Source organism: Actinoplanes sp. NPDC024001, from assembly GCF_040638955.1.
GTDB lineage: Bacteria > Actinomycetota > Actinomycetes > Mycobacteriales > Micromonosporaceae > Actinoplanes.
In genome coordinates, this window is record NZ_JBEZZB010000072.1 from 1 (window position 1) to 49,611 (window position 49,611).

A 49,611-nucleotide genomic window follows, 5' to 3' on the forward strand; every position below is an offset into this window, starting at 1 on the left:
CGGGGCCCCCGGGGGGGTGTTGGCGGGTGCCTGGCGCGGGCGGGGGGGGGTGGCCCGGGCGGGCGTTGGGGCCCCCCCCCCCCGCCCGGACGGCGGCGGCCGCGTGCGCGCCGTCCGGCCATTCCCGCCCGACACACTGCGACCGGCCGCCGCGCAGCCGCCGACGGCCGGGCGGCGGGCGGCGGGACTCCGGAGCCGCGTGGCGCTCGACGCCTGCCTGCTGCTTCTCGTCCTGGCGCTGCCGCTGTCCCTGATCGTCCACGGCGTGGCGACGGGCCTGCTCACCGGAGCCACCACGGTGCCGCTCACGCTGGTGGCACTCGCGCACGCGGCGCCGTTGCTGTGGCGCCGGCGCCATCCCTGGCCGGCATTCGCGGCGGTAACGCTGACCCTCGCGCTCGGTCCCCTGCTCGTGACGTCCGGTCTGGTCGCGCCCGAGCATTACGCGATCCTCATGTCCCTGGCCGTGGTGGAACTATTCGCGGTCTACTCGCTGGCCGCGTGGGGCAAACGGCCCGCCCTGACATGGCTCGCCGTGCCAGTGACCGCCGTATCGACATCCCTAATGCTCGCCGTGCTGCAGGACAGCGACGCCGCGTCCGCCGAGGATCGGCTGCCGCCCACATTCCTGGCAGCCCCGCTGATGGCGGTGCACCTTCTCCTCACGCTCACACCGTTCAGCCTGCTGCTGATCTGGCTGGCCGGCTACCTGGCCTGGCGTCAGCGCGACCGCCGGCGCGCGAGCGAAAAAAGGGTCGAGGCGGCGCTGGCCCGAGCCGCCGAGCTCACCCGAGACGAACGCGACCGCTTCGCGGCCGGCCTGCGCGGCGCAGTCCTGCAACATGTCGCCGAGGTACGGTCGGCGGCCGTACGAGAGGACCTCCCGGCCGTGGTGTCCTCGGCCCGCAGCGCGCTCGCCGCCATGCGAGTGCTGCTCGCGGGAGCCGCCCGCGCCGGCGTACCGACGTCAGCCACCCTAACGCCGGCTGCGGCACCACCGCCGCAGCCTCCGGCGACCGCGGGATCGACAACGGCGCGAACTGACCGAAATTTCTGATCACCGACCGGATAGCGCGTTTGACGAGCTCAAAAGTGCTTTGCCATCCGGCTGGCGGCCCCCAACGGCTGACCACCACCACCCGCATCACCGCGCCACCACCGCCCGGCGACAACGCACCCAGCAGGGCCATCCACCCGCGCGGCCACCTCAACCTGCCGGCAACCGCCCGCCATCGAGCAGCCACCGGCGACAGGCTACCGCTCGCCGCCAGCAACACCGGCACTCTGCGCATCTTCTCGCCCGCCTGATCTCCTGACTCCTGCGACCCCACCGGGTCCTTCACGACGCCGAGCCACTGGGCTCCGCTGGCGACTGGCCTCCGCACCCGTCGCCCACCAGGGAATTCATGAATTTCACAAGGTCCGGTACGACTCTCTCATGATGCGCACAAGGATCGGCGGCAATCATTGGAGTAGTTCCGCATGGGAACAGCTTCCCTCGCATGGCTCGCGCGCCATACGAGGGAATCGATTGACAACGACTCGATTTGACCCCAGCTCATTGGCCACGACTGCCGCCTCATTGCGCATTTGATTTTGAGGGCTGACGGCAGGTTAGGTATCCGTTGTTTTCGATGGCGATCCAGCCGCATCGGCTGGATCGCGTTCTCGGGGGAGAGATAGTGAAGATGCGTTCGATTGGTGCCTCTGCGGTTGTGACTATGGGGCTGCTCGCCATGAGCGCCCTGCCGGCGCAGGCGGCGTACCCCGTCTCGGGCTTTCCCGCCCTCAAGACCACCTGGGATGGTGCCGCCTTCGGCGCCAACCTGTCAGTGACGTGGTACGGCCGTAACGTCGGCGTCACCGGCACGGTCGCGAACTCAGTCGCCGACGATGGGCTCATGGCTACGCTGTGCGTGACCGCCAGCGGAGGAGCCGACACCCAAACGGAATGCCGCAGCGCTGACAACCGGTCGCGGGGATTCAACTTCGTGATCGATGCGCCGGGAACTCGAGGGTCGTACATGACGGTCGAGGCCCGCCTTTGGGTGGAGACTACCGCCGGCAGCATGGTGGCTGAGGGACCTTCAGCGGTGCGGTACCGGCCGGCCTGACCCAACGGTAGGGATTGGCCCTTGACTGGTGATCTTGCGAAGGCGCGAGTTCTGACGAAAGGCACGGGACACCTTCGCCCTGGAGAAGCGGCCGGCCGCAACCACACCGAACTGACCGGACCTGCGGTGCGCCGGTCCGGCCGCTGCCCAGCACCTCGCGGTACGCGGCGTCCATCATCGGCCATCAGTGCGGTCACCGACGAGGCATGGTGTTGGTGACCGCAAGGCCGGCCGGCTCACCGTGGCGGAGCCGGCCGGAAGAAGCGCTAGACGTACGGGCTCTGGGTCAGCAGGTGGGCTTTGAAGCCCTCGCCGACGCCGGGTTCCGGTGTGCCGGACCAGTCCTTGATGAGTACGGCGCCGCTGGTGCATCCCCACGGGTTCCAGGTCCAGGCCAGGTACCCCATGTCGTGAGCGTCGGCCCAGGTGACCAGGCGCTGCATGTAGTCGAAGGCGCAGTTGTCCTGGCCGAACTCGCCCAGGACCACGGGGACCTGCTGTGCGAGCGGTGCGATCTGGCTGTCCCAGCACGTCTCGTTCGCGCAGGCATTGAAGCTGTACGCGTGCCAGGACGCGGCGATGTTGTTCAGCGGATCGACCGGCTTGTACGCCAGCCACTCCCGCATGTCGTTGGTCCATTCGAGCCCGCCGATCATCAGCATGTTCGTGGCGCCGGTGGCGCGGACCGCGTCGACCAGGTCCTGCATGCCGGCCACCTCATAGGCGATGCCGGTACAGGTGCCGCCGTCGCGCAGGCATTGCCAGCCCGCGGTCTTGTTCCAGTCGCTGGCGATCTCCGGGTACGGCTCGTTGAACAGGTCGAAGACGACGGCGTCGTTGCCCTTGAACGCGTTTGCCACGCCGGTCCAGAACTGCGGGGCATATCGTGCGTCGGGCGCCGGCTTCTGGCAGGTCGCGTGTTCGTCCGTGCAGTGCCAGTCCGGCCCGGTGGTGTAGGCGCCCCACGTCCAGTGCAGATCCAGGATCACGTTGAGGCCGTTGGCGACCAGCAGGTCCACGTACTCCTTGACGCCTTGCTGGTAGGCGGCGCCGCTGGGCGAGCCGTTCACGCCGAGCCAGCATTCCTCATTCAGCGGGATTCGTACGGCGCGGATGTTCCAGGTCTTCATCGCGTCGACGGACGCCTGGTCGACCGGGCCGGAGTCCCACAGCCCTTTGCCCTGCACACAGGCGAACTCACCACTGGAGCGGCTCACGCCGAGCAGCCGGTACGCCCGGCCGTCCGCGGTGACGATCTTTTTACCCGAGACTTTGAGCTCCGGGGCGGGTCCGCTGTCCGGCGGCGGGGTGCTCGGCGGAGCGGAGGTAGGACTCGACGTCGGCGGGGTGACGGAGCCCGTGCACACGGTGCCGTTGAGTGAGAAGGCAGTCGGCACCGGATTCGTGCCGCTCGACACGCCGGTGAAGCCGATTGACGTGGACGCCCCCGTCCCGAGTGACCCGTTCCAGCTCATGCTGGTCGCGGTGACGCGTGCGCCGGATTGCGCCCAGGTGGCGCTCCAGCCCTGGTTGACCTTCTGACTGGTGCTCGGGAAGTCGAACGTCAGCGTCCAGCTCGTGACGGCCGACCCGAGGTTGGTGATGCCGACGTTTGCGGTGAACCCGCCGGGCCACTGGCTCTGCACCGTGTAGGTGACCGAGCATCCGGTGGTCGCCGCGGCGGCCGGCAGTGTGACCGCGGCCAGGACGCCGGCCACCAGTGCCGTCGCGGCGCCGGCCGCCGGCAGAATACGACGAAGTCTCATCCTTTGATCTCCTTGGGTTCGGAGGTGTTCGTCGTGGGAGCGCTCCCAGAAGCTTATTTAGGCTATTTACTAAAGTCAATGTCCGGGGTGGTCGGCCTGCCGGTGTGGGACGTCAACGCATGCCGGCCGACGAAGTTAGGCTGCCTTGCGAAACTGATGCAGCGCTGCCGAGGAGACCCGCATGCCGACCAGTCCCGTCTGGGGCAGCAGGCTGAAAACGCGCGGGCTGGTGCTCGACCTGATCAGGGCCGCCCGCACGATCAGCCGGATCGAACTCGCTGCCTCCTCCGGCCTGACACCGCCGACGATCTCGGAGGTCGTCCGGGATCTCATGGCCGACGGACTGATCGTCGAGGCCGGACGCGGTGTGTCGACCGGTGGCAAGCCACGCAGGCTGCTGCAGCTCAACCCGACCGCCCGCTACAGCGTCGGTGTACAGCTCGAACGCAATGCCTGCGTCATCGTGGTCGTCGACCTGGCCGGGCGGCAGGTGGCCAGGACCTCGTTTCGCGGCACGGCCCAGATGCCGCCGCAGCAGGCGCTTCCGTTCCTGGCTACTCAGGTGAAGGCGCTCCTGGACGAGGCGGCCGTCGATCACGAACGGGTGCTCGGGGTCGGCCTGGTGAGCCACGGCCCTCAGGACCGGCCCGCCGGTGTGCTATTGACCCCGCAACCGACCGACGAGTGGCGCGACTACCCAGTCGCACCGCGACTTGCCGAGATCCTCGCCCTGCCCGTCCTGCTCGACAACGACGCCGCCGCTGCCGCGATCGGCGAGTACTGGTTGGGCACGGTCGATCCGCGTAGCACGTACGGCTGCATCTACATGGCCACCGGGATCGGCGGCGGAGTCGTCGTGGCCGGCGAGATGTATCGCGGCAGTTCCTCGAACAGCGTGGAGATCGGTCACATCTCCATCGATGTCCACGGCGACGAGTGCCCGTGCGGCAACCGCGGTTGCCTGGAGAACTATGCCGGTCCGGCAGCCGTCGTCCGGCAGGCGCTGGCCACATCCGGGCTCGCCGAGCAGCTGATGCTCGACCCCGCAGACACGGACTTCCTCACCGGGTTCGCACGCATCGCCGCCGCCGCGAACACCGGCAATACGCAGGCGCGACACCTCATCGAACAGTCCGCGCGTTATCTGGGCTGCGCGGCAGTCACGATCACCAGCCTGTTCGACCTCGACGCGATCGTGCTCGCAGGTCCCAGCTTCGCCGTGGCGGGCTCGATCTACCAGACGTTGATCCAACAGGAGGTCACCCGGCGTACGTTCGCCCGCCGGGCGCACCCGGTACGTGTCGTGCCGTCAGCCAGCGGATCGGACGCCGCGGCGATCGGTGGAGCCGTGCTCGTGTTGCACAGCGAACTGACCGTCGGCCGTGCCCCCACGGAGGCGGCGCACGCGCTCTGACTTACCGCGCTCACGGTCAACCGGCTGACCGCCGCACAGACGGCCGCGCAGACTGGCCCTCGGGCGGCGTGTGTCCCACCATTGACCGTCCACCGCGTTCACCCGGACTGGCGATGATCATGACGCGGGTGATTCCTGCGTGCCATAACGTCAGCAGAAATCGCGGTCAATTGCGGCACACTTCGAATCGGCGAACGGGCGCGGGCCCGGGTAGGGTCGAGGTGAGCAAGCCGCCAGGCGGGAAACCGGTCACGACATGCCGCTCCCAGGAGAGGCTCGGTGGCGGACCGGCGGTTTCGCACTTGCCCTGAGGCGTACGACTCGGCGACGCGCGACCCCGGTGACTTGGCGGCTCAGCGCTTCTTACCGCGAGGACGGCGCGGTCGAGGAGGACGACTTCGTGTTTCATATCAGTGAGCCTTTTCATCCTGCGTAGCGGTCGGCTTCGACGTGGTGCAGCACAAGGATGGCCTGCACGATCACGGTCGCGCGGCACGGGCAGCAGCGCAGTTTGGTCAGTACCTTCCAGGTCTTGAGGGTGGCGTTGCCTCGTTCGCGGCGGGCTCGGATCCGGGCGAGCTGCTGGTTGCAGCGCTTCTTCCAGCGCTGGCGATCAGGGTTCCGTCCAGGATGGCGAAAAGCCAGCCGGCGAATGCGGCTCACCGCGGTGGCCAGGTCGTCTCCGGCGGCAGAGAGCAGGTCGATAGCCTCACGGACGCAGCGCCAGGCGGTGGCCACGTCGATACCGGACCCGGCTGCGAGACGGGTGTACGTGTCGCCGTTTCGCAGGTGAGCCAGGGCGAGTAATGCCTGCTCACCTGCGCTGATCCGACGCCAGCGAGGAAACACCGAGCGGTCGCGCCACAGCCCCGCAGCGCACGACCGTTGCAGAGACCGTCACCGACACGTACCGATCAAGGAGCATCAGCGGAGAACCCAGCCGGCGGCGTTTCCGAGAACGCGGCGAGCTCCTGGTGGAGTCCTTGAATCGTGGCGGCGGCGCGGTCGACGGTGGATGCGGCGACGAGGTAACGCTCCGCATCGCCTCCAGTGCCGGCTTCGCGGCGAGCTGCCGATAAACCCCGGCCTGATCACGCACTGTTGAGGCAACAGTCAGCAGGCCGGCCTCGGCGTTCTGCGCCTGGGCGGCCAGCATGTCACCAGCCGTGAAACTGTGCCCGACATGGCAGCGATAACGAGGGACCCCGGCGGTGTCGACGCGGCGCAGGCCGCCACCACAGTCCGGGCAGCCCACCGCAACAGGCTGACCGACCTCGTCGCCGCCACTGTGGGAGGCATTGTCGCGGAGGAGCATGTCGGTCTCCGTGATCAACACGGGATCAGGCTCGGCCGGCGCGGCCGCCGCCGTGTTCAGCAGTCCCGGCAAAGCCGCGGCCAGGGCAGCAGCCGTACCCACCTGGTGCGGGCGCATCCGCATCGCTGTGCCGGGCAGGTCAGGTCAGGGTAGGCGGCCTCCTCCGGATCCTGCACGGCGATCAGCCCACCCTGCATACCGAGCGCCGCCAGACCGGCGATGCCGTCGTCGAAAACACCCGACATCGGTACGCCGACCGTCCGCGGACCTGCCCAGCGGGCGGCGCTGAGCAGGAGCGGGTCGATCGCTGGGCGAAGCCGGTTGTAGTGCGCAGCAGCGCTGAGCCGTACACGGTTGTCCGGGCCGACGAGCAGGTGCCGATCCGGCCCGGCGACGTACACCCGCCCCGGCCGCAGCAGATCACCCTCGACCGCGGGCACAGCCGGCAACGGCCCGGCACGGTCGAATATCTCGAAGTCACGCGCCCGCGCCGGGGTGACGACGATCAGCAGCGCGGCGGGCAGGTCCGCGGACAATCCGGCGAGCAGATTGGTAACAGCCTCCAACGCACCGAGCGAGCCACCTATCACCACCAAATCTCGATCCGGCATGAAAGCACTCGCCCCTTCGTCGCTCCGGCCGCGGCCGGCACCGGGCGAGCGTGTCCCCTAACGGCGCACGAGTACACCTACCAGCGGAAACTCGCCCGAAGGCCCGTCAACCTCGACACGCCGCTGCTGGCCCCGACAACCTCATCCACTGCGACACGGACCGGCTGCAACCGACACTCCGCAGGCGCCCGAGCGTGCCCCCTGCAACCCGACTGCACCACCGTTGCCGGCGGCAAAGTCTTTGCAGACGAAAAGCCGGACCGATCTACGGTATGTGCGTCCCTTCGACAGCCTGCGACGAGATCCCGTCCTGCTGAGCCTGCTCGGGATAACCCTGCTCGGGTCGCTGCTATTCGTCGTCTTCACCGGCAACCCCGACGCGCAGACCCGGATCTACTGGGGCGTGCAGGTGCCGCTCGACGCCGCTCTCGCGCTCGGCGGGTGGCGTCTGCGCAGCCTCGCGCACGCCCGCTACCGCCGCTTCTGGTCGATGATCGCTTTTGCGGGCGCGTCCTTCACGGTGGGCGACACGTACCAGTTCCTGCACACGCTCTTCGCGCCCGGCGCGCCGTCGATGACCGGCGGCATGGTGCAGACCGTGTTCTTCGCGGTCGGCATGAGCAGCAACGTCATCGCCTGCCTGATCTTCCCGCAGGGTCTGCGCTCCCACCGGGAGCGCTTCGTCTTCTGGCTCGACGCCACCACCGTGCTCGTCGGCGGCGGCGTCGTGGCCTGGTGCTTCGCGTTCAACCCGATCTCCAGCGTGCACGTCGACCGGGTCAACGCCAGCGTCACCGCCGCGCTCGTGCTCGTCGCCACGTTCTCCGCCACCAAGGTCGCGCTGATCAAGTCGCCCCCGATGGCCCGCATCGCCGCCTGGCCGATGGTCAGTGCCGCGATGGTCCAGGGCGTCAGCACGTTCCTGCCCGGTGATTTTCAGAGCACGGAGCATTCGTACGTCTTCGTCATCAGGCTTCTGCCGTCCGTCCTGATCGCGATCGGGCCGTGGATCCAGGTGGTGCTGATCCGTATCGGGGCCGTCCAGGACCGCAAGAAGCGCCGGCCGTACAGCCTGCTCCCGTACGGCATGATCGCCGTGACGTTCCTGGTGTTCTTCCTGATGCTGCCGGACAGCGCCACCTCCCAGCTGGTCGGCGCGACCGTCGGCGTCGTCGTGATCACCTTCCTGGTCGCGGGCCGGCAGCTCGTCGCGTTCCACGACAACATGCAGCTGATCGGCCGCCTCGACGAGGCGAACGCGACCGACGCGCTCACCCAGCTCGCGAACCGCACCCACTTCTCCGAGGAGATCCCCCGGCTGCTGATCCGCAGGTCGTCGATGCTGCACATCGACCTCGACGACTTCAAGGAGATCAACGACACGATGGGGCACGCGGCCGGAGACGAACTGCTGGTCGCGGTCGCCGATCGGCTGCGCGCCGCGGTCCGCCCCGGCGACCTGGTGTCGCGGCAGGGCGGCGACGAGTTCGCCATCCTGCTGCCCGGCGCCGGACCGGACGACGCCGCCCTGATCGCCGAGGAGATCCAGCGCCGGCTCGCCGTGCCGCTGGAGATCCAGCAGCACACCGTGGTGACCCGGGCCAGCATCGGCATCGCGCCGGCCCAGCCCGGCGACGAGCCGTCCGCGCTGCTCAGCACCGCCGACATCGCGATGTACGAGGCGAAGCGCCGCGGCAAGAACATGTGGGTGCACTACACCGACGAGATGGGCGCCCGGATCAACGCCGAGGCGGTCCTGATCCGGGAGATGGCCCAGGCGATCGAGAACGAGGAGTTCCTGCTCGTCTACCAGCCGATCGTGCGCCTCGCCGACGGACGGATCACCGGCGTGGAGTCGCTGATCCGCTGGCACCATCCGACCCGTGGCATGGTGCCGCCGGTCGAGTTCATCCCGCTCGCCGAGCGGACCGGGCAGATCGTCCCGATCGGCCTGTGGGCGCTGCGCACCGCCTGCCGTCAGGGCGCGGAGTGGCGCCGCACGCGGCCGGAGGCGCTGTCCATGTCGGTGGGCGTCAACGTCGCCGGCCGCCAGCTGCGCACCCCCGGGTTCGTGGCCGACGTCGCCGCGGTGCTCGCTGAGACCGGCCTGCCGGCCGGCAACCTCACCATCGAGGTGACCGAGACCGCCGTCCTCGACGACGAGGAGTCGAATCAGGCCCTCATCGGGCTGCGGGCGCTCGGCGTCAAGCTGGCCCTCGACGACTTCGGCACCGCCGCGTCGTCGCTTGGCCTGCTGCTCACCACCCCTGTCACCTCGCTGAAGCTGGATCGGTCCTTCGTCGAGTCGATCACCACGGTCGGCCGGCAGTCGGCGGTCGCGACGGCGGTGAGCCAGATGGCGCGGGCTCTGGAGTTCTCCTCGGTGGCCGAGGGCATCGAGACCGAGGAACAGCAGGATCTGATCAAGAAGCTCGGCTATCAGTACGGCCAGGGCTACCTCTACTCCCGGCCGGTGCCCGCGGACAAGATCGTCGAGCTGTGGGCGGCGGCACGAGTGCCGAACTGAACAGCGGGTCTGGTGCTTGCCCGCGATCAGGTCGAGCTATGGGCGGATTGGTTCGTCCGGGGCTGGGTGCCGATCTGCCTGCGGCTTGCTCTGCCTCGGCCGTCGCTGCCTGATCCATTCTTCGACGTCATCCTCCAGCCAGACCTTGCCGGCGGCGAGATCGGCGATGGGTGCCGGGAAGTGTTCCTTGCCGGTGATCTGGTACACGCGTTGCCGGCTGAGCACCCCGAGGCGAAGGCGGATCTCGTGGGCGCCCATGAGACGCAGCGGCTTCCTAGTCATAGGACCAGTATAGGCGCGCGTCAACTCTGTCTGGCAAGACGATCCACCGTTAGAACGCGCCGCCGCTGGCGGGCACCTCTTACCGCGAGTCGCGCGCCGGCGGGGAGCTGGCTCTGCCGGAAGGGTTGAGTGGGATCCCGGCGGTCTGGAGGAACGCTTGCAGCGTCGCCGTCAGTGCCTCGATCTTGTCGTCTTCGACGAAGGCGTAGCCGCGTTGGGAGAGGCTGTCGGCGACCTGCTCGGCCACCTCGTGGAGGAGGTCGTCGGAGGCGGTGCCCATCAACGGCTTCCCCTTTACCGAGGCGTCCGGTGCTGCGTCGGACATATCGACCGTTCCCTTCGTCTGTGTCGTCCGCTTGCGGAGTCGGGCCGAACGCGGTATCAAACGGGGGACCCAGCGGCAGCTCCATCAGCCATCCCGGTCACCCCGGGTCAGGCAGGAGCCAGTAACCGCAGGCCTGCCACCCGCACGAAGATCCGCCGCCGCTCCATCGCCCGCCCTGCCGGATCCAGCACGTACCCCTCCAGCCAGATCCACCCGTCGTAGGCCACGCCCGCGTTGAACCGGATCACACAGAACCGAAGCGCCCGGGCGCCCACGAGCAACACAACCCCAGGCGACAGCATCGGCGTACACCGCTACCTCGTTGCCCGCAGGCCCGGCACGCTCAGACGCACCGCGCCCACCAACTCCGGCCGGGTCGCCCCGGGCTGACGCGTCGGCAGCCGCAACGTCCGGGAGAACACCCGTGTCGCGCTCTCCCGCCGCCAGCACGGCCCGAGCGAATCACAGGCCAGACAACGGCCGGTGCTGCTGGACGTCACGTGCTCGTCGAGGACCGCTTGCGCCTCGCTCAGCGCTTGATCAGCCGACACCGCGTAGTACGTGTTCGCTGCCGCCACTATTCGCCTCCGTCCACCATGTGTTTCGGCTATCAGCGTCGCGGTTCGGTGAGGCGGAAATGAAGGCGACAGCCGTCAGCCGCTGTCAGCCGACGCTGCTGGCGTCGGAGTACAACCCGAATGGCGTGCGGCTACTGTGCGCTCATGAGCGTCCAGCCGAAGCGAGCCAGTCAATGGACCATCCACGGGGAACGCGTCATCGACGACACCCGCCGGGCGGTGCTGAGCATTGCGGACGTGGAGCTACCCGATGGGGTCCGATTCGAGCAGTACGTTCTTCGCGTTCCGGCCGCCGCGATGGTCATCGTGCTCGACGACGACGAGCGTGTGCTCATGATGTGGCGGCACCGCTTCATCGTTGACCGCTGGGTCTGGGAGCTGCCCGGCGGATATCTCGACCCAGCCGAGGACGCCATGACCTGCGCTGCCCGGGAAGTCGAAGAAGAGACCGGCTGGCGGCCGCGCGGTATGGAGAAGCTGATCAGCTTCCAGCCGATGGTGGGAACGATTGACCAGGAGAACATCGTCTACCTAGCCCGTGGCGCCGACTTCACCGGTGCGGCACCGGACATCAACGAGGCCGAGAGCATCGGCTGGATCCCGCTCGACGAGGTCCAGCAATACATCGACAACGGCGCCATCGTCGGGGCCGGCTCCGTGTCCGGGCTGCTCGCTCTGCTGCTGTGGAAGGCGACCGGAAAACTCTAGACGTTCTCCAAGATCGGCCTGGCCCGCTCGGCGAAGTCGCGTACGGTGGGCAGTCCGACATGCTTGGAGAGGCGATCGGCAAGATCCGTCAGGTAGTCGCGAGCACGTATTGAATACAGCCCTTCGCAAGCTTCAACCGCGTCGATACCGACGCGGGCCGCCTCTTCCAGCTCACCGCTTTGCGCATGAGCCACGGCGAGCAGGACGAGATTGAACTGCCGTCCTCGTGCGTACTGCCGGCCGTCCATGTCGAGAGACCTGGCGGCGAACCGTTGAGCGATGTCCCCTCGGCCCAGAGCGGTGAAGCAGTGGCCGAACTTGGCCGCCAGATACGACTCATCGAAGTAGCCGATCCATTGCGGCTCGCTTGTCCGATCTGCTTTGTCGAATATCGCTTCTGCCCTGGTCAGCGCCGAAGCGCATGCTTTCTCATCACCGCCGACAGCATGACCCTGGGCTTCGAGGACCGCCGGCTCCGCCTCGATCGCGGCGATGCCGGCTTCCGCGGCAGCCCGGCTGGCTGCGCGGGCCAGATCCACCGCTTCGCTGGAGGCGCGCAAGAATGCGGCTTGGTGGCTCATGGCCGCCAGGATCTCCGCTCCGAGCGCGCGGTCACCGGCACTTGCCGCGAGGCGCAGGGCCTGGATCAGATATCGCTGGGCCAACCCGTGCATGCCTGCGTCGTACGACGCCCAGCCGGCCAGTTGGGTCGTCTCCGCGACCGCGGATAGCAGTTGGCGGCCGGTCGCCATGCTATAGCGGCCGTTGATCAATTCAGTTACATCAGTGTTGAGAAAGCGCACCAGGCTGTCGCGGATATGGCCACCACCGAACTGATTGTCCAGCGTTCGATACGTCGAGGTCATCCGGCGTACGGTCTCGACGTCGGCCGCACCGATCAGCCGCGTGCCGTCGCCGGCCGGACGCTCGTCAAGCGACGACATGAGCCGTCGCATCGCTGCCGGGAGGAATGCCGTCGCGCTGAAGCTGACCTGCCTAAGAATGGTCCGTCGATGCATATCGCCTCGCCAAAGATCAACAGCAACATCTATGCCGTGCCGCCAGTCCGGCGCGAACTCTAACCCGGGCGGCGCGGAACGAACCGCTTGTTCGCTGACGACGAGCCGGGTGCCGGTGTCGGCTGACACCTCGTGCACCATGGCGGACAACCGCCCGCCCGCATCGAGGGCCTGATCCAGTAGCAGTGCAACCGACACACTCGGCCGTTTGGTGCCCGATTCAAGATCCCAAAGGTGGCCGTGCGAGCAGTGGATCAATCCGCCGAGGCGCCGCAGGGATAAGCCATGCTGTTCACGCAGCTCCTTGAGCGTGCGACCGAAATCAGGATCGGCGACAACAGTTCGTCGTGGCATCAGGCACCCCACCATTGGCAAATGCAGGTTCGGTTTCCGAGAGACCGGGCATCACAGAACACGATAGCCGTGAGGCGGGTACTTTCTACGTCCACGGAAGTGAATGGATCGAGCTTGAGGCGTACAGCTGAACTTCCAACGATATCCAGCGTCGCATGTGTTCGAACCCGCGATAGAGCATGGTTTTCGTACGTATCGGTGCGCCTGCAACATGGCTGTTTCGTCGAGCATGCTGGGGTGGTCGGCGCGATCAGTGTCGGCGCCTTGGCATCGCTGATGATCAATGAGGTGTGTGGGTAATGGTCCGCGTTGATGGCGCCAGACGCCTCATGCAAGCCCGGGCCCTCCAGCAGTGAGCCCACGTTCAACCTGCGTAGTGGTTGGCTTCTATGGACTGCAGGACGAGGGTGGGCCGGCACGATCGGCGCGGGCCAGGCTCCCGGTCGGGCATCAGATCTTGGTCGACTGCTGTCGTACCTGGAGCCTGTTCTCATCGATGTGCACGCTTGCCGTACCGGTCCTGACCCGCAAGGTCAGCTGGAAAGGCTCAATGCGTGATGCGAGCCGACTGTCAAGGCTAGTGTCCGGCAGCCGCCACAAGCGCTCGGCTTATCGATCGCCTGGTTACCGTTGTCCGTCCCCGTCAACGGAGAGCCTGTGAAGCCATCCGACGTCGCCGCGCGGCTCTTGCACGACTCCCAAGTGGAGATCACGGGCGAAGCGCTGACCGGGAGTGGATTCTTCGCCGCACCGGGCCTGGTCGTGACGTGTGCGCACGTGGTGGGCGGCCGCCAGACTGTGCTCGTGCGCCACGACGGGTCTGAATGGGAGGGCGAGGTCCTCTACTCCTCGGCTCCGGCTCGGGATGGTGAGCTCTGGCCGTACCCTGATCTGGCGGTTGTGGAAGTTAGTGCCGCGACCGATGTCCGGACCTGTGCCTATCTGGATCAGCGGACGCCGTCGCTGCGATCCTCGCTGCACATCGCCGGTCTCTCCAGCGTCTACCAGCCAGGCCTGGACCACACCTCGGCGACGCTGACGTTCGACGGGTTCCATGGTCGCGGTGTCCGCCAGATGCTAATTCTGGGTGGCCGGGAGATTCCCCCCGGCATGTCGGGCGGCCCGGTGCTGAACCTCAAGACGGGCGGGGTGTGCGGTTTCGCCAAGGCCAACCGGCGGCGCGGGGCCGACATGGGCGGACTCGGTGTGCCGATCTGGGCCCTGCGGGAGGCCGACCCCGCGATCTACCGGCGGCTGATCCGGGCACACGACGTCTTCCACGCCGCCGAGCAGGAGTGGTCCGCCGCCTGCGACGCGCTCGACCACGCCAAGCCCAACCGCCTGTTCCTGGAGGAGGAGCGGCAACTTCGCGGGATCCTGGCGCGCGTGACAATGCCGGAGGACCACCAGGACCGGTTCCTGCGCGCGGTCGGCCGGGAGAGCCCGGCCCCCGCTCGGCCGCTGGTCGACAGCGCGGACGTGGTCACCGAGCTGTCGGCCCTGATGCCACCTCTTGCGGGAGAGCTGCCGTACGTGCTGCGCTACGCCGCCGACCTGGTTCGCGACCTGACCGGCAAGGACGCCCAGCTGGTCCGCGACTGGGCTCTCGTCACGGCCGGGCGGCTGCGGCTCGGGAAGGAGACGACGGCACGCCTGGACGCCGGTGCCGAGTCCGGCGGGCAGTCGTCGCTGATGGTCCGGCTGCGCCCGGCCGGGTTCGACCACACCAGGCTGGAGGTGAGCATCTGGCACTACTTCGACGCGGCGACGGTGATTCCGGTGCCCCTGGAGACCCGGCCGCTGAGCCTGGGGGAGGCCCTGAATCTGCTACGCGCCGAGCTGCCTCGCCAGCTCACGTCTCTGGCGGCCGACGGTGGCGATGTCACCGTCGAGGTCTTCCTCCCGCCACCGCTGCTGGAGGTGGACTTCGAGTCCTGGCAGATTTGGCCGGAGCAGCCCTGGTCGGCGCTGGGACGCAAACACGCCGTGCTGGTGCGCGACCAGTCGCGCCTGGACAACGACCGGCTCGTCCCGGAGTGGCAGAAGCGCTGGATCACGGGTGCCGGCCGCGCCCTCGGCACCGAGGACGACCGGGTGTCCTGCACGGACCGGCGCACCCACGAGGCGGCGGAGGGCTGGCTCTCCCAGGACCACCGCCGCTGCGTCCTGATGTTCGCCGCGTCACCGCTGCGGTCCGGGAACCAGCCCGTCGTGGAGGTCGGACTGTCCTGCGGGATCCCGGTGATGTTGTGGCGCCGCGGCGACTGCGAGGGCTGCCGCGGTGAAAGCTGCGCCGGCGACGCGTTCCTGCGGCAGCTCGGCGAGGCACTGGCCGGAGTGCGCCTACCCGAGCTTCCCGAACGCGTTCGCCGGCTGCGCGCCCAAGCTGCCGGCACCGGATCGGCCACCCATTGCGGTGCGGATCTGGTGCTTCTTTTCGACGACCCATTACGCCGGCCGCCTCGCGACCGGCTGGTCCGCCCCGAGGAGTGGCATTCATGAACGACGACTGGCGGATATTCACTGGCACCGGCACCGTCCATGACGGGATCAAGCGACTGCCGGAGCCACCACCGTGGCGCCGTTTCAACGGGGAGCCGGTGGCGAAGTTCGACCGAACCCCGTCGACGCCGCACGGCCATCGGCGAACCGCCCTGGCCACCACCTATCAGGCCGATCCCGACACGATCGACCTGGTCAACACCGCGCTGTACCTGCGGCGCCCCCTGCTCGTCACGGGCGAACCGGGCGTCGGGAAGTCCACCCTCGCCTACGCCGTCGCGCACGAGCTCCGGCTCGGTGCGGTGCTGCGCTGGCCGATCACGAGCAGGTCGGCCTTGCGCGACGGTCTCTATCGGTACGATGCGATCGGCCGGGTCGAGGATGCCAGCACCGGTGACGCTGCCGACAGTCATCTGGGGCGTTACCTGCGGTTGGGTCCGCTCGGCACTGCGCTTGTCCCGTACGCAATCCCCCGGGTCCTTCTTGTCGATGAGATCGACAAGAGCGACTTCGACTTTCCCAATGATCTCCTCAACATCTTCGAGGAGGGTGAGTACGAAATCCCGGAGCTGGCCCGGATCGCCGACACGACCCCAGAGGTCTGGCTGCAGCCGGCCGATCACGGCCCGAAGGTACGGGTGAACCACGGTCAGGTTGCCTGCCGGGAGTTCCCGCTGATCATCATGACGAGCAACCAGGAAAGGGAGTTCCCGTCCGCCTTCCTGCGGCGGTGCGTGCGACTGGACCTGCCGTCGCCGGACCGTGCGCGTCTCAGTGAGATCGTCGCGGCGCACCTGGGTGTTGACCGGGCCGAGACGAACGAGGACCTCATCACCTCGTTCCTGGCCCGCCGCGAGACAGGGGAGATGGCCACCGACCAGCTTCTCAACGCCGTGTACCTCCTCGACAAGGCCTCCGCCGACGGCGACCGCGGTGCCCGGGAGCACCTGGCCGGCCTCATCCTGCGCCAGCTGAACTCGCCGGCCTAAGCATGTCGATCGACCAGCTGCAGCAGGTACTCACCGCCGCCGGCGTCACGCTGGACGCCCGGGAGCTCAGCGAAGCGCTCTGGCTCGCCGCCCACCTGCCCGCCAAGGAAGCGGCTACCGCTTCACCGTCGCCTCCTCCAGTGGCTCAGGTCCCTGAGACGGACGGCTCCTTGCGGCCACCGGTAGCGGCGAAACCCCAACCGACTTCGGAGGAAGCCCGGGAATCGGCGGCGCTGCACGCCCTCGAGCCGCAGCAGACCCGTAGTCTCGACGCCGAGGTGGCGCCGTCTTCCGAGCACCCGGAGGTCGCCCCGGCACATCCCGTACGGGTGACGCCCGACGATAGGGCGACCCTGTCCACACTAGAGCTCTTGCGAGCGCTGCGGCCGCTGAAGCGGACGGTAGCCTCCCGCGACTGCGCAGAATTGGACGAGGACGCCACCGCCCAGTGGTACGCCGAGCACCGCCGCTGGCGGCCGATCACGCGACCCACGGGCGACCGGGCGCTGAACCTCGCGGTGGTGGTGGAACACGATCCGGCCGGGTTGTGGGCCACGATGAGCACCGAGATCGTCGCGTTGTTCCGGCGGCTCGGCGCATTCCGTGCGGTGACCGTCCACCGGCTGGTCGTGGAGCCCGCCGGACAGCTTTCTCTCCTGTCCGCCGACGGCGCCCGCCGGCCGCACCAGCTGCTCGACCCCACGCGGCGCACCCTCGTCCTGGTCGTCAGCGACTGCGTCGGTGCGGGTTGGCAGCAACCTGAGATCCGCCGCGCCCTACGGCACTGGGCGCGGCACGGGCCGGTGGCGATCCTGCAACCCCTGCCCGAACGATTGTGGTCACGCACGTGCCTGCCGCCCGTTCCGGCCCACCTCGCCGCGACCGGTTTCGCCCGGCCCAACGGCGAACTCACGGTGCAGCGCCGGGACTATCCGTGGCGACGGCCACGCCGGGAGCGTTACGCCGTACCGGTGCTCGAAGTCAACCCCGGCTGGCTGAACCCCTGGGCGAAGCTGGTCGCAGGTGCTGCCGAGGGCGGTGTCGACGGTGCGGTGGCGATCGTCAGGACGGCGGGCGGCAGCCTGACGACGACACCCGTACCGCGTCCGCGGACACCGGCCCTGCACCGGGTGATGCGTTTCCGTGCAGAGGCGTCGCCGGAGGCGTACCGGCTCGCCGGTTACCTCGCCGCCGCCCCTCTGCACCCGAAGGTCATGAAACTCGTGCAGAGCATCATGCTTTCCTCGTCCAACGCGTCCCATCTTGCGGAGATCATCTACGGCGGCCTGGTCACACCGGTGTCCTTCCCGGGCCCTGAGCCGATGTACGACTTCTTGCCCGGGATACGCGACGTCCTGCTCGGGACCATGCGGACCGACGATGTGACACAGGTTCTCGACAACGTGTCGTCCTACATCGACGACTCGACGACGATCGCGCCGACGATCGCGACACCCGGTCCCGACGGTGAGCTGCGTATCTCCGCGCTGAGCCGGCCCTTCGCCAGGGTCCGGGCGCAGGTCCTGCAGCGGCTCGACGGTGGACCGTCCTCGCCGGCCGGCGAGGACATGCCGTCGTCGCCGCCGCGTCTGCACGGTCCGCCGCTCATCCGCATGCAGGATCCCGATTCCCGGGTTCTGCTCATCAGCGACGCGACGGCGTCCGAGCGACTGCATCCTGAGACGCTGATCGAGCACGCGGGGGTGTCACCGGAGGCCATCACCGAGCTGACGAATCCCACGACTCGGCAACTCGTCGAGCACCTGCGCGATGCGGCCGCCGCTACCTCGGGCATGCTGTTCGTGCACCTGGCTTCGGCAATCGACCGACGCGACGACCATCCGCTGATCGTGACCAGCGATGGCTCCCTCGCCTGGAGCGCGATCATCGACGCGCTGAAACAAAGCGACGCCCGGGCTGTCGTCGTCGTGCACACCGGTGAGGGCCTAGAGCTACCCGTCAGCAATGCGGTTGGTAAAAAGATCTACCAACTGTCGTTGCGGCCACATCACATCGCTGACCTCGACCGGATCCTGATCCGCGGTCATGAGGGCGCCCCTGAACAGCTGTCGGCCGAGGACATCTACGGCGTACTGGCCTGCAACGTCGGCAACCGCACGCCGCCGACGCGGCAAGGGCTCGGCAGCCGCTTCATCATCGTTCCCAACCGGGCGAAGCCGCCGCCGCCCTCACCGACAGACGGCTCGCCGCGGGTCACAAGCTGCAAGATTGCCATCCTGGGCGGGTTCGGCGCGGGTAAGACCACCGTGATCGGCAGTCTCTCGGAGATCACGCCGCTGACCAGCGAGGCCGTCATGACCAGCGCCGGGGTGGGCGTCGACGACAACCGCCAGGTGCCCGGAAAGATGACCACGACGGTCGCGATGGATTTCGGCCGGGTGTCCATCGACCGGGATCTTGTGGTGTATCTGTTCGGCCCGGGCGGTTCGACCCGGTTCTGGTACATGTGGGACGAGATCGTCCGGGGTTGTGTGGGCGCTGTCGTTCTTGTCGACACCCGAAGGTTGGCAGACTGCTTCGCTGCGATCGACTACATGGAATACCGGAGACTGCCCTACATCGTGGCCATCAACTGCTTCGATGGAATGCAGTATCACCATGCGAATGACGTTCGAGACGCTCTGGCCGTCACGTCGGACGTGCCCGTCGTCGCGATGGACGCACGCAACCGCCAATCAACGACGAACATGATGATCACGCTGCTCGAATATGTCCTCACGATTCGCCGGGCCTATGTTCATGGATCAGGGGGTCCAGGAGTCGTCCCGGAGGGACTCGACGCCGACCGCTGATACTTCTCGAAGCTTCGCGATGGGTCGTGAAGCGAGGTAGCACCAGACGGTTGCTCAGTTTGAGCACCACGATCACAGCCGAACCATGATCAATGACCACTCCTTCGTTGTCAGGATCCGTTGGGTGGACGGCTGTCCGTCCTCGGGTCAATCCTTGCTGGCGGGCTGGTCGGCTGCGGCGGTGCGGGTGCGGGCGACGCGGTAGGAGTAGTGCCGGTCTCGTTGATGTTGCCGCCTAGAACGCGCCGCCGCTGGCGGGCACCTCTTGTGGGCGAGTCGCGCGCTTGGCTTACCGGCAGGTAGCGAAGGATTCTCCACTGCGCGCGGCCAAGTCGCTGGTTCATTTCAGAGGTCAGCGCCGTCGGTCGGTGGGGAGCTGGCTCTGCCGGAAGGATTGACCGGGATCCCGGCGGCCTGGAGGAACGCTTGCAGCGTCGCCGTGAGTGCCTCGATCTTGTCGTCTTCGACGAAGGCGTAGCCGCGTTGGGAGAGGCCGTCGGCGACCTGCTCGGCCACCTCGCGGAGGAGGTCGTCGGAGGCGGTGCCCATCAACGGTTTCCCCTTCACCGAGGCGTCCGGTGCTACGTCAGGCATGTCGACCGTTCCCTTCGTCTGTGTCGCCCGCATGCGGCGTCGGGCCGAACCCGGTATCAAACGGTGGGACCCAGCTCAGATACCGCGAGCACAGGTCGCCGGCCAACCCGACCGGGTTGCACTCCAGCGCCTCGCACAGCTGCAGAGACAGATAGATCAGCAACTGAGACCGCGCCCCTCGGTACTCCTTCAGCAGCGCCGTCCGCTCTGCAACGCACGGCCATGGGTCACCGCAGACCCGGCATACGCCACCAGGGCGTTCCGCCAGGTGCAGCGGCGCGTAGCGCTCTGCGGCAGCTCCATCAGCCATCCCGGTCACCGCGGGTCAAGCAGGAGCCAGCAACCGCAGACCCGCCACCTGTACGAAGATCCGGCGCCGCTCCATCGCCCGCCCCGCCGGATCCAGCACGGACCCCTCCAGCCAAATCCACCCGTCGTCGGCCACGGCCGGATCGATTCGAATCACACAGAACCGAAGGGCCCGGTTTGCGGCGAACTGCACGCTCGCCGCTGCTGCGCCCACAAGCAGCACGTCCCCTGGCGGCAGCATCGGCGTACACCGCTACCTCGTTGCCCGCAGGCCCGGCACGCTCAGACGCACCGCGCCGACCAACTCCGGCCGGGTCGCCCCGGGCTGACGCGTCGGCAGCCGCAACGTCCGGGAGAACACCCGTGTCGCGCTCTCCCGCCGCCAGCACGGCCCGAGCGAATCACAGGCCAGGCACCGGCCGGTGCTGCTGGACGTCACGTGCTCGTCGAGGACCGCTTGCGCCTCGCTCAGCGCTTGATCAGCCGACACCGCGTAGTACGTGTTCGCTGCTGCCACCGTGCGCCTCCCGTCCGCCGCTGAAGTGTCTTGCGGCCAGGCTGGTCAGTACTGGAAATGATCTTCGGTCGCTTGGCTTCTGCTACGAGAATGGCAACAACAATGGCCGCTAAGTAAGTCGTGAAAACGATCGCCTACGCTAATCAGGCGGGCGCCTAGTGCGGCTAGGCAGAAACGCTAAGCAGCCGTATGTGAATCAGTGCCGCGGGCGTTATCCTGAGCAACTCATTCAACCCCTCCGGAGTTCGTCGTGAATCTTGAGCGGTCCGACGGCGACAGGCCGCCGCCAGTGACCTGGGAGCACCCAGAGGTACGTGCTGCGCTGCGTGTACGTGATCTTGCGACGGTCTACAAGGCTCTAGGAAAGCGTGGATTCTCCCAACGGCGGATCGCCGCGATGACTGGGCAATCGCCCTCCGAGGTATACGAGATCGTCAGAGGGCGACAGGTGATGGCGTACGACCTACTCGTGCGCATTGCCGACGGACTCGGCGTTCCTCGCGGATACATGGGCTTGGCATATGACACGGATGAGTCCCCGGCCTGGCAGACCACGATCGCCGCGAATGCCGTACCCGTTGACGAGCTCACCGAAGTGCGGCAGCTGCTGTCGCATTCCGCCACGATCACCATGGGAGTCTCGTCGCGGGAGGCGTCCCGCTGGTGGCAGCCGAGCAGCCGGATTCCTACTCCCGTGCCGACTCACGTCGGATTCAGCGACGTGACGCAGCACGAACACATCATCGGTGTGCTGCGAGCACTGGACTATCAGTACGGCGGGGGAGCCTGCCGCGATGCCGTACTGGCCCAGACCGCTTACGTCCGGGCCATCCTGACGAGTGCCACCATCGTCGGCGAGGCAAAGCTAAGGCTGCGTCTGGCACTCGCCGATCTCCAGAACCTGGCTGGCTGGACGTCCTTCGACGTCGGCCTCTTCTCTGCGGGCCGCCGGCTTTTTGCGCGGGCGCTGGAGGAAGCGCGAGAGTGTGAAGATCTGTCCCTGGCGGCCAATGTGCTCTACCGGCTCGGCCGGCTTCACCTCCACCGGGCCTACATCGCCGAAGCCCTGAAGTTCTTTCAACTTGGTCAACTCGTGGCACAGGACGCGGACGACCCGCTCACCATCGCGATGCTCTGCGCCAACGAAGCCTGGGCCTACGCGCTGATGGGCGACCGAAACAAAGCGCTCAGCTCGCTCGGGCGAGCCCAGGACGAGTTCACGAGGCCCCGGACCGATCATGTACCCGGCTGGGTCAGCTTCTTCGGTACCGCGGATTTGCACGCGCTCATGGGCATGGTCTACGGCCTTCTCGCCCCGACTGGGCAGACGGATGATCCGGCCCGGGCGGCCATCACTCACCTGGCTGGCAGCCTCAATCTGCGCGCGGACGGGATGACGCGCAGCCGGACGTTCGAACTCACCGCGCTCGCCAGTGTCTACCTCGATAACGATGAGATTGACCTCGGCGCACAGGCCGGCAACGAGGCGGTTGACCTTGCTGAGCGCATGCGTTCAGTGAGAACCATCGACAGGCTGACGCCACTGCTCGCCGCCGCTGAGCGCCATCCTCGGGATGAACGGGCGGTGGCGCTGGCCCAGCGCGTTGCTACTCTGCAGGCAGGATGGGAGCGCGACGGCACGACGGCGAGCGGCAAAAGGGTCGGATGACCCGAGACAGACTGCACGCGGTTCTGCAGGCACTGCGTGGGATAGCCGGGCTCGACGTCTCCAACGCTGAACTGATCAAGTTCACCAACAATGCCGTTTTCCGGCTTCCTGACGCCGGGGTCGTCGTTCGCATCGCTGGCTCCGAGACCATGGCCACGAGGGTCGACAAGGTCATCGAGGTCGCGCGATGGCTGGCGGTAAACGACGTGCCCGCCGTTCGGCTCGTACCCGAACTGGAACAGCCGATTACGATCGACGGGCTCAGGCTGACTCTCTGGCGAGAGGTAGCCCCAGTGGGACCTGCCCCAACGGGTGCCGATCTGGCGAACATCCTGGCGGCGTTTCATGCCCTGCCGCCTCCGGTTGGAGGGCTGCCCGAGTGGTCACCGATGGAGGAGATCCGGCAGCGGCTGGAGGAGCCTGACGGCGTGGCCGCCGAGGTCGTCGGCTACCTCAAGGACCAATGTGATCAGGTGGAAGCCGAACTCGCCGGCCTGACGTTCGAGCTACCCCGGGGACCTATTCACGGTGACGCCTTCATGGGCAACCTCATCCCCGGCCCGGACGGCCCGGTGATCTGCGACTTCGACTCCACCTGCGTCGGCCCTCGCGAGTGGGACTTCACGCCGCTGGCGGTCGGCAAGCTGCGTTTCGACTACGCCGGCGATGCGTACGGCGACCTCGCTGATCGATACGGGTTCGACATCTTGAGCTGGCCGGGATTCAACGTCCTGCGCCGAGTCCGCGAACTAAAACTCGTGACGAGCATTGTGCCCGTACTGGGCAGCAGTCCTGCCCTTCGCCCGCAGTGGGAGCACCGCCTGCGCACCTACCGGTCCGGCGACCGAACGACAAGATGGAGCACCTACAGCTCAGCGACCTGACGAGCGATACCTCATCGTGATCTCTGGCGTTGTCCTCGTCTTCCGCGTGAGGCCGCCGCCGATCCGAGACGCCACGTGGGCGGGGCCGTCGCGATGATCGTCGCGCGGCCGGGATGATCAAATCAGTGATTTTGAGAGCCACTCACGTGCTGGGGCATTGGCAGTGGGCGTCTAGGCACCGGGGAATGCCATCATCGTCCGATACGGGTGATCGGTGCCGGGTGGGGCCGGACGGGGACCACGTCGTTGGCGAAGGCGTTGGATCGGCTGGGTGCGGGTCCGTGGCTCTCCGTGGCTCACTGATCGGGACGCCGCCGTGCCGTGCCGCGGCGACACGACAGAGACGCGCGGCTATGGAAGGAGGCGGTCATGGCAACTCTTGTCGCCATCGGCTACCCCGATGAGACCACAGCGACAGCGGCGTCGCTCGAAGCCGGCCGGCTGGCGAAGGATCTCATCGCTTCCGGATTGAGTTTCATCCACTACGGACGATATGTATCGACGGGTTCCTCGGGACCGTCAGGACATGGCAGCTACCAACCGCCGGACCGGAGCGGTCCCTCTGCTCGGACTATTGGTGATCATCGCGGGCTCGGTTCTCCTAGTCGCCGGCGTGTTCACGTACAGCGTGGTCAGCTCCACCTTGGCCGCGCAGAAGATCACAGTCTCGGATGACGCCGCCTACTTCGCAGGAGAGCACGTTTCGCAGCCGTGGGAGGCGTACGCCGAGGCGATGGTGATCGCCGACCACGCCAGCGACATGGCGGGCGGGAAGACGTATGCAGAACTGCCCCGGGACGATCCCAACCGGGAGTCCGTGATGACGGCGTCGTTCTTGCAGGCCTCGCTGTTCACCTCAGTGGTCGCCTTCGGCGTCGCGGTACTGGCCGCCGGCCTCGGCCTCGTCCTGGTGCTGATCGGGTTCGCCTTGCGGCGACTCGCCCGCGCGACGGAGTTGACCGCCACCCCCAGCGTCAGCGCGGCCTGACCGGGCCGGGTTCAACCCGGATGCCCTCTGCCGGGCGCACCGCCGCCATCACGCTTCTCGTGGCCGATTCGCAGGACCTGCGCGACGCCGGACTGGTCCGGGTCATCGGTGATGTCTGTGCCGTCGAGCCAGCAGCTGATCACGTGAGCGAGCTCGCCCGGGTGGCTGAAGTTCATCGCGTGCGCTGCGCCGTCGATCACTACCACCGTCAGATGCGGCGGGGCGAGCCGGCCGAGCTCGCGTACTCGCGCCATCGGCGGCATCAGCGGGTCGCGGCTGCCGAGCACGGCGAGGGTGGGCACCGGCGTACGCAGCAGGCGCTCGAGTGAGGGAAACCGCACCAGCTCGCTGAACAGGTGCAGACCGTTGACCGGCCCGAAATGCAGATAGTCGGGCAGCACGACGGGAATCATCCGCGGGCTCTCGCGGCGCACGTCGCGGGCCAGTTGCAGTAGAGCCCGGCCGAGCGGCTGGTTGTGCATGCCGCCTGCGGGAGAGGCGAGCACGATACCGGCTACCCGTTCAGGCGCGCTGTGCGCCACCTCCAGCGACACCGGTCCACCCATCGAGTTACCGATCAGGAACACCCGCTCCAGACCGAGCGCATCGAGAACCTCGAGCAGCGCCCATGCCAGAGAGGGGATTCCGAGAGCGTGTCCCCAGGCCGCACTGCGGCCGTAGCCGGGAAGGTCGGGTACGACCGTCGTTGCGCGCCCGGCCAGCGCCCGGGCCGTCGGCAACAGGTACCTTCCGGACACCGCGAAGCCGTGTACGTGAACGAGCGGAACGGATCCCGGCACCTCAGGGCCGATACGGATGAACACCGGACGCCCCTGGACCTCGATCCGGCGCTCACGCCAGTCCTCCTCCGCCACGTTGCCATTGTCGTACCGACCCGGTTGCCCGACGTCATCCGATGAGGATGAGCCGGGCCGAACGGGGTGCACCGACTCTGGATATCGGCATGGTGAAACGGTGCTCGGCGCCCGCGTGGGCGCCAGGCGCATCCCTGGGGTGATCGATGGAGATTCTCGACAACGACGTCGCACCGTACGTCTCGACCGGCGAGCTGCCCTCGCCGGATCAGGTGCGGCTCTCACTCAACCAGGCGTACGAGCGCTACCGGACGCATACCGGAGGCGAGTGCTCACGGGTCTACCCAGCCCTGGCCCGGGTCCCGGCCGACCTGTTCGGCATCTGCGCGGCGGGCGCCCGCGGCGGCCTGTACGCGGTAGGGGACGCCGAGCACGGCTTCACCATCATGAGCGTGGCCAAGCCGTTCGTGTTCGCCCTGGTGTGCCAGACGGCCGGGCCCGAGAGGATCCGTCGGCACCTGGGCGTCAACGCCACCGGGCTGCCGTTCAACTCGCTCACGGCGGTCGAACGCGGCCCGGACGGCCGGACCAACCCGATGGTCAACCCCGGCGCGATCGTCACCGCCAGCCTCGCGCCCGGCGCCACCGCGTCAGCCAAATGGGCGTTCCTGCAGGACGGGCTGTCCCGGTTCGCGGGCCGGGACCTGCCGCTCGACGACGAGGTCTATGCGTCCGCGTCGGCGACCAACCACCGCAACCGCGCCCTCGCCGACCTGCTGCACTCCTATCGGCTGCTCGGCTGCGATCCGGTCGAGGCTGTTGACCTGTACACCCGTCAGAGTTGCCTGCGGGTCACCGCCATCGACCTCGCAGTTATGGGCGCCACCCTAGCCAACGGCGGCGTCAATCCGCGGACCCGAGACCGTGTGGTGGACAGCTCGGTCTGTCACTACACGCTCGCGGTGATGGCCACTTCCGGCCTGTACGAGTCCTCCGGTGACTGGCTCTACGACGTCGGGGTGCCGGGCAAGAGCGGGATCGGCGGCGGGATCATCGTCGTCTCACCCGGCAAGGGCGGCTTAGCCGCATTCGCGCCGCCGCTCGACGGCTTCGGCAACAGCGTCAAAGGCCAGCTGACCGCACGGTACCTCTCGCACCGGCTCGGGCTGACCCTGTTCGCATCCGAACCCGCGACGTGACCGCGTGGCACTGCGGGGGTCCGCAGCTCGCCTCGCTGACGGCGGCTCACCCGACCGGGATGAGCCGCCGGGGGCGCCGGGTTGGGACCCTGGCCGGGCCGAGACCGCTGCCAGGAAGAGGCTCGCATGAACGGATGGCTGATGTGGGGACTCGTGCTTCCCCTACTGCTGGTGGTCGCGGGTGTCGTCGTCCTGCTTCGGCGCCGGAACGGCCGTCGCTGAGATGCGTGCCCGCGTACGGATCCTGCTGATCGCGATGGCGCTTGCGCTGGCCGGCTGCGGCACCGGAGACGGTGACGGCCAGTTGCGCAGGGCCGAGCAGGAGGTGGCGGACAAGCGTGAGGCGCTCGCCGCGGCGAACGCCGAGCTTGCCACCCGAGTCGATGCCGCCTGTCGTAGCAGCGCCTCCTACGTGACCGCACTGGACCGCTACGGCGACCTCATCAACGAGACCGCGCCCACCGTCGGCGACGTGAAGGAAGCCGGCGCCGATCTGGCGGACCCGCGGTCTGACGTGACCGCCGCTGCCGAGCAGGTCGCTGCCGCCCGCGAGGACGTGACGACGGCCGAGAAGGAACTGGCGGAGGCGACCGCGGCCCTGGCTTCGGTCCGCGCCGAAGCGTCACTTGCACCGGCCGCGCCGCCAATACCATCAGCCTCACCCTCGGTCGAGGCGCCCGTGGCCGAAACCACGGTGAACCGAGTGAAACAGGCCGAGGCCGACTTCGCGGCGGCGCAGGACGGCATCACCGACCAGACACCGCTGAGGCAGGCCTCCGAGCGATTCAACGCGGCGGCCGTCGCGCTGGAGGTCTCGTGGCTACGGCTGCTCGCCGAAGCCGGCTGCCTGAACGAAGACCAGCAGCAGCGGGCCGGCGACTACACCTCGGCCATCCAGAACTCCCTCGCCGAGGCCGGCTACTACCAGGAAAAGGTCGACGGCATATACGGGCCGGCGACGGTCGCGGCTGTTCAGGCCCTGCAGAAGGCTCACGACCTTGCCGAGACCGGAACCGTCGACAAGGCCACCGACGCGGCGCTGCAGGCAGACCTGCGGGCCAAAGGCGGAGCCGCGGCCGAGCAGGCCACCGCGGCAACCGCCGCGGTGCAGCAGACCCTGAAGCTGGCCGGCTTCTGGACCGGTCCGGTCGACGGCACGTGGACCGCGGCGCTGACCGAAGCCCTCAAGTCGTTCCAGAGTGCCCTGGGCGTCGAACCCACCGGAACCGTGGACGCGGCCACGATCACTGCCGTAGAACGCGCCCTGCAGCAGCGGCCCGCGCCGCCCTCGGTAGCCATGTCGGCGTCACCGGCCAAGTCGTGACGGCAACTGCCGACTGCGACGTCAAGATCGCGTGCAAACTCTTCTTCATCGATCACCACAAACTCAATGTGGATTCGATGACCTAGCGTCGGGGAGCCCGGGATGAGCCTTCACGACATGATGGAAACGGTCGTCAACGGTTTCGAGATCGCCGGCGTCGCGATCCTGGTCGTCGGTTCTCTGGTGGCCTTGGTATCGGCGGCTGCCAACGCCCGTCGCGACGGCGCCCGGGCCGCCTATCAGCAGGCCCGGCAGGGTATCGGCCGGGCCATCCTGCTCGGCCTGGAGGTCTTGATCATCGCGGACATCGTGCTGACGATCACCGTCGACCGCACGTTGGAAAGCGCCGTCACGCTCGGGTTGATCGTTCTCGTCCGCACGTTCCTGAGTTTCTCTCTGGAAGTCGAGTTGGAGGGAACCTTGCCGTGGCGTCGACGGGCGACGGGAAGCGGGTCGACCACGGTGACATCGACCGTAGGCCGCGACGAGCCGCACGCCGGAGGCTCGAGCGTCAGTTCCTAGCCTGCTCACGCACACCGCCCGGCGGCGAAGAGTCGGTGATCCTGCCCGGTGCGCTCGACGGATGACGCTTCATCCTCTTCGGATGAGGAGAACCCCGCGCCGTCAAGCGAACCTGTAGCTGCGCGACCGGACGACTCGCGTCCGCTTCTGGGAAAGGAGACGTCGATGGCAACCGGAGAAGCCCCCGTCCTCGAGGCCTTGACTGATATCAACGCGGTGTCGCTGGCCCGGGTCGAGCTCGACCCCGCCGCACTCCTCATGGTCCGGATCGCCGCGCTGGTCGCGGTCGACGCACCACCGGCTTCCTACCTGCTGCATGTCGCCCCGGCGGTGGAGTCCGGTGTCAAACTCGACGACGTTCAAGATGTCCTGGTCGCCGTCGCGCCGATCGTCGGAGCGCCGCGCGTGCTGCGGGCCGCGGCAGCGATCACCGAGGCACTCGGCCTCGCCATAGCCATGACGAATCCGACAGCGGACGAGGCCGACGCCTGACTCGCTGTGCCGATCTGGAGCGAGGAATCCGATGTCAGGACAGGGGGCGACCGTACCGGTCAGCATGCCGGACTCGGCGGCGAATGTCGGGCTTCTGGTCGCGTCGGCGCTCGCGCCGGAGACGTTCGAATCGTCGCTGTCGCCCCGCAGCGCCGGCGATCAGGGTTTGGTCACCGGACTGTCGATCGGGATGCACTATCTGCTGACGGTCAGTACCCACGAGGCGTTGCGGGGGATCGCCAGATGGCTTTCCGCTGATGGCGATAGCGGTAGGTTGGCGGCACCGCAAGTGCCGGCAACCCTGCTGGCCGATGTCGTCGCGATCCCGGCCGGTCTGGCGATCCAGCACGCGATTGCGCCGCGTGCCGGTGAGCCGATGGCACGAGGCTTGCTGCGGCAGCTCGGCTGGCGGACCGCCGTGACCGGATTGGGTGGCGTCCTGCTGACCGGCGCCCAGGCGGGTACCCGGTGGGTGGATACCCGGATCGGCGCCGGCGGGCGGATCGCCGTTCTACCCGTCGCGGTGCCGGCAGGGCTCGGCGTCGCCTACCTGCTGGAGCGCCGCCGGGTACGAACATCGGAGCGACCCGGTACGGCCGACCCGCCATCGGCGCTACGGTCGCTGTCCGTGGCCGGCAGTGTCGTCGCCGGCATGAGCGCAGCCGCCTATGCGGAACACCTGCTGACCGATCAGTTCGGCCGACGGATGGCAGCGGCGCTGCCCGGCCCGGTCGAGGTCTGGCGGCTGCTGGGCCACGGTGCGTTCCTGCTCGCCCTCGGTGTGGGCGGTTCGGCTCTCTGGCATCGGGCGATGCGGCGGATCGAGGCGGACACGTCGGCCGACCAGCCGGTCTTCGCGGCCGACGAGGCGACCCGGTGGGTCGCTCCGACGATCAGCGGTGGCCCGGGCAGCCTGGTGTCGTGGGCAAGCCTTGGGCGCGAGGGCCGCCGGCACGGGCTCGCCTACGTGCGGCCCGCGCCCGTACCCGACGCCCCGGCCGGCACGCCCGACCTGTCCATCGAGACGGTGATGGGTCAGCCTGCCCGGGCGCAACCGGTGCAGGTCTACGTCGGGCTCGACAGCGCACCGACCGCACGCGAACGGGTCGACCTCGCGCTCGCGGAACTGAACCGCACCGGCGCATTCCGCCGCTCGCTTCTCATGCTGGTGTCACCGACCGGCACCGGCTACGTCAACTATGTGGCGGTCGCGGCGGCGCAGTACCTGGCATTGGGCGACGTGGCCACCGTGACGATGCAGTATTCCAAGCGGCCGTCGCCGCTGTCGCTCGGCATGGTCAAGGCAGCCCGCGAGCAGAACCGGCTGCTGTGGCTCAGGATCCTGCAGGAGGTTGGACGCCGTCCGGAACCGCGGCCGCGGGTGGTCCTGTTCGGTGAGAGCCTCGGCGCACACACCAGCCAGGACGTGTTCCTGCACTGGGGCACGCTGGGTCTGGAGGCGCTGGGCATCGATCGCGCGTTGTGGATCGGCACGCCGTACGGCAGCGGGTGGATGCACCAGGTCACCGGTGCGGACCGGCTCGACGTCGACCGCGACACCATTGCCGTGGTCAACGACTACGCCCAGCTGGCAGCAATCGCCCCGCAGCGCCGAGCCCGGCTGCGCTACGTCATGCTCAGCCACGACAACGACGGCGTGACCAAGTTCGGGCTGGACCTGCTCGCGACGCCGCCCCGCTGGCTCGGCGCGGACCGGCCGCGCCCGGAGGACGTCGAGGGGACGAGTCCTCGGGGAATCCCGCCGGGCATCCGGTGGCGGCCGATCACCACGTTCTTCCAACTGCTGATCGACATGAAGAACGCGCAGGTGCCCGGACGTTACCGGGCCTGGGGGCACGACTATCGGCCGGACCTCGCGCGGTTCATCAGCGAGGTGTACGCACTGCCTGCCACGCCGGAGCAACTGGACCGGATCGAGACAGCGCTGAAGTCACGTGAGGTCCAACGGGAGCGGCTGTTCGAGCATCGTGCGACGGGCCGATAGTGCTCGCCGGCTTGCCGGGTCTATGACGGGCGGAGTTCGGCCCACAGCTGCTCGTAGGAGATCGCGGCGCGGCTGCGCGGTGCGAAAGCGGGCACGGGCGCACGCTGCTCGGCCATCTGCTCGATCATCGACAACGCCGGCACGATCGTCTGCGCGACGTGGGGATGGTCGCGGGAAAGCGTGGCGATGACGTCGCGGTGCAGCTTCTTGCGGCGGTCGGCCATCGAGAAGAAGGCCTTGACCTGCGGCTGGTGGCCGCCGGCTTCGGCGACGAAGCTGGTCAGCTGCTCGAGGGTGCGCAGCGACAGGGTCGCCGGGATGAGCGGGACGACGAGCAGGTCGGACGCGTGCATGACGTTCTCCGACACCAGGGAAATGCTGGGAGGGCAGTCCAGGAAGACGATGTCGTAGTCGCCGGACAGGGTGCTGATCAGCTGGCCGAGTTGTCGTGTCCGCTTCTTGGTGTCGTCGAGTTCGAGGTCCATGTTGCGGTAGCTGAAGTCAGCAGGGAGCAGGTCGAGGCCCTCGAAGTCGGTCGCCTTCAGCGCCGCCGCCAGCGAGCGTCCACGGGTCAGCAGAGCCCGGCTTCCGCCCTTCACGCGCGGACGCACCCGGAACAGGAACGTGGCCGCCGCCTGGGGATCAAGGTCCCACAGCAGCGTACGCTGCCCCTCGCGCGCCGCCAGGTAGGCCAGGTTGACCGCGGTGGTCGTCTTACCGACGCCGCCCTTGATGTTGTACATCGCGAGCACCTTCATCGGCCCGTCCTCACCAGGTGTATCCGGTCCCGGCCGGCCGGTCGGCTGAACCGGGCGAACGCCCTTTCGAAGTCGGCGCGGGCCCGCTGCTGGTCCGTGCCCAGATGGGCGACGAGTTCACCCATCGCGAGCAGGGCCCTGGTGGGTGCGTTCGCCGCCCGCATCTGTTCGGCGAAACCGTAGAGCGTCTGCTGCTGCACGTCGGAGTCCTGGAACCGGCCGAGGACGTTCTGCAGGTCCTTGAGGTCGGACACCACGCGCTTGCGGGCGGTGTCGTCACTGACCGGCGCGAACAGCTCAAGGGCGTAGCGCAGCTCCTTGCACCGCTTGCGGAGCGAATGCAGCGCCTCCGGCGGTGAACCGGGTCCGATGGCGGCACCGTCACGCACCACGCGCCGATAGGCTCGCCCGATGCTCCGGTTCGCCAGCGTGCCGACGGTGAGTTTCGGCGCGGAGGCGGGCGCGGATCCGGACAGCTCTGCCAGCGTGTCCTCCCAGCTGGACAGGGTGCTCCGGAACCGGGCTGAGCGCAGCCCGCGGACCAGGCTGCGCCGGGCGGCCGACCGGTGGCGCCGCAACTGGTCGGCGAAGGGCTGCAGGTCGTCGGCGTCGGCGGCCACCAGCCAGCCGGCCATCTCGGGCAGGCCCAGTTCGTAGACGTCGAGGTCGCGGACCGGGGTGGTCAGGTCGCCCAGCCACTTGAACGCCGGCTCCCAATGCTCCGACACGCCTTCCGGCAGCGCGGGGCGACCGAGTTTCAGCGTCGAACGGGTGCGCCGGACCGCGACCCGCAGGTCGTGCAGGAACTCGGTGTCCACGTCGTCGAGCACCCCTGCAACGTTGGCGCGGATCGTGGCGAGGTACGCGGACCATTCGGTGACCAGTAGCTTGGTCGCCGGCGCGGACCGGCCGATTCGGATCTGCCGCGCACCGGTGTCGTCGCGGGGCGGGACGACCGGGGCCGGCTTGACCGGACACAGTCCCGCCGCGGCGAGCAGGCGGGCCGCGTTTCGCGCCTCGTTGCCGTACCCACGCAGGGGTTTGACGCTCAGCCACGTGCTCGCCGCCGCGTCCGTGGCGTGCTCGACCAGCTCGAACCTGACCAGGATCTTGCGATCCTCGTTGCGCAGCGCGCCCTGGCGCAGCCGGTGGGTCTGCCCGTCGAGCACCATCAGAGCGCGAATCGTCGCCACGGGCGCCAACGCGTCACGAATCCCACCCGCTGGCAGGGCGCTCACGAGCGCCGGCCAGCGCGCGTCCGCGATCGGCGTCGTCAACGGCTCGCCGCCCTTCTCCGAGATCAGCACGAGCCGCTGACCTGCCGGGTCGGACAGGTGGTAGAGGGCGAGCCCGGCCGCCGCCAGCCGCCGGTCGAAGGTGTCGAGGGCTGCGCCGTGGACGACCGATGGGGGGTCGAACTCGACGGCGAACTCGTCGCCGATGGCGGCGCCGACGGCCTCCGCAGTGATCGGATCATCGTTCGGTCCGGGCAGGCCGAGCAGCTGGGCGCGGCCGACCACGAGGTACGGCGGAGGGGACATTCGACGCATATGAATTCCGGCTCAGAGTTTCGTGACTCGGGCGGACCGAAGATGAGTCCAAGAGTAACGATGAAAGACGAACGGCGCTCGCGCCTCATCCCGGCGGGACGGCCTGCAAGCGTCCCAGGCCCCAGCACGCTCAGGCTCAGTGATCCGGTCGACGGTTGCCGCCTTGTTGGTCGGTCATTCGGTGAACTCACTGAAGGAGAGCGCCTCGTCGAACCGGCGGGCCGCGAGGTCTTCGTGGCGAATCAGGAACCGGCCGTTGACGTACTCTTCCTCGGGTACACCGAACTGGGCCAGCGGCACCCATTCGCGCATCACCCGAAACTCCTCTTTGTCGGAGGCGACCGTGTTCTCCGGATACGGCAGGGCGCTGATCTGTTTCTTGCGGTCGGCGTCGGCGAGCACCCATTCCGGGGGATTCTGCGCCGAGATGCTGTATCCGCCGACCTGGACGTCCGTGTGCGCCCAGGGCTGCTCGGGCCAGAGTCGCAGGGCCAGGGCGCGCATCTCGCGGCGGTGCGGCATGGCGAAGGCCATCTGCTGTTTGAGGCCGTGCAGGTATTGCTCCGGCTTCGCGATCCAGTCGGGCAGATGCGCCTGGATCGTGGCGAACAGGTCCTGTTCCGGGGCGGTTTGCTGGTCGGCTGCGTCGCGCGTCGCGGTTTCGGTGCCGGCCGGCACGTAGATCACGCGCGCGAACTCCTTCTCGCCGGCGGGGGAGCAGGCATCCATGGCCGATTCGGCGTCCAGGAAGAACAGCAAAGAACCCGTGGCGGGCAGCGCGATGCCGGGGATCGTGGGCAAGGCCGCGCAGTCCAGGAAGAATCGGTACGGCAGTGGGCTGCCGTTGGTGTCCGACGGCCAGGCGATATCGGCCGGTAGCTGAGGCAGCCCGCCGAGCCTCCCGGCACGAGGGCCCGCCTCGTGTTCGCCGGCGACGATCCGAAACCGGAGCACGCTGGCAAAGGCGGCGACTTCCTCCTCGGGGAAACCTTCGCCGCTCGCCGCATGCCGGAATCGATCATGAAAATCCATGGTCGCGGATCTTATAGGAGGGGCAGCTCGGGCGCGAGCTGCGCCTCACGGACCGTGCTGAGCAGTAGGTATCAGGGGAGGCCGAAGGAGCGCAGCACCCGGTCGATGCGTGCGCGATCTGCCGTGAGCGGTTGGCGCGCGGACTGCGGTCGGCGTCGATCAGCTCGCCCGGCGAGGAGCGCGGGCACGACACCCGCGTGTGGTTCGGGCGGCGGCTTGCGAGATGAAACCGCCACGGCGGATCCGCTCGGAGCGGCCGAACAGGTTGGGCGCCGAGCAGTGGAAGTACCAGGAGCCGTGGCCGCGGTCGGACAGCCGTGGGCGTTTGTTCTCGACGTCTGCGCTGCTGGTTACGGCATCCGCATCGCTTGAAGGTCTTGTCCAGACTCGCCTCGCGGTCCTCGGCCGTCGCGCCGGTTGTATCGAGCGTGATGGCTGCCCCTGCTGTCGGGGAGTCCCTGTGGGAGGGGGAGGTCCATGGAGTGCGGGTGTGCCGCGGGGCTCCCCGCCGTGGGCCCGTAGTGGACCGCCGCAGATCCTTCCGCTCTTGCGGTTATACCCCCGGGGGGTATACCTTCATCATCGGAGGTGGTCGACATGCCGACCCACAGCGAACACGACAACATCCACCAGCACGGCCACGAGCATCACGCGGCCGCCGCGACGCTCGATCACGCGGGCGCCCATGAGAAGGTTCATCACGCGACCGCCGGTCACGACCACCATGCCCGCGGGCCCAGCGCCGGGCACCACGCCGGTCACGGGCACGAGGGCCACGACAAGCACGCCGGTCACGACCCGGAGATCTTCCGCCGCAAGTTCTGGCTGAGTCTCGCCCTGACCGTCCCGATCGTTGCGACCAGCCACATGATCATGGACTGGTTCGGCTACAGCCTCGACTTCCCCGGCATGGCCTGGGTCGGCCCGATCCTGGGCACCGTGGTGTTCTTCTACGGCGGCTGGCCGTTCCTGGCCGGCGCGGTCAGCGAGGTCCGTGACCGGGCTCCGGGCATGATGCTGCTGATCTCGATGGCGATCACGGTCGCCTACACGGCGTCGCTGGCCACCAGCCTCGGCCTGTTCGACCTGGACTTCTGGTGGGAACTGGCGGCGCTGGTGACCATCATGCTGCTGGGCCACTGGCAGGAGATGAAGGCGATCGGCCAGGCCCAGGGAGCCCTTGCCGCGCTGGCCGCGCTGCTGCCCGACGACGCCGAACGCCTCAACAGCAGCGGCAGCATCGAGCGGGTGCCGGTCGCTGACCTCGCCGTCGGAGACACCGTCCTGGTCCGCTCCGGCGCCCGGGTGCCCGCGGACGGCCGGATCGTCGACGGCGCCGCCGAACTCGACGAATCGATGATCACCGGCGAGTCGAGACCGGTCCCGCGCGGCGAAGGCGACCGGGTGGTGGCCGGCACGGTCGCGACCGACTCGGCGATCCGCGTCCGCGTCGACGCGGTAGGGGAGAACACCGCCCTTGCGGGCATCAGCCGGCTAGTCGCGCAGGCACAGGCCGCAGGCGGGCGAGCGCAGGTGCTGGCGGACCGGTTCGCGGCGATGCTGTTCTACATCGCTACTGCGGCCGCGGTGCTGACGTTCGTCGCCTGGTGGCTGCTCGGCGACGTGGACCAGGCCGTCGTCCGGACGGTGACCGTGCTGGTGATCGCGTGCCCGCACGCCCTCGGCCTGGCGATCCCACTGGTGATCGCCTTGTCGACGGCGTTGTCGGCCAAGGCCGGAATCCTGGTCAAGGACCGGCTGGCCCTGGAGCGGATGCGTACCGTCGACACGGTGCTGTTCGACAAGACCGGCACCCTGACCAAGGGCGCGCACACCGTGACCGGTACCGCCGCAGTCGACGGGTTCACCGACACCGACGTGCTGCGCATCGCCGGAGCGGTCGAGGCCGACAGCGAACACCCGCTCGCCCGGGCGTTGACCGCAGTCGCCCACGAGCGGGGCCTGCACGATCGAGCGACGGGGTTCCGTTCGCTGACCGGCCGCGGCGTCCAAGCGGTCGTCGACGCCCAAACCTACGCCGTAGGCGGCCCGGCCCTGCTGCGTGAGCTCGGCGCCACCGCGCCCGCCGGCTTGCAGGAAACGGCCGCGCAGTGGTCGGCGCGGGGTGCGGCGGTGCTGCACCTGCTGCACGTCACCGACGGCGCGACACCCGAGGTGATCGGTGCGTTCGCGTTGGAGGACGAGGTTCGCCCGGAGGCCCGGCAGGCCATCGAACAGCTGCGCCGTGCCGGCATCGGCAAGATTGTGATGATCACCGGGGATGCCCGGCCGGTGGCCGAGGCCGTCGCCGCTGACCTCGGCTTCCGCCCCGGCGTCGACGAGGTGTTCGCCGAGGTGCTGCCGGCCGACAAGGACCGTACGGTCGCCGAGCTGCAGGCCCGCGGCCTGCGGGTCGCGATGGTGGGCGACGGTGTCAACGACGCCCCGGCACTGGCCCGAGCCGACGTCGGCCTGGCGATCGGGGCGGGGACGGACGTGGCGATCGAGTCCGCCGGCGTCGTGCTGGCCTCGTCGGACCCGCGTGCGGTTACCGGCGTGATCCGGCTGTCGAAAGCCTCCTACCGCAAGATGATCCAGAATCTGGCGTGGGCGGCCGGCTACAACATCGTCGCCATCCCGCTCGCCGCCGGCGTGCTGGCCTGGGCCGGGGTCACGTTGAGCCCGGCGATCGGAGCGGTGCTGATGAGCGCCTCGACGATCGTCGTCGCGCTCAACGCCCAACTGCTGCGCCGAGTGAACCTGACCCCGCAACAGCAGTAAACCAACCTGACGGTCCCACCCCACCGGCTGGCGTGGCCCTGGCAGCGATGCTGCCGGGCCACGCCGCTGCCTACTCACGCACGGCACGCAAAGACCGCACCGCGACGCCGTGGCCATGTGGGATCAGCTGCGGACGGGCGTCCGTGTGCACACCTTCGGGCGCCGTCCCGGCACCTGACCTGTCCAACGACCGTCAGGCATCGACCTAAAGGTGCGGGAGCCTCGTGGTCACCGTGGTGGCATCAGGCCGGACCAGGTGACCTCGAGCAGACGTTCGCGGCTGTCAGCTGACGACGACGAGTGTGCGGCCGCCAGCGCGTGCAGGCAGAAGGCGGCCAGCTCGGCTGGCGGTACATCGGTACGGGCGGCGCCTGCGTCGACGGCGTCGGCGACGACTGAGGTGACGAGTTCGTGCAGCCGCTGATGGGCTGCCGGCATGTGCGAGGCCCGGTGCAGGGCTATCGCAACCTGGGAGATCGGCCCATGGTCGCGACCGTCGTGCTCGGCATGCGCCCCGGTGCTGGACAGCCGTAGATAGGTGGCCAGCAGGGTCCGCAGCCTTTCGCCTGGTTCGCGGTCTTCCGCGGCGACGCTGGTGAGTTGGTCGAGGTGGGCGGTGACCTGACGTTCGTGCCAGGCGGCCACGATGGTCTGCACGTCGGGGAAGTACTTATACAGCGTGGCCCGGCCGATGCCGACGTGCGCCGCGATCTGCGACATGTTGACCGCCAGACCGTGTTCGGCGATGAGGGTGGCGGTGGCGTCCAGGATGGCCGCGTGCACAGTGTGGCGGTGCTGTTCGACGGTCGAGTCCCACAACTTCGGCACTCCTGCATCGTACGCATTGCCGGTCGCAACTCACTCTGTCATTCTCAAGACACTCTGTATCGCAAAACCGGGAGGGTGAGGAGATGCCAGGTCAAGAGCGGGTCCCCGAGGAGGCTATGCCGCGCTGGGTGAAGGTCTTTCTTGTCCTCGGCGTGCTGCTACTGGTCGTGATCGGGGTGGCGGTGCTGACCGGTCATGGTCCCGGTCGCCATCTGGGCCATGGGTCGGTCCCGGCTGCTGTCGACGGCGAGCCGGGGTGAGGCTGCCGGTGGGGCTGCGCCGGACGGGTCTGCTGTTGCACATCGCTGCGTCCGTCGGATGGCTCGGTGCCATTGCGGCCTCGCTCGTGCTAGCCGGCCTGGCCGTCACCGCCGACGACCCGCGCACGGTCAACGCCGTCTACCTGATCCTGGAGCAGCTCGGCTGGTACGTGCTGGTCCCGTTCGGGATCGCGAGTCTGATCACCGGGGTGACCCAGTCCCTGATCACTGTGTGGGGCCTGGTCCGGCACTACTGGGTGGTCGTCAAACTCGTGCTCACCGCGTTCGCCGTCGCCGTCTTGCTGCTATACACGCGGACTCTCGAAGCTCTCGCCGATACGGCGCGCGTCGCGGCGGACGGCGGACCGCCGATGACCGCCACCGCGTCACCACTCGTTCATGCGGCCGGCGCCGCGATCCTGCTGCTGATCGCACTGGCGCTCTCGGTGTACAAGCCCCGCGGGCTGACTCCGGCCGGACACCGCCGACGCCGCACATGAGCATGGGCTCGGGCATGGACCACGGCGCGATGCCCGGCTTGATGACCGACGCCGCCATGAAAAGCTCATGGACGCCAAGAGCGCGGCATGCGACAAGGATTTTCTGACCATGATGATCAGCCACCACGAGGGCGCGATCGAGATGGCCCGAACCGAGGTGGCGCAGGGTTCCCACCCGGAGGCCAAGGCCCTCGCGCAGAAGATCGTCACCGATCAGCAGGCCGAGATCGCCATGATGACGACCGTCCTCGCACGCCTCTGATCCCGTCGATCCGCGGACGGCCAGGCCTGACGCGCCTGGCCGCCCCGGCCCACTGGCCTGCGCGGTCGGTGTCGTACACGGTATGTGCGAGACGGCGTGGCAACTCCGCGAAACCCGGCAGAACGAAACGGATCTTTGGAAGCCGCCGCCGTGATCACCACGTGCATCCTCGCCGGCCGCTACTTCGAGGCCCGCCCCGAGCGCTGTGCCGGCGCCGCCATGCGTGCCCTGCTGGAACTCGGCGCCAAGGACGTCGCGGTGCTGCGCGGCGGCACTGAACGGCGGATCCCGGTCGCCGACCTCGCGGTGGGGGACCGGTTCGTGGTGCGGCCGGGCGAGAAGATCGCCACCGACGGTGTCATCGAGGACGGCACCTCGGCCGCCGCCGCGGGCATGCTGACCGGCGAGTCGCAACCTCTTCTGGGCCTTCGCCTACCACGTCGCGGCGCTGCCGCTGGCCGCGGCATGCCTGCTCAACCCGATGATCGCCGGAGCGGCCATGGCGTTCAGCTCGCGGTTCGCCGTCGCCAACAACTTGCGGCTGCGCCGCTTCACCAGCATCACGAATTAGTCGTACGACAGCGCCGCCTGCACCCCCGTCAAGGAAGGGTGCAGGCGGCGCTGTGTGATGTCCGGACGCGACGTGCGGTCAGTTGGGGGAACCGACTCAGACCAGGCGCCGGACCACGTAGTTCTTGCTCCAGATCTTCTGCTTGGTGACGGTCTTGCCGGTTCGCGGTGCTGCCCACATCTTGCCGCCACCGGCGTAGATGCCGGCGTGCGTGCCCTTCGTCCCCTTCCGGATGACGATGAGGTCACCGGGGCGGGCGTTGGACTTGGCGACGGCCTTGCCGTACCGCTGCTGCAGGTGGGCCTTGTGCGGCAGCTTCTTGCCAGCCGCCTTCTTGTAGACGTACATCGTGTAGCCCGAGCAGTCGAACCGCTTGGGCCCGGCCGCGCCGAACTTGTACTTCTTGCCCTTGTGCTTCGCCGCTTCGGTCATGACCCGGTTCGCGGCCGCCTTGGACTTGGCGGCCTGGGACGCCGCTGCCTTGACGGTGATGCCGGTCTGGCTGAATGCCACGTTGGTCTGTGAGGACACCTGCGTGAGTGCGACCGTCGAGGACGGCGTCGCGGCGGAGGCTGACTGCGGGGTGCCGAGCCCGCTGGTCAGAAGACCGAGACCCACGGACAGGGCGAGAGTGCCGACTCCCAGGGTACGGGCGGGCCGGCTCAGGGTACTTACGTGCACGGTGAAGGAATCCCTCCGGCACGCCTGCGAGGTTAGCTGTCGGATTCGGGCGCGAAGGTTGCCCGGCCGCACGCTGGCGGCTTCACCCCAAGGCCCTCATAGCCCGGCCGCCGCAGTACGGCGTGCCGGTCGAGGACCGATGGTGGTTCCCCCGTCCCTGCCCCCGATTGCCTCATGACTCGTCATGCTCCTCTCGCGCCGCCGGACCGGGGCAGGGCTCGGCGTGGTCCAGGTCGGCACGACCGGCGAACCTGTGCCCGCCGCCCCTCCTTGATAGCCCAGGCGGCGTCGGTTCCGGCTCCGGAAGGCGATCACGATCAGTGACGGAGGTGACGAGGTGTGTCCGATTGGAAGACCAGTGCGAGGTTTGTCGACACCCGCTGCTCATGCTTGGTCAGCCCAGAGTGCTTTTGATCTGTGAAGGGGAACACTCCGATTTGCACGCGGTTGCTGGACGTGGCCCCGGCAGAGTTCCCCGGTCTGTCGCGTCGACGAAGCCGCCGCGACGGACCTCGATGCGCACCGGTACGGCCACTCCTGCCGACAGTGCCGTTGTGCAGTCAAGCATCGAATCCCCCGCAGGACTACGAACGGCACTCATCGCCGCGGCTCTGATGCTGCTGACCTGTGCCGCGGTGCTGGCCGTTCGGAAGCGGCGGCGCCGGGCCGCGGCGGCCTCGGCGACAGCCGACCGGCGAGAGCTTTGTGCCCTACTGCGCAATGAGCGCACACCGGTCTCGGCTGCGGCCGCGCCGATCTTTACCGCACCCCACGCGGGCGGGCAGCAGCAACGCGCGGTCGGGTCGGTCGACTCGGCGCAGGCCGCGCCGCAGCTGCGAGAATGGATTGGACCCGGTCGGTAGGAACGGGTGGCCGGCTCAGGACTTCACGAGCCGGGCGATCGCCGCGCTCGCTTCCTTGATCTTGGCGTCCACGTCGCCCTCGGCGGCGGCGTGGACCACGCAATGGCGCAGATGGTCCTCGAGCAGGCCAACGGCGACGGCGTGCAGGGCGCTCTTGGCGGCCGAGATCTGGGTCAGGATGTCGATGCAGTAGGTGTCCTCGTCGACCATCCGCTGCAGTCCGCGGATCTGACCCTCGACCCGCTTCAGCCGGGCCATCAGCGCTTGTTTCTCCGCCGAGTACCCGTGTGGCCCGGCCGGTTTCGCCTCACTCATGCCGTGCAAGATACCCGGCACCGGTATGAACCCGTCTCGGCTGCGGACGCGTCCCGGCGGTGCCGCGCCCGCCGGAGTGACCAGGCGGCCACCGAGCTCGCGATGTCGTAACGTGACCCGGTTACCCGCCCCCACCAGCCGACAGCCACGCCGTGGTAGCCGTCGACCCGATACCCGATACCCGATACCCGATACCGCTACCGGGCTGTGCACCGACGTCGACACCTATCTGCGCGGCCTGCCGGTCCCCGAGCAATACCGCGACCTGGTGCACACATCCCACGACCCGCGCCTACTGGGCGCCTACGCGGCCGGTCTGCGGCCTCGCCGCCCGGCAGCAACCGCCACGACCGGCGTCACCCCACCCGGCTCGCTGTGCACAGCCGGCCACCGTCCGAGCCCGCGACGGATCCGCAGGCCGCCGACACGTGGCGGCAGGAGACATCCGACGTCCCGGGCCGATTCGCGCCCCTGGCCGCCAGCCGCCGGTTCATCACCGACCTGCGGGCACTGCTGTGACTCCGTGAGCCGCCGGGGGATGCTGCGGCGTCTGGCGGAAGGATTCACAGACACCCTTCCGCCAGACGTTCTCGCGGCATGGCTGACGCGGAGGCTCAGCGCACCAATTGATAGCCGGCTGCGGCGACGGCCGCAGCCACGCTGTCATCATCGAGCGCCGCGGCGCTGGTCACCGTGACCGCCCCGGTGGCGACGTCGACGCTGACGTCACGCACGCCGGGAACATCGGTGAGCTGCTTACTGACCCGGCCGGCGCAGCCGCCGCAGGTCATCCCGGCGACCTGATACACCGTTCGCGTGCCGTCCGGCACCGTCGCCAGTTCGGTGACCGGGGTCGTGGTGGCGCAGGCGCAAGCAGTATCGCTGCCGCACATCGGCTTCTCCTCGCTGTCGTGTGACTGGTACCGAGCCGGGGGAGCGGTCACGCCCGGACGAGCCGGGCGATGGCGTCGGAGGCTTCCTTCAGCTTCGCGTCGGCGCCCGGCCCACCGTCGCGGGCCGCGTCGACGACGCAGTGCGCGAGATGGTCGTCGAGCAGCCCGAGTGCCACGGTCTGCAGCGCCTTGGTCGCGGCGGACACCTGCGTGAGGATGTCGATGCAGTACGTCTCGTCGTCGACCATGCGCTGCAGGCCCCGGATCTGGCCCTCGATGCGGCGCAGCCGCTTCAGGTAGTAGCCGTGAGCCATGGCCCGCTCCCTCCAGCCGCCGCTACCGTACCCCCCTAGGGTATCCCAGTAAAGCGGCAGTCCAGCGCTGTGACGCGGAAGTCAATCGACGGACGCCCTTGACCCCGTATACCCCCCGGGGGTAACAATGACGCCGAACAGGATACCCCCTGGGGGTACTTAGGAGGTTCGGTCATGTCCCGCAGTCCGCACCGGTGGTGGGCACTCGCGCTCATCGCCCTCGCCCAATTCATGGTCATCATGGACACCTCGATCATCGGCGTCGCCCTACCGAAGATGCAGAACGACCTCGGCTTCACACCGAGCAATCTGTCCTGGGTCTTCAACGCCTACGTCGTCGCGTTCGGCGGCCTGCTGTTGCTCGGCGGCCGCCTGTCCGACCTGTACGGCGCCCGCCGCATCTTCGCCACCGGCTGGGCCGTCCTGCTCGCCGGATCCGCTGCCGCAGGCCTGGCCGGCACCGTCGAACTGGAGCTGGCCGCCCGGGCCGTTCAGGGGGCCGGTTCCGCGCTGATCGCCCCGTCGGCGCTGACGCTGTTGATGATGCTGTTCGGCAACCGGCCCGCCGAGCTCACCAAGGCCCTGGCCCTGTACGGGGCGGCCGCACCGGCCGGTGGTACCGCCGGGGTGTTCCTCGGCGGCGTCATCACCGAATACGTCAGCTGGCCGTGGGTGTTCTACCTCAACATCCCGATCGCCGTGCTCGCCCTGGTCGCCACCCCGGCACTCATGCCCGCCGGCGGCAACCGACCCGGCAGCCTCGATCTGGCCGGTGCGCTCACCGTCACCGGTGGCCTAGCCGCCACCGTCTACGCCATCGTCCGCGCCCCCGAGATCGGCTGGAACACCAGCCAGACGTGGCTCACCCTTGCCGGTGCCGCCGCCCTGCTGACCGCGTTCCTGGCCATTCAGGCCCGCCGCCGGGAGCCGCTGATGCGGCTCGGCATCTTCGCCAATCGCAACCTGTCGGCTGCCAACCTCGCCCAGTTGCTGCTCGGCGCGGCGTGGATCCCGATGTGGTTCTTCCTCAACCTTTACCTGCAGCAAGTCCTCGGATACAGCGCCTTCCCCAGCGGTGCCGCGCTGCTGCCGATGACCGTCCTCATCATGGCCGGCATGATCGTCCTCGCACCGCGGGTCATCGGCCGGTTCGGCACCAAGGCCACGCTGGTCAGCGGACTGGCGATGCTGGCCGCAGGCCTCGGCTGGCTCGCCCTGATCCGCCCGAGCGGCAGCTACCTGACCGACGTGTTGCCCGCCTCGCTGGTCGCCGCCCTCGGCATGGCCCTGGCCTTCATCCCGTCGCTGGGCACCGCCCTGTCCAGCGCCCGCCCGCAGGAAGGTGGCCTGGCCTCCGGCATCGTCAACACCAGCTACCAGGTCGGCTCCGCGCTCGGCCTGGCCGCCATGACCGCCCTGGCCGCCGCCCACGGCGCCGACACCCTCGGCGACCCGACGGCCCTCACCAACGGCTACTCGACAGCCCTGCTCGGCGCCGCCGGCATCGCCGCCGCAGCCGCCGTCCTAGCCGCGATCACCCTCACCGGCCGCGACCGTGCACCGGCCACGCAGCCGGACAACACGCCGGCACCCCGATGACCGGCGGGTGCTGTACCAGTGCTCCGCCGGGACCACCGGCAACAGGCCCCGGCGGAGCACCGGACCCGCAGCACGGCGCCAGCACTGCCATCGACACGTCCGTCACGCTTAGCGAAAGAGATGATCGCAATGTCCACCACCCTGGCAGTCGCCAGCCCCGTCACCATCACCGGCTCCGCCAGCCGCGCCGCCCGCGCCGGACTATGGGCACTGCCGGCCTACGCGCTGCTGTTGGGCCTGAGCACCTGGACCCACCAGCCCTCGGTCGACGACTTCGACGCCTACGCCCGCTACATCACCACTGACGTGTTCCTGATCAGCCATCTCGGCGCCAGCATCCTCGGCGCCGCACTCGCCGTCCTCGGCGTGACCGCGGTCACCACGCTGATCTCGCACGGCCGCGCCGCCCGCACCGCCGTCACCGGCCTGGTGCTGACCACCGTCACCAACGTGTTCCTGGCCGCCACATTCGGCAGCGCCACCTTCGTCCAACCCGGCATCGGCCGTGCCCACCTCGATGGCACGCCCGGCATGCCGGCCCTCAACGCCGACACCGCCTACGGCCCCACCTTCTTCGCCGTAGCCCTGACCGCCACGTTCTTCCTCATCGTCTCCGCGGTCGTCCTCGGCACCGCGATCGCCCGTACTGACCGGCGACTGCGCTGGCACGGCGTCGCCTACGCCGTCCTGCTCCCGGCCTTCGCCGTCACCGGCTTCGCGTTGCAGGCAGCCCAGCCGTGGACCGGCTTCACCCTCGCCGCCGCGACCGCTGCCCTGGCCGTACGCCTGCCTAGGCTCCAACGGCGTCAGCCGTGACGGCCGAATCCCGCCGACGCCTTCGAGGCCCGCCCACCGCACGGTGGCGCGGGCCTCGCCGGTGGGCGAGTTCCGCAATCAGCTCTCGGCCGCGACTATGTCGTTGGTGCGGGGGCGGCGAGGATCGACTGCACCGTGGCGGTCACGATCCGGGCGGCCCGCGCCCGCGTCGAGACGGGCAGGCGGATCTCCTCCGCGGGCACTGGCGGCAGGACCTCGGGAGCAGGTCGAAGATCGCTGTATCGCCTGCGGCTGCCGTCTTCAGCCGATCGGCCCACAGCAGGCCGTCGCCGACGTGGCGCCCCAGCGATTCGTTGACGACCTTGACCCGTCCACCCTGTCGATTGCGTCCAGCCGTGGCCCGCTCTGCCAGGACAGCCCTCCGCAGGCCAGCAGTTGGTAGCTGCGGCAGCGGTCGCCCTCGGAGCGGGTGCGGACCAGACCGTGGCGGTCCACGTCCCGCTCGCCGATGGGATGCCCCCGCCCCAAATCTTACCGACGCTGCGTCGGTATAGTTACCGACGCCTTGTCGGTAAGCTTGTTGGGGGAGCCATGTTCCTGGCGTTGCGCGAGCTGCGGTTCGCGCGTTCGAGGTTTGCGTTGATGGGCGCGGTGGTGGCGCTGATTGCGGTGCTCATGGTGCTGTTGTCCGGGCTGTCGACCGGACTGGTCAATGACGGTGTATCCGGGCTGCGGCAGCTGCCGGTCACCGCGTTCGCCTTCGCGGACGGCACCCGCGCGGACGGCGCGTTCTCGCGCAGTGTCATCGACGCCGGCCAGGTGGAGACCTGGCGAGCGCAGCCCGGCGTGGAGGCGGCCGAGCCGTTCGGCAACACATTGGTCAACGCGCACAGCGGCGCCGGCGCGCCGGTCGACCTGGCCCTGTTCGGCGTGCGGCCCGGCTCGTTCCTGGACCCGGTACCCGCCAGCGGAACGCGACTGGGCAGCGCCGACGGGATCGTCGTGTCCAGCACCCTGCTCGACGCGGGGCTGCGGCTCGGCGACAAGATCATCATCGACCGGCTCGGCGTCGAACTCACCGTGATCGGGGCGACCGCCGATCAGCGTACGTTCGGGCACGTCGATGTGGCCTACCTGCCGCTCGACACCTGGCGAAAGATCCACACCGGCGCCGACGGCGAGGCGACCGCCGTAGCGATCAAGACCCGCGACGGTGCCACACTGGACCTCGCCGCCGGGGACAGCGCGGCGCGCACCACCAGCATGACGCTCACCGACGCCTTCGCGACCTCACCCGGCTACAGTGCCGAGACTTCAACCCTGACGCTCATCCAGATCTTCCTGTACGCCATCTCCGCCCTGGTCGTGGGCGCGTTCTTCACCGTCTGGACCATCCATCGCCGTCACGAGCTGGCCGTGCTGCGAGCGATCGGCGCGTCCCGGGCGTACCTGCTGCGCGACGGCCTCGCCCAGGCACTGCTCATCCTGCTGGCCGCCTGCGGAACCGGTGTGCTGGCCGGAGTCGGTACGGGTGCCCTCGTGGCCGGCGGGGACGTGCCGTTCGCCCTGGAGACTCCCGCCGTCCTGACCGCGGCCGCCCTGCTGATCATCCTCGGCCTGCTCGGCGCCGCCACCGCCATCGTCCGTATCGCCACGGTGAACCCGCTGGCCGCCCTGGGAGCACAACGATGAAGTCCGCCGAGACCGTGACCCGCACCGGACTGCACCTGGCCGGGGTGACCCTGCGCCTCGGCGATGGCGACGACACCATCACGGCGCTGGACACGGTCAATCTGACCGTCGCGCCCGGCGAACTGGTGGCGGTGGTCGGACCGTCCGGCGCCGGAAAGTCCAGCCTGCTCGCCGTCGCAGGCGGGCTCACCCTGCCCGACGACGGCACCGTCACCATCGACGGCAACGACCTGGCCACCATGAAACCGGCGGCGCGGACCGCCTACCGGCGCGAGCACATCGGCTTCGTATTCCAGAGCGGCAATCTCATCCCGGCGCTGACCGCAGTCGACCAGCTGCTCCTCATCCAGCACCTCAACCGGCGCCGCGCCGGGAGGCGCGACGCCGAGCAGAGGCTGGCCGAGGTCGGGATGGCCGGAAAGGCGCACCGGCGCCCACACCAGCTCTCCGGCGGTGAACGACAGCGCGTCGGCATCGCCCGCGCCCTGATCGGCGGTCCGTCGCTGCTGCTGGCCGACGAGCCCACGGCCGCGCTCGACCGGGCCCGTAGCCACGAGGTGGTCGAACTGCTGGCCCGCGAAACCGAACGCGCCCAGGTCGCGACCGTCATGGTCACCCACGACACCGACGTGCTCCAGCACTGTGACCGGGTGGTAGAAATGGTCGACGGAAAGCTGTCCGGCTAGGCGACCCGAAGGAGGCACGGTGCCGCGCATCTCGGCGCCCACCGTCGCCGAGCACCGCGCCGCCAAGCATCGCGCGCTGCTCGACGCGGCCCGTGCCATCCTCGCCGAAGAACCAGGTACCGCCCCGTCGCTCGCGGCGGTCGCCGGCCGCGCCGGACTGGCCCGCTCTTCGGCATACGAGTACTTCCGCTCCCGCCAGGACCTGCTCGACGCCCTCATCCAGGACGTCTTCCCCCGCTGGTCGAGGCGAGTGACCGATGCGATGGCCACGGCCGGTGAGCCGGGCGCACGCGTGCTGGCGTACGTCGACACCAACCTCGCACTGGTCGCCGACGGCGAGCACGCCGTGGCTCGGGCCCTCGCTGCGATCACGCCCGGCCAGCAGCTCGACGACAGCAGCCGCACCATGCACGAACAACTGTCCCAACCCCTGCTCGACGCGCTGCGGGCGATGGACCTGCCCGACCCGGCCACCACCGCCGAAATGATCAACGCGATCGTCTACAGCGCCTCCAGCCTCATCGAAGCGGGCGGCGACCCTGAGGGCATCCGCAACCGAGCCGGAGAGCTCCTCGGCCCCTTCCTCAAGAACAGTGGATGAGCGTGCTCACCGTCCTGCGCCACGCGGCAGGAAAGCTGTTGGTCGTGACTGTGATGAGGCCACCGCGAACAGCGCCGTCCGCCCCGGCAACGCTCGATACGTCCGCTCCCACCTTCGGCCACCGGCCCGGCGGACGTTCGCATCCCCTCTCCTCGGTACACCCGGCAGGGTGATGAACTCGGCGGGCTCCGCTACCGAGAGGCAACCAAGCCGTGCAACTCCGCCGCCGGACCGGCGTGGTCAGCGAGGCCGGGCCTCTTTCCGGTGAGCCGCCCGTCCCGGAGTGGTTGTACGGCCAACAGTCGACCGGCGGCGCGGGATCGATGGTTCAGATGCGGTCGACGTGGAAGTTGTGTTCTGCGGGGCGGCGAGCCATCAGAACGCGAGGTCCGGTGGAAGTTGCGGACGCCGAGCGTCAGGACGATCGACCCCGTCGGCGAGGCGGCCGGGGCCGAGGCGGCTGAGCAGCACGCGGGCCACGTCGGCGACAGCGGGCAGGCGATCCAGGAACACCAGGCGTCCCGAGGCGGACTCGACACATAAAGCGGCGCTGCCGTACGCGGGATCGATGACGGCGACGGCGGATTCGCCCGGCACCGGATCGTCGAGCATGATCACCGAGCGGGTGTGGGCGGATGCGTCGGCCAGCAACCTTGTGAACGCCGGCGCATCCGTCTCATCGGCCGACATCACGATCACTGCGTGAGAGCCGGCGGCAACCAGGTTCCGCAGTCGGGCCAGGGCTGCCGTCATCTGGGTCGCCGACCCGCTGACGACCCGACCGTGACCCGACGCCACCTGAAACGGGGTGCCCCGGGCCTGGTGAAAACCCGGACGTGGCGGCGGCACCTGGGCCGCCGCGGCCGGGTCGAACCGGTGCGTCACCTGCCCCATCGGCGCCGGCCGGCCGAACAACCAGCCCTGCCCCCACCGCGCCCCCAATCGGCGGGCGGTGACCAGGTCGTCCTCGGTCTCCACGCCCTCGGCCAGGACCACCGCCCCGGTACGCCGGGCCTCCGCCGCGACCGCCGTGCACACCGACCGGGTGTGCTCGGTGTCTGGATCGCGCAGTAGGCTCATGTCCAGCTTGATCACCTCCGGCTCCAGCACCGGTAGGAACGCCAGCGACATCGGGTCGACCCCGACGTCGTCCAGGGCGATGCCATTACCGAACTCGTGGACGATGCCGGCAAGGTGCACGAGAACTCCCGGCGAGGTGGGAAGCGCCCGTTCGGTGTACTCGAGGATGTAGCGAAACGGCAGTCCGTTGCCCACCATCTCGATGACGCGCGATGACACCGGCTGGTCCAGCACGGCCGGTTCGGCATTGATGAACAGCAGCGGCGGCGGTGCGGAGGCGACGACCGCGCATTCCAACGCCCGTTCAAAGCACAGCATGTCCAGCTCGGCGAGCAGTCCGGCCTCATGAGCGGCGGCGAACAGCCGGTCCGGAAACTCCAGCTCGGTGCCGGCCGGTCCGCGGGCGAGTGCCTCCAGCCCCACCACGAGCCCGCTGGACAGGTCGACGATCGGCTGAAAAAGCGGCGTGACCATCCGGTCACGCAGCACCTCGGCAATGGCCGCGGTGGCCCGCACGTGAATAGCCCGCATCGCCTCAACCTTCAATCGGTACTGTCATTTGGTCCTATCGGTCACCGGCGGTCATTGCTGAACGCGACACGTCCCGGCTGGTCGTAGCCTTCAAGGCCTTGAGCTCATCTGATTGCGGCGCTGCCTACGGATAGAAGGTCAGGGATTTGTCCCAGGAGCAGCGCATACGCGGGGCGATGACGATCAGGCCGAGCGCGGCGGTGATCGGTTCGTACAGTTGCAGTTGTGGCCGGAGGCGGGGCGCCCGGTGGGTTTTGACGGCCTGCGGGACGTAGTAGGACAGCAGTTGACATCCTCTCCGCCCTAATACTGCTACGGCGGTTCGTAGCTTCCGAGCGTGCTGAGTCGTTTGCGGTAGTGGGAGTCACGGGATCGTTGAAGGCAGCGGCGGCGGAAGGTTGA

Annotated in this window: 48 protein-coding genes, 2 pseudogenes and 1 riboswitch; of the genes and pseudogenes, 28 read left to right on the top strand and 22 right to left on the bottom strand. The window is 68.7% G+C overall.

Annotation, left to right across the window (positions count from 1 at the left end; translation table 11 throughout):
* Positions 1-199 precede the first annotated feature (199 nt).
* Complete coding sequence (locus tag AB0F81_RS26415; protein ID WP_360201406.1) at positions 200-1,057, top strand: hypothetical protein; 858 nt, start codon at positions 200-202, stop codon at positions 1,055-1,057.
* Between the two features lie 577 nt (positions 1,058-1,634).
* A complete protein-coding gene (locus tag AB0F81_RS26420) occupies positions 1,635-2,114 on the top strand; it encodes a hypothetical protein (protein WP_360201409.1) in 480 nt (159 codons plus the stop codon).
* A 266-nt stretch (positions 2,115-2,380) separates the two neighbouring features.
* Here the strand turns inward: AB0F81_RS26420 and AB0F81_RS26425 are convergent, their stop codons facing one another.
* On the bottom strand, positions 2,381-3,880 hold the full coding sequence (locus tag AB0F81_RS26425; protein WP_360201411.1) for a cellulase family glycosylhydrolase: 1,500 nt from the start codon (positions 3,878-3,880) through the stop codon (positions 2,381-2,383).
* A 181-nt stretch (positions 3,881-4,061) separates the two neighbouring features.
* Between AB0F81_RS26425 and AB0F81_RS26430 the strand changes: the two genes are divergently transcribed.
* A complete protein-coding gene (locus AB0F81_RS26430; RefSeq protein WP_360201412.1) occupies positions 4,062-5,294 on the top strand; it encodes an ROK family transcriptional regulator in 1,233 nt (410 codons plus the stop codon).
* 423 nt (positions 5,295-5,717) lie between these two features.
* On the opposite strand, the gene AB0F81_RS26435 is transcribed toward AB0F81_RS26430, so the two are convergent.
* The 3 genes from AB0F81_RS26435 to AB0F81_RS26445 are packed head-to-tail and all read right to left on the bottom strand — an operon-like array spanning position 5,718 to position 7,220.
* Positions 5,718-6,185 (bottom strand): transposase family protein, encoded by a 468-nt coding sequence (locus tag AB0F81_RS26435; protein ID WP_360201476.1) that lies wholly within the window; start codon positions 6,183-6,185, stop codon positions 5,718-5,720.
* Entirely contained in the window at positions 6,109-6,630 is a 522-nt protein-coding gene (locus tag AB0F81_RS26440) for a hypothetical protein (RefSeq protein ID WP_360201414.1), read from the bottom strand. The genes AB0F81_RS26435 and AB0F81_RS26440 overlap by 77 nt, the downstream gene beginning before the upstream one ends.
* 35 nt (positions 6,631-6,665) lie before the next feature.
* The gene (locus AB0F81_RS26445; RefSeq protein ID WP_360201416.1) at positions 6,666-7,220 is read right to left on the bottom strand and encodes a chemotaxis protein CheB; all 555 of its coding nucleotides are present in this window, start codon (positions 7,218-7,220) and stop codon (positions 6,666-6,668) included.
* A 274-nt stretch (positions 7,221-7,494) separates the two neighbouring features.
* On the opposite strand from AB0F81_RS26445, the gene AB0F81_RS26450 reads away from it, so the two are divergent.
* Positions 7,495-9,747 (top strand): EAL domain-containing protein, encoded by a 2,253-nt coding sequence (locus tag AB0F81_RS26450; RefSeq protein ID WP_360201418.1) that lies wholly within the window; start codon positions 7,495-7,497, stop codon positions 9,745-9,747.
* Between the two features lie 36 nt (positions 9,748-9,783).
* Here AB0F81_RS26450 and AB0F81_RS26455 read toward each other — a convergent pair whose 3' ends face one another.
* The 3 genes from AB0F81_RS26455 to AB0F81_RS26465 form a co-directional block, all read right to left on the bottom strand.
* Positions 9,784-10,029, bottom strand: a complete 246-nt coding sequence (locus tag AB0F81_RS26455; protein WP_360201420.1) for a DNA-binding protein — start codon at positions 10,027-10,029, stop codon at positions 9,784-9,786.
* Positions 10,030-10,108: 79 nt separating this feature from the next.
* Positions 10,109-10,354 (bottom strand): hypothetical protein, encoded by a 246-nt coding sequence (locus AB0F81_RS26460; protein WP_360201422.1) that lies wholly within the window; start codon positions 10,352-10,354, stop codon positions 10,109-10,111.
* A gap of 107 nt (positions 10,355-10,461) precedes the next feature.
* Complete coding sequence (locus tag AB0F81_RS26465; protein ID WP_360201424.1) at positions 10,462-10,638, bottom strand: hypothetical protein; 177 nt, start codon at positions 10,636-10,638, stop codon at positions 10,462-10,464.
* Between the two features lie 438 nt (positions 10,639-11,076).
* On the opposite strand from AB0F81_RS26465, the gene AB0F81_RS26470 reads away from it, so the two are divergent.
* Positions 11,077-11,640 (top strand): NUDIX hydrolase, encoded by a 564-nt coding sequence (locus tag AB0F81_RS26470; protein ID WP_360201425.1) that lies wholly within the window; start codon positions 11,077-11,079, stop codon positions 11,638-11,640.
* On the opposite strand, the gene AB0F81_RS26475 is transcribed toward AB0F81_RS26470, so the two are convergent.
* Positions 11,637-13,013 (bottom strand): helix-turn-helix transcriptional regulator, encoded by a 1,377-nt coding sequence (locus AB0F81_RS26475; protein ID WP_360201427.1) that lies wholly within the window; start codon positions 13,011-13,013, stop codon positions 11,637-11,639. The two genes, AB0F81_RS26470 and AB0F81_RS26475, sit on opposite strands and share 4 nt — an antisense overlap.
* A 702-nt stretch (positions 13,014-13,715) precedes the next feature.
* Between AB0F81_RS26475 and AB0F81_RS26480 the strand changes: the two genes are divergently transcribed.
* The 4 genes and pseudogenes from AB0F81_RS26480 to AB0F81_RS26495 all read left to right on the top strand — a co-directional run bounded on the left by AB0F81_RS26480 (position 13,716) and on the right by AB0F81_RS26495 (position 19,317).
* Positions 13,716-15,515 (top strand): trypsin-like peptidase domain-containing protein, encoded by a 1,800-nt coding sequence (locus AB0F81_RS26480; RefSeq protein WP_360201428.1) that lies wholly within the window; start codon positions 13,716-13,718, stop codon positions 15,513-15,515.
* The gene (locus AB0F81_RS26485) at positions 15,512-16,504 is read left to right on the top strand and encodes a MoxR family ATPase (protein ID WP_360201429.1); all 993 of its coding nucleotides are present in this window, start codon (positions 15,512-15,514) and stop codon (positions 16,502-16,504) included. The genes AB0F81_RS26480 and AB0F81_RS26485 overlap by 4 nt, the downstream gene beginning before the upstream one ends.
* Before the next feature lie 2 nt (positions 16,505-16,506).
* Positions 16,507-17,916, top strand: a pseudogene (locus tag AB0F81_RS26490) (SAV_2336 N-terminal domain-related protein); the annotation flags it as partial.
* 744 nt (positions 17,917-18,660) lie between these two features.
* Complete coding sequence (locus tag AB0F81_RS26495) at positions 18,661-19,317, top strand: ATP/GTP-binding protein (RefSeq protein WP_360201477.1); 657 nt, start codon at positions 18,661-18,663, stop codon at positions 19,315-19,317.
* Between the two features lie 345 nt (positions 19,318-19,662).
* Here AB0F81_RS26495 and AB0F81_RS26500 read toward each other — a convergent pair whose 3' ends face one another.
* The 3 genes from AB0F81_RS26500 to AB0F81_RS26510 form a co-directional block, all read right to left on the bottom strand.
* The gene (locus AB0F81_RS26500; protein ID WP_360201431.1) at positions 19,663-19,911 is read right to left on the bottom strand and encodes a hypothetical protein; all 249 of its coding nucleotides are present in this window, start codon (positions 19,909-19,911) and stop codon (positions 19,663-19,665) included.
* Between the two features lie 325 nt (positions 19,912-20,236).
* Positions 20,237-20,461, bottom strand: coding sequence for a hypothetical protein (locus AB0F81_RS26505; protein WP_360201432.1), 225 nt, complete (start codon positions 20,459-20,461; stop codon positions 20,237-20,239).
* Between the two features lie 12 nt (positions 20,462-20,473).
* Positions 20,474-20,737, bottom strand: coding sequence for a hypothetical protein (locus AB0F81_RS26510; protein WP_360201434.1), 264 nt, complete (start codon positions 20,735-20,737; stop codon positions 20,474-20,476).
* A 289-nt stretch (positions 20,738-21,026) separates the two neighbouring features.
* Here AB0F81_RS26510 and AB0F81_RS26515 point away from each other — a divergent pair, with 289 nt between their 5' ends.
* The 4 genes from AB0F81_RS26515 to AB0F81_RS26530 all read left to right on the top strand — a co-directional run bounded on the left by AB0F81_RS26515 (position 21,027) and on the right by AB0F81_RS26530 (position 24,278).
* A complete protein-coding gene (locus tag AB0F81_RS26515; protein WP_360201479.1) occupies positions 21,027-22,406 on the top strand; it encodes a helix-turn-helix domain-containing protein in 1,380 nt (459 codons plus the stop codon).
* Positions 22,403-23,290, top strand: a complete 888-nt coding sequence (locus AB0F81_RS26520) for an aminoglycoside phosphotransferase family protein (RefSeq protein ID WP_360201435.1) — start codon at positions 22,403-22,405, stop codon at positions 23,288-23,290. The genes AB0F81_RS26515 and AB0F81_RS26520 overlap by 4 nt, the downstream gene beginning before the upstream one ends.
* A gap of 207 nt (positions 23,291-23,497) precedes the next feature.
* Positions 23,498-23,593 (top strand): sulfotransferase, encoded by a 96-nt coding sequence (locus tag AB0F81_RS26525; protein ID WP_360201437.1) that lies wholly within the window; start codon positions 23,498-23,500, stop codon positions 23,591-23,593.
* 223 nt (positions 23,594-23,816) lie between these two features.
* Complete coding sequence (locus tag AB0F81_RS26530; protein WP_360201439.1) at positions 23,817-24,278, top strand: aromatic ring-opening dioxygenase LigA; 462 nt, start codon at positions 23,817-23,819, stop codon at positions 24,276-24,278.
* Positions 24,279-24,289: 11 nt separating this feature from the next.
* Here the strand turns inward: AB0F81_RS26530 and AB0F81_RS26535 are convergent, their stop codons facing one another.
* Complete coding sequence (locus AB0F81_RS26535) at positions 24,290-25,153, bottom strand: alpha/beta fold hydrolase (protein WP_360201441.1); 864 nt, start codon at positions 25,151-25,153, stop codon at positions 24,290-24,292.
* Between the two features lie 146 nt (positions 25,154-25,299).
* On the opposite strand from AB0F81_RS26535, the gene glsA reads away from it, so the two are divergent.
* The 5 genes from glsA (at position 25,300) to AB0F81_RS26560 (ending at position 30,635) form a co-directional block, all read left to right on the top strand.
* Complete coding sequence (gene glsA, locus AB0F81_RS26540; RefSeq protein WP_360201443.1) at positions 25,300-26,292, top strand: glutaminase A; 993 nt, start codon at positions 25,300-25,302, stop codon at positions 26,290-26,292.
* Positions 26,293-26,548: 256 nt separating this feature from the next.
* A complete protein-coding gene (locus tag AB0F81_RS26545; protein WP_360201445.1) occupies positions 26,549-27,616 on the top strand; it encodes a peptidoglycan-binding domain-containing protein in 1,068 nt (355 codons plus the stop codon).
* A gap of 102 nt (positions 27,617-27,718) precedes the next feature.
* Positions 27,719-28,138 carry a DUF1622 domain-containing protein gene (locus tag AB0F81_RS26550; RefSeq protein WP_360201447.1) on the top strand — a complete coding sequence of 140 codons (420 nt, stop codon included), beginning with the start codon at positions 27,719-27,721 and terminating at the stop codon, positions 28,136-28,138.
* 165 nt (positions 28,139-28,303) lie between these two features.
* Entirely contained in the window at positions 28,304-28,630 is a 327-nt protein-coding gene (locus tag AB0F81_RS26555; protein WP_360201448.1) for a carboxymuconolactone decarboxylase family protein, read from the top strand.
* 64 nt (positions 28,631-28,694) lie between these two features.
* Positions 28,695-30,635 carry an alpha/beta-hydrolase family protein gene (locus AB0F81_RS26560; RefSeq protein WP_360201449.1) on the top strand — a complete coding sequence of 647 codons (1,941 nt, stop codon included), beginning with the start codon at positions 28,695-28,697 and terminating at the stop codon, positions 30,633-30,635.
* A gap of 20 nt (positions 30,636-30,655) precedes the next feature.
* Here the strand turns inward: AB0F81_RS26560 and AB0F81_RS26565 are convergent, their stop codons facing one another.
* The 3 genes from AB0F81_RS26565 to AB0F81_RS26575 all read right to left on the bottom strand — a co-directional run bounded on the left by AB0F81_RS26565 (position 30,656) and on the right by AB0F81_RS26575 (position 33,975).
* Positions 30,656-31,393 carry an AAA family ATPase gene (locus AB0F81_RS26565; RefSeq protein ID WP_360201451.1) on the bottom strand — a complete coding sequence of 246 codons (738 nt, stop codon included), beginning with the start codon at positions 31,391-31,393 and terminating at the stop codon, positions 30,656-30,658.
* Positions 31,390-32,934 (bottom strand): CHAD domain-containing protein, encoded by a 1,545-nt coding sequence (locus tag AB0F81_RS26570; protein WP_360201453.1) that lies wholly within the window; start codon positions 32,932-32,934, stop codon positions 31,390-31,392. The genes AB0F81_RS26565 and AB0F81_RS26570 overlap by 4 nt, the downstream gene beginning before the upstream one ends.
* A 183-nt stretch (positions 32,935-33,117) precedes the next feature.
* Entirely contained in the window at positions 33,118-33,975 is an 858-nt protein-coding gene (locus AB0F81_RS26575) for a YwqG family protein (protein ID WP_360201454.1), read from the bottom strand.
* A 597-nt stretch (positions 33,976-34,572) separates the two neighbouring features.
* Between AB0F81_RS26575 and AB0F81_RS26580 the strand changes: the two genes are divergently transcribed.
* Entirely contained in the window at positions 34,573-36,756 is a 2,184-nt protein-coding gene (locus AB0F81_RS26580; protein ID WP_360201456.1) for a heavy metal translocating P-type ATPase, read from the top strand.
* A gap of 228 nt (positions 36,757-36,984) precedes the next feature.
* On the opposite strand, the gene AB0F81_RS26585 is transcribed toward AB0F81_RS26580, so the two are convergent.
* A complete protein-coding gene (locus AB0F81_RS26585) occupies positions 36,985-37,584 on the bottom strand; it encodes a helix-turn-helix domain-containing protein (protein WP_360201458.1) in 600 nt (199 codons plus the stop codon).
* Positions 37,585-37,667: 83 nt separating this feature from the next.
* Between AB0F81_RS26585 and AB0F81_RS26590 the strand changes: the two genes are divergently transcribed.
* From AB0F81_RS26590 to AB0F81_RS26605, 4 genes and pseudogenes are all read left to right on the top strand, one after another.
* Positions 37,668-37,844 (top strand): hypothetical protein, encoded by a 177-nt coding sequence (locus AB0F81_RS26590; RefSeq protein ID WP_360201459.1) that lies wholly within the window; start codon positions 37,668-37,670, stop codon positions 37,842-37,844.
* Positions 37,841-38,344, top strand: coding sequence for a DUF2269 domain-containing protein (locus AB0F81_RS26595; protein WP_360201461.1), 504 nt, complete (start codon positions 37,841-37,843; stop codon positions 38,342-38,344). The genes AB0F81_RS26590 and AB0F81_RS26595 overlap by 4 nt, the downstream gene beginning before the upstream one ends.
* A gap of 67 nt (positions 38,345-38,411) precedes the next feature.
* Complete coding sequence (locus AB0F81_RS26600; RefSeq protein ID WP_360201463.1) at positions 38,412-38,606, top strand: DUF305 domain-containing protein; 195 nt, start codon at positions 38,412-38,414, stop codon at positions 38,604-38,606.
* A gap of 135 nt (positions 38,607-38,741) precedes the next feature.
* Positions 38,742-39,026 (top strand): annotated as a pseudogene (locus AB0F81_RS26605) (heavy metal translocating P-type ATPase); the annotation flags it as partial.
* A gap of 12 nt (positions 39,027-39,038) precedes the next feature.
* On the opposite strand, the gene AB0F81_RS26610 reads toward AB0F81_RS26605, so the two are convergent.
* The 5 genes from AB0F81_RS26610 to AB0F81_RS26630 form a co-directional block, all read right to left on the bottom strand.
* Positions 39,039-39,170: a hypothetical protein gene (locus AB0F81_RS26610; RefSeq protein WP_360201481.1), complete on the bottom strand. Its 132-nt coding sequence runs from the start codon at positions 39,168-39,170 to the stop codon at positions 39,039-39,041.
* Positions 39,171-39,273: 103 nt separating this feature from the next.
* Positions 39,274-39,858: a C40 family peptidase gene (locus tag AB0F81_RS26615; protein ID WP_360201464.1), complete on the bottom strand. Its 585-nt coding sequence runs from the start codon at positions 39,856-39,858 to the stop codon at positions 39,274-39,276.
* Positions 39,859-39,864: 6 nt separating this feature from the next.
* Positions 39,865-40,041, bottom strand: a riboswitch (cyclic di-AMP (ydaO/yuaA leader).
* A 695-nt stretch (positions 40,042-40,736) separates the two neighbouring features.
* A complete protein-coding gene (locus AB0F81_RS26620; protein WP_122980656.1) occupies positions 40,737-41,036 on the bottom strand; it encodes a metal-sensitive transcriptional regulator in 300 nt (99 codons plus the stop codon).
* A gap of 614 nt (positions 41,037-41,650) precedes the next feature.
* Complete coding sequence (locus AB0F81_RS26625; RefSeq protein ID WP_360201466.1) at positions 41,651-41,929, bottom strand: heavy-metal-associated domain-containing protein; 279 nt, start codon at positions 41,927-41,929, stop codon at positions 41,651-41,653.
* A 47-nt stretch (positions 41,930-41,976) separates the two neighbouring features.
* Complete coding sequence (locus tag AB0F81_RS26630; RefSeq protein WP_360201467.1) at positions 41,977-42,243, bottom strand: metal-sensitive transcriptional regulator; 267 nt, start codon at positions 42,241-42,243, stop codon at positions 41,977-41,979.
* A 174-nt stretch (positions 42,244-42,417) separates the two neighbouring features.
* On the opposite strand from AB0F81_RS26630, the gene AB0F81_RS26635 reads away from it, so the two are divergent.
* The 5 genes from AB0F81_RS26635 (at position 42,418) to AB0F81_RS26655 (ending at position 47,598) form a co-directional block, all read left to right on the top strand.
* Positions 42,418-43,842 carry an MFS transporter gene (locus tag AB0F81_RS26635; protein ID WP_360201469.1) on the top strand — a complete coding sequence of 475 codons (1,425 nt, stop codon included), beginning with the start codon at positions 42,418-42,420 and terminating at the stop codon, positions 43,840-43,842.
* Positions 43,843-43,971: 129 nt separating this feature from the next.
* A complete protein-coding gene (locus AB0F81_RS26640) occupies positions 43,972-44,658 on the top strand; it encodes a hypothetical protein (RefSeq protein ID WP_360201470.1) in 687 nt (228 codons plus the stop codon).
* A 603-nt stretch (positions 44,659-45,261) separates the two neighbouring features.
* Positions 45,262-46,311, top strand: coding sequence for an ABC transporter permease (locus tag AB0F81_RS26645; RefSeq protein ID WP_360201471.1), 1,050 nt, complete (start codon positions 45,262-45,264; stop codon positions 46,309-46,311).
* Complete coding sequence (locus tag AB0F81_RS26650) at positions 46,308-46,997, top strand: ABC transporter ATP-binding protein (RefSeq protein ID WP_360201473.1); 690 nt, start codon at positions 46,308-46,310, stop codon at positions 46,995-46,997. Before AB0F81_RS26645 ends, AB0F81_RS26650 begins: the two co-directional genes overlap by 4 nt.
* A 19-nt stretch (positions 46,998-47,016) precedes the next feature.
* Positions 47,017-47,598 carry a TetR/AcrR family transcriptional regulator gene (locus AB0F81_RS26655; RefSeq protein ID WP_360201474.1) on the top strand — a complete coding sequence of 194 codons (582 nt, stop codon included), beginning with the start codon at positions 47,017-47,019 and terminating at the stop codon, positions 47,596-47,598.
* A 375-nt stretch (positions 47,599-47,973) separates the two neighbouring features.
* On the opposite strand, the gene AB0F81_RS26660 is transcribed toward AB0F81_RS26655, so the two are convergent.
* Complete coding sequence (locus AB0F81_RS26660) at positions 47,974-49,224, bottom strand: EAL domain-containing protein (RefSeq protein WP_360201475.1); 1,251 nt, start codon at positions 49,222-49,224, stop codon at positions 47,974-47,976.
* Between the last annotated feature and the right edge of the window lie 387 nt (positions 49,225-49,611).

Coding starts and splice junctions, on each gene's coding strand:
- AB0F81_RS26420 (WP_360201409.1), top strand. CDS start 1,635: ATGGCGATCCAGCCGCATCGGCTGGATCGCGTTCTCGGGGGAGAGATA.
- AB0F81_RS26425 (WP_360201411.1), bottom strand. CDS start 3,880: ATGAGACTTCGTCGTATTCTGCCGGCGGCCGGCGCCGCGACGGCACTG.
- AB0F81_RS26430 (WP_360201412.1), top strand. CDS start 4,062: ATGCCGACCAGTCCCGTCTGGGGCAGCAGGCTGAAAACGCGCGGGCTG.
- AB0F81_RS26445 (WP_360201416.1), bottom strand. CDS start 7,220: ATGCCGGATCGAGATTTGGTGGTGATAGGTGGCTCGCTCGGTGCGTTG.
- AB0F81_RS26455 (WP_360201420.1), bottom strand. CDS start 10,029: ATGACTAGGAAGCCGCTGCGTCTCATGGGCGCCCACGAGATCCGCCTT.
- AB0F81_RS26460 (WP_360201422.1), bottom strand. CDS start 10,354: ATGTCCGACGCAGCACCGGACGCCTCGGTAAAGGGGAAGCCGTTGATG.
- AB0F81_RS26470 (WP_360201425.1), top strand. CDS start 11,077: ATGAGCGTCCAGCCGAAGCGAGCCAGTCAATGGACCATCCACGGGGAA.
- AB0F81_RS26475 (WP_360201427.1), bottom strand. CDS start 13,013: ATGCCACGACGAACTGTTGTCGCCGATCCTGATTTCGGTCGCACGCTC.
- AB0F81_RS26485 (WP_360201429.1), top strand. CDS start 15,512: ATGAACGACGACTGGCGGATATTCACTGGCACCGGCACCGTCCATGAC.
- AB0F81_RS26500 (WP_360201431.1), bottom strand. CDS start 19,911: ATGCCTGACGTAGCACCGGACGCCTCGGTGAAGGGGAAACCGTTGATG.
- AB0F81_RS26505 (WP_360201432.1), bottom strand. CDS start 20,461: ATGCTGCCGCCAGGGGACGTGCTGCTTGTGGGCGCAGCAGCGGCGAGC.
- AB0F81_RS26520 (WP_360201435.1), top strand. CDS start 22,403: ATGACCCGAGACAGACTGCACGCGGTTCTGCAGGCACTGCGTGGGATA.
- AB0F81_RS26530 (WP_360201439.1), top strand. CDS start 23,817: ATGGCAGCTACCAACCGCCGGACCGGAGCGGTCCCTCTGCTCGGACTA.
- glsA (WP_360201443.1), top strand. CDS start 25,300: ATGGAGATTCTCGACAACGACGTCGCACCGTACGTCTCGACCGGCGAG.
- AB0F81_RS26545 (WP_360201445.1), top strand. CDS start 26,549: ATGGCGCTTGCGCTGGCCGGCTGCGGCACCGGAGACGGTGACGGCCAG.
- AB0F81_RS26550 (WP_360201447.1), top strand. CDS start 27,719: ATGAGCCTTCACGACATGATGGAAACGGTCGTCAACGGTTTCGAGATC.
- AB0F81_RS26555 (WP_360201448.1), top strand. CDS start 28,304: ATGGCAACCGGAGAAGCCCCCGTCCTCGAGGCCTTGACTGATATCAAC.
- AB0F81_RS26560 (WP_360201449.1), top strand. CDS start 28,695: ATGCCGGACTCGGCGGCGAATGTCGGGCTTCTGGTCGCGTCGGCGCTC.
- AB0F81_RS26565 (WP_360201451.1), bottom strand. CDS start 31,393: ATGAAGGTGCTCGCGATGTACAACATCAAGGGCGGCGTCGGTAAGACG.
- AB0F81_RS26570 (WP_360201453.1), bottom strand. CDS start 32,934: ATGTCCCCTCCGCCGTACCTCGTGGTCGGCCGCGCCCAGCTGCTCGGC.
- AB0F81_RS26575 (WP_360201454.1), bottom strand. CDS start 33,975: ATGGATTTTCATGATCGATTCCGGCATGCGGCGAGCGGCGAAGGTTTC.
- AB0F81_RS26580 (WP_360201456.1), top strand. CDS start 34,573: ATGCCGACCCACAGCGAACACGACAACATCCACCAGCACGGCCACGAG.
- AB0F81_RS26590 (WP_360201459.1), top strand. CDS start 37,668: ATGCCAGGTCAAGAGCGGGTCCCCGAGGAGGCTATGCCGCGCTGGGTG.
- AB0F81_RS26600 (WP_360201463.1), top strand. CDS start 38,412: ATGGACGCCAAGAGCGCGGCATGCGACAAGGATTTTCTGACCATGATG.
- AB0F81_RS26620 (WP_122980656.1), bottom strand. CDS start 41,036: ATGAGTGAGGCGAAACCGGCCGGGCCACACGGGTACTCGGCGGAGAAA.
- AB0F81_RS26625 (WP_360201466.1), bottom strand. CDS start 41,929: ATGTGCGGCAGCGATACTGCTTGCGCCTGCGCCACCACGACCCCGGTC.
- AB0F81_RS26630 (WP_360201467.1), bottom strand. CDS start 42,243: ATGGCTCACGGCTACTACCTGAAGCGGCTGCGCCGCATCGAGGGCCAG.
- AB0F81_RS26635 (WP_360201469.1), top strand. CDS start 42,418: ATGTCCCGCAGTCCGCACCGGTGGTGGGCACTCGCGCTCATCGCCCTC.
- AB0F81_RS26640 (WP_360201470.1), top strand. CDS start 43,972: ATGTCCACCACCCTGGCAGTCGCCAGCCCCGTCACCATCACCGGCTCC.
- AB0F81_RS26645 (WP_360201471.1), top strand. CDS start 45,262: ATGGGCGCGGTGGTGGCGCTGATTGCGGTGCTCATGGTGCTGTTGTCC.
- AB0F81_RS26650 (WP_360201473.1), top strand. CDS start 46,308: ATGAAGTCCGCCGAGACCGTGACCCGCACCGGACTGCACCTGGCCGGG.